The following is a 57671-nucleotide window of genomic DNA, read 5'->3' as shown; positions in this document are numbered from 1 at the left end:
GGGGACCGATCAGCTTCGCGGCGAGCGGATGGCCCTCCAGGAAGAGGGACTGCCAGAACGTGTCGGGCACCCAGGCCGCGATCGCGCCCGCGATCAGCAGGCCGATCACCAGGTCGCGCAGGATCGCCGCCCATTCCATGACGAACACGTGTGCGACCGAGGTGTAGCCGTCGGGCGAGAACAGCCGCCGTGCGAACGAACCCTCTCCCTGGATCGACATGTCCATGGCCGCATGCCCTTCCATGGACCCGGCGAGCCCGCGCTCCGCCTGCTCCCGGGCCTCGCGCAGCAGCCGCTCGCGCAGGAAGATCCGGAAGAGCACGGCCAGCAGTACGATCATGATCGGCCCGCCGACGAATTCGGCGACGGTGAACTGCCAGCCCATCAACAGGGCGAGGATCACGCCGAGTTCGACCACGAGATTGGTCGAGGCGATCTCGAACGCCATCGCCGCGGTGAAGTTCGCGCCCTTGCGGAACAGTGAGCGCGCCAGCGCGACGGCGGCGTAGGAGCAGGACGAGGACGCGGCGCCGAGTCCGGCGGCCAGCGCGAGCGTCCGTGGCCGGTCGTCTCCGAGCAGCCGAATGATCGTCGCGCGGCGCACCACGGCCTGGACGACGGCGGAGAGCCCGAAGCCCAGGATCAGGGCCCAGGTGATCTCCCAGGTCATCGATCCGGTGATGGACAGCGCGTGCAGGATGGCGTGCATCGCTTCACTCTCTCCCTGTCGGCCTTCTCGGGCTCGCGGACCCCCGGCTCACGGCGAGGAGCATACCCCCTGGGGGTATCTGATGATGCCGTATTGCCGGGGTGGCGGCGAGTGTGGGTGTATCAAGCTTCCGTAAAGATCCCAGGTGCCCGAAGGGGCGGTTGCTACGCCGAACGGGTGGTGTGAATAGGCTATACATCATCAAATAGGTGCAGATCAGGGCTCGGTGGACGCTGATCGACTCAAGACGGTTACCTCGTGTTTTCAGCCCCATCGAGCGGACACCCGCTCATTTGGTTACCCTGTACCGGACGGACAGCCTGCAGGGGTTCCACCCACACCCACGGTCCGTCCCGGGACAAGCCGGTTACCACGGCCTGCTCTCACACGAGTTACCGGCGCCACCGCGTCTCTAACTGCCTTCGACTCAGACCCGAGGGGATGTCAGGCGACCGGACGCAGACTGGCCCTGTAGGTCCCGAGGGTGACCCGACACATAAGGAGTGCGCGGTGACACCGGAGAAGACGAATCGCGATCAGCGCCCCAAGGAACGCGTGGAGCGCACGGGCGGCCGGCCCGAGAAGAAGCTCGGCAGTCTCGACGTGTGGGCGAGGTCCGCCCCGATCCGCCTCGCGGGTTACGAGGACGACCTCGCCGAGCCCCACATCCTGCCCAGCGTCGACTGACCGACCCCGGCGGGACCTATCGCGATCACTGACGGCATGGGCGTGCCAGCCTCACGTCCATGCTGATCAGAGAAGCCGCGGCCGACGACTGGCCGCGGATCCGGCGTTTTGTGGGCCCCGGAGATGGTGCTCGACGCCCTCGTGGAGACCGACCGCCTCCAGGCGGTGCGCGCAGGTGGGTCCGCGCACCGGCACCGCACCTGGCGTCCCAGGTCGTGACGGCCGCGCTGCCGTGGCCCGTGCCGGGTGGCGCAAGTCCAGAAGCCGGCCATCGCACTGCCGAGTCAGAGCGGTGCCGTACGCCGCCACGGACGCAGCTCCTCCAACTGCCCGGCCAGTTCGAGTAGTTCGAGCTCGGAACCGGGCCGCCCGACCAGCTGTACGGCGCAGGGGGCGCCGCTCGGCAGCGTCCCGAACGGCACCGCCATCGCGGGCCACCCGGTGAGGTTCCAGGGCGGAGTCAGCGGCGAGTAGTTCGTGTTGGCCAGCACATTGCGCAGCCAGCCCCGCTCGTGCCAGGGGCCGGCGGCCGGACCCCGCCGGGCCAGCGCCGGGGTGAGCAGCACATCGTGCTCCGCGAAGAACGGCTCCAGACGCCTGCGCAGCTGCTCGCGCCGCTCACCCGTGCGCACCCCGGCCACGAAGCGGCGCCCCACGGCGGCGTGCACCCGAGTACGCCGGGCGAGCCGGCGCGGGTCCAGGTCCTCGGCGTCCACCGCGGTGCCCGCCGTCCAGTGCGCGAGCGAGGCGGTGCCCAGCCAGAGCGGGTACGGCGGGTCGGCGGGCCGCACCTGGTGACCCGCTCCGGCCAGCAGCTCGGCAGCCGTCCGGGCCGCCGCGGCGTACGGGCGGCCGACGGTCACGCCGACCAGGGGACTGCGTACGGAGACGGCCACCCTGCGGACGGCGTTGCCCGAGGGGCGTATCGCCTCGGTGTCGGCCAGGACCGCGAACATCAGCCGGGCGTCCTCGACGGTGGTTGCGAGCGGCCCGTTCTCCGACATGCCGAACCAGTCGCCGTGCCCGATGCCCGCCGGGATCGTGCCGTGGCCCGGCTTCAGACCGATGAGGCCGCAGTTGGCGGCCGGGATGCGCAGCGAGCCCATCCCGTCGTTGCCCAGCGCGATGGGCACCATCCCGGCGGCGACCGCGGCCGCGCTGCCGCCCGAGGAGCCGCCCGCCGTGCGCGAGGTGTCCCAGGGGTTGCGGGCGGTGCCGTGCACGCCCTCCGTGGTGCCGAAGACACAGAGCTCGGGCACATTGGTCAGGCCCACGACCACGGCGCCCGCCGCACGCAGCCGTGCCACGGTGACGTGGTCGTGGTCGGCGGGGGTGTCCGGGGTCGCCGAGGAACCGTTGCGGTTCGACGCGCCGCGCACCGGCAGGTTGTCCTTGACCGCCACGGGCACCCCGGCGAGCGGGAGTTCGGCCAGGTCCGCGCGGTCGGCCAGCTCGTCGGCCTCCGCGAGCGCCGCCTGCGCCCGCAGGACGCGAAAGGCCCCGACGCGCGCGTCGAGCCGCTCGATCCGCGCGAGGTGTTCGACCACCACCTCGTGGGGCGTGGCCCGCTTCTCACGTACGGCTGCGGCGATCTCGGCGGCGGTCCGGCCGACCCAGCTGGTCACGGGTGCTCCTCGGGACAGGGGACTACTTCGGATTACTGGTGAGTACGAAGAGCACTCTGCCCGCCGATGGGGTGCCGCGTCGAGAGCGGCTGCCCTTGGACATCCGGGCGGGTCCGTCGCTCAAGCGCCCCGCGCCACCCCCGTACTCTCCCGCTCGATCAGCCGCGGCACCGGCACCTGGACCGTCCGTGCCGGGCCGCCGTCCAGCAGTGCGGTCAGTTCCTGTGCGGCCGTGCGGCCGAACTGCACGGTGTCGCGGGAGAGCGCGGACAGCCACGGTTTGACCATGCGGCACAGGGCCGAGTCCTCCCAGGCGACGACCGAGACGTCGCCCGGTACGGAGAAGCCCAGCTCCGTCGCGGCGGCGACCCCGGCGACGGCCATCACGTCGTTGTCGTAGACCAGTGCGGTCGGCGGGGTGCCGCTCTCCAGGACACGGCGGGTGACGGCGGCGCCCTCGGCGTCCGAGTAGTCCGTCGGCACCGAGCGCACTTCGGTCAGACCCCGCCGCTCGGCCTCCGCGCGCAGGGTGCGGATCCGGCGCTCGGTGTGGGCGAGCCCCGGCAGGCCCGCGATGTGCACGATCCGGCGGTGGCCGAGCGCGTACAACTCGTCCACCACCGAGGCCATCGCGCCCGCGTCGTCCGCCCAGACGGTGGACATTCCTGGGTGCCGTGCACCGGGCACGCCGCCGATCACCACGGCGGGCAGGCCCAGCTCCTCCAGCAGGTCAGGACGCGGGTCGTCGGTCCGCGGGTCGACGACCATGACGCCGTCCACGCGGTGCTCGGCCCACCAGCGCCGGTAGACCGCGCACTCGTCGGCCACGTCCTCCACCACCTGGAAGAGCAGCCCGAGATGACGCTCGGCCAGCACTTCCTGGATGCCGGAGATCAGCTGCAGGAAGAACGAGTCCACACCCAGGGTGCCGGCGGGGCGGGCCACGACGAGACCGACCGTGGCCGCGCCCTCGCCGGACAGCTGGCGTGCCGCCGTACTCGGCCGCCAGCCCAGCTGTTCGGCGACGCGGCGGACCCGGTCGCGGGTGATCTCGGAGACCCCGGGCCGGTCGTTGAGTGCGAAGGAGACCGCGCTCTCGGAGACCCCGGCGCGTTGCGCGATGTCCTTCATCGTCGGCCGACGCGCGGGTGACCGCTTGGCTGTCAACCCCGTTCCCCGTTCTCCTGAGCCGGTGTACTAAAGCGCTTGAGCTGAGGCAATCTAAAGCGCATTAGTGATCGATTGCAAGAGGTCGGCCGAACGGCTGTGACCAGCCATGTTGTGGCACTAATGAATTTAGCTGGGCCAAATCCATTGACTTGCCCGCCGAGTTGGCTGCAAGGTCTGCCCCGGCACCGTTACCCCTGCTGCAAGAGGAGCCCCATCCGTGCGCATCTCCCGCAGAGTTTTCGCCGCCGCTGCCGCCGTAGCCGTCGTCCTGCCGCTGAGCGCCTGCGGCTCCGGGGGCGACGGCAGCGACTCGACGGACGCCTCCGGCAAGGTCGAGGGCGACATCACCTTCCAGACCTGGAACCTGAGGGCCAACTTCAAGTCGTACTTCGAGGGCGTGATCGCCGACTTCGAGAAGAAGTATCCCGGCGCCCATGTGAAGTGGGTCGACCAGCCCGCCGAGGGCTACGCCGACAAGATCAGCGCGGACGCGGCCGGCGGCACCCTGCCCGACGTCGTCAACGTCTCCCCGGACCTCGTCGCCCCGCTCGCCAAGGCGGGCCTCGCCCTCGACCTGGACAAGTCCGCCGCCCAGTACAAGAAGGAGTACCTGGACGGAGCCTGGGCCAGCCACCGGATACCGGGCATGACCGGGACGTACGCCTTCCCCTGGTACCTCAACACCGGCCCCCTCTTCTACAACAAGTCGCTCTTCAAGGAAGCCGGACTCGACGCCTCCAAGCCACCGACGACGTACGACGAACTCTTCGCCGACGCCCTGCAGCTGGCCAAGCAGAGCAACGGCAAGGTCGCCACCCTCGCCAACGTGCCCACCATCGAGGACTTCGGCCGCTACGGCGTCGAGCTGATGAACAAGGAGGGCGCCGCCTTCGCCTTCAACGACGCCAAGGGGATCGAACTCCTCACCAAGTACAAGGAGTTGTACGACGCCAAAGCACTCGACCCGCTGGCACTGACCGCCACCCCGGAGTCGTCCGGAAGGAAGTTCCTCACCGAGGCCGTCGCCATGAATCCCGGCAGCGCGCTGGACCTCGGCAACTTCAAGAAGCAGGCGCCGAACCTCTACAAGAACATCGGCATCACGGACCAGATCACCAGCACCGGCAAGGTGAACATGTACGTGATGGGCGTGATGGTCAACTCCCGCACCAAGCACACCCCGGCCGCGGTCGCCTTCGCGCACTACGTCACCGACGCGCAGAACCAGATGTCCTTCGCCAAGAAGGTCGCCATCTTCCCGAGTACCGCGGGCTCGCTCGACGACCCGTACTTCACCAAGGAGGACGGCACCGACGAGACACGGGTGCGGATCGCCGCCGCCAAGTCCCTGAAGAACGCGGTCAATTACACCCCGGTCCTCTTCAGCGAGCAGATGAAGACCGCGCTGCGCAACGAGGTCGCCAAGGCGCTGCAGGGCAAGGAGAGCTCCAAGACGGCTCTTGACAACGCTGTCAAAGCCTGCGACACGCTGCTTCGGCAGCAGGGCTGAGCGGCGGACATGGCGAGTTCCTCCAGTGCGGCCCGTGTGCGGCGCCAACTGCCCACCAGCCCCTGGCTGTTCGCCGCTCCAGGCCTCCTGGTCGTGAGTGTCTTCATCCTCTATCCGTTCGTCTCGACCGTGGTCAACGCCTTCACCGACCGCCGCACCCTGATCCCGGGCAGGTTCGTGGGCCTCGCCAACTTCCGGGAGCTGCTGCACGACGACATGTTCTGGATCGGACTGCGCAACAGCACGCTGTACGTCCTCGGGGTCGTCCCCGCGCTCGTCCTGCTGCCGCTGCTGCTCGCCCTGCTGGTCCAGAAGAACATCCCCGGCATCACCTTCTTCCGGTCGGCCTTCTACACCCCGGTCGTCGCGTCCATCGTCGTGGTCGGCCTGATCTGGGTGTGGCTCCTGGACGAACGAGGCCTGGTGAACGCGCTGTTGGAGACGGTCGGCGTCGGCAGGGTCGGCTTCCTCGGCGATCAGTGGCTGCTCCTGCTGAGCGCCATGGCCGTCACCGTCTGGAAGGGCCTCGGCTATTACATGATCATTTACTTGGCCGCGCTCGCCAACGTGCCGCGCGAGCTGCACGAGGCCGCGGCGGTGGACGGCGCGGGCGCGGTCCGCCGCTTCCTCACGGTCACCGTGCCCGCCGTCCGCTCCACCATGGTGCTGGTCGCCGCGCTCTCCTCGGTCGCCGCCTTCAAGGTGTTCTCCGAGGTGTACCTGATGGCGGGCCCGGACGGCGGCCCGGCGGGTGAGGACACCACCCTCGTCATGCTCGTCCAGCGCACCGGCACCGGACTGACCGGCCGCGTCGGGTACGCCTCCGCCATCTCGGTCGTCGTCTTCGTCGTCACCGTCGCGCTGATGCTGCTCGTGCTGCGCGCCGACCGGAAGGAGGACGCGTGAGCGTGCTGGAGAAGCCGCGGCCCGTCGAGCCGCGTCCGCCGGTCGAGCGCAAGCCCCGTCGCCGCCGTATCACCGACGAGCACGGCCGCCGTGTCCGCGGCTGGGAACTCGCCCTACGCTACCTGCTGTTGCTCGCCGTCCTCGCCCTCACCGTCGGCCCGTTCCTGTGGCAGCTGTCCACCTCGCTCAAGGGCCCGACCGAGGACATCTTCAGCTCCCCGCCGAAGTTCCTGCCGAGTGACCCGACCCTGCACAACTACAAGCGGGTCGCCGACACCATCCCCGTATGGGACTACGCCTTCAACTCGCTCAAGGTCGCGGGCGCCAACGTCGTCACGAACTGCGTCGGTTCGGCCCTCGCGGGCTACGCACTGGCCCGGCTGCGCTACCGCGGCAGGCAGGTGGCCACCCTCGTGTTCATCCTCGCGATGCTGGTCCCCGTCGAGGGCATCATCATCGCCCAGTTCACCACCATGCGTGAGCTGGGCCTGAACAACACGCTGATCGGGGTCGTCCTGCCCGGCTGCATCGGCGCGATGAACGTCCTGCTGATGCGCAATGCCTTCCTCAACCTGCCGTACGAGATCGAGGAGGCGGCCTTCGTCGACGGGGCGAACGCCTGGCAGCGGTTCCTGAGGATCGCACTGCCCTCCGTGAGGGGCACCCTCGCCGTCGTCGCGATCTTCGCCTTCATGGGCGCCTGGGACGACTTCCTGTGGCCCCTGATCGTGCTCAGCGACCCCTCGAAGTTCACCCTCACCATCGGCCTCAACTATCTGCACGGCACCTTCGCCAACGACGAACGGCTCGTCGCCGCGGGCACGATCATCGCCGTGGCACCGCTCATCGCCCTCTTCGCCTGCCTCCAGAGGTACTTCTTCCGTGGGGTGGGGGAGGGCGCCGTCAAGGGCTGACCGCTGACCCCCGGGTACGCACAACAGAACCAGGATCTTCATGTCTGCTGCCGTGCGCTTCGGCGTCAACTACACCCCGAGCGAAAGGTGGTTCCACCACTGGCTCGACTTCGACCTGGACTCCGTACGCGCCGACCTCGACTCCATCGCCGCGCTGGGCCTCGACCACATCCGGGTCTTCCCGTTGTGGCCGTACTTCCAGCCCAACCGCGCGCTGATCCGCCCGCGCGCCGTCGAGCAGCTGCTCCAGCTCGCCGACGCGGCCGGCGAACGGGGGCTCGACGTCAACGTGGACGGTCTGCAGGGGCACCTGTCGAGCTTCGACTTCCTGCCCGCGTGGACGCGGACCTGGCACCGGCGCAACCTGTTCACCGACCCGGAGGTGCTCGACGGCCAGGCGGCCTATCTGCGCACGCTCGCCGCGGCCCTCGCCGACCGCCCCCACTTCATCGGCATGACGCTCGGCAACGAGGTCAACCAGTTCTCGGCGGGCCCGCCGCATCCGGACCCCGACCGGGCGAGCAGCGCCCAGATCGACGACTGGCTGGAGCGGATGCTCGCCGCCTGCGAGGAGGGCGCCCCGGGCAGGCTGCACCTGCACGCCGAGTACGACGCGACCTGGTACCAGGACGACATGCCGTTCACCCCGGCCCAGGCCGCCCGGCGCGGCGCCGTCACGGCCGTGCACTCCTGGGTCTTCAACGGCACCGCCCAGCGGCACGGCCGTACCTCCGTGCCGACCGAACACCACGCCGCGTATCTGATCGAGCTGAGCAAGGCCTGGGCCGACGACCCGCACCGGCCCGTCTGGCTCCAGGAGGTCGGCGCACCCGCCCCCCTGATCCCGCCCGAGCACGCCGCGGCCTTCACGGAGGCGACCGTCGCGGGCGCGCTGGACTGCCCCGACCTGTGGGGCATCACCTGGTGGTGCTCCCACGACGTCTCCCGCGACCTGGCCGACTTCCCCGAACTCGAATACGGGCTCGGCCTGTTGACCAACGACCGCCGCCCCAAGGACATCGCGCGGGCGCTGGCGCGCGCGGCCCGCGAGCACCACGACACGCCCGCCACCCGCACCATGGCGCTGATCGTCCCCGCCGACCCCGCTTCCCGCTCGCTCTGCGCCCCGGGCGGCCCCGTCTTCGACGCCTTCTTCCGGCTCACCGCCGACGGCGCCCGCCCCACCACCGTCCTCGACGCGCGCGCGGACGACAAGGAACACCTCGCCGCGCGTGGCATCACCGAGGTCGTCAGTCCCGACCAGGTACTCCCCACCCCACAAGGAGGAACCCGCTCGTGAACCCCACCAGACGCACAGTCCTGCTCGCCGGCGCGGCAGCCTCGCTACTGCCCGCGCTGCCCACCCTGCCCGCGGTCGCGGCGACGAAGGCCGCCGCGACCGCGGCACCGCCGTACGCCTCGTACTGGTACCCCGACTCGCTGCCCTCGGGCACCCCGGGCACCGGCATCAGCTGGCGCAGCCTCAAGGCCTGGAGCGCCGCCGCCGACGCCGACCTGGCGTTCAACGCCTCGACCGTGCCGCTCGCCGCCCGCTTCACACCGACCCCGGCCAACACGACGGCCCGCGGCGGCCAGGCCCGTGTCCAGTCCCTCGTCTCCTTCGGCCCCACCTCGAGCAACCCCTCGCAGGGCGCGGCCACCGCCGACTACTACGCCCTCACCCACTGGGCGTACCTCGACGAACTCGTCTTCTGGGGCGGCTCGGCGGGCGAGGGTCTGATCCTCGCGCCGAACGCCCCGATCGTCGACGCGGCCCACCGTCACGGCGTATCCGTCCTCGGCAATGTCTTCCTGCCGCCCGTCGCCTACGGCGGACAGCTCCAGTGGACCCGCGACCTGGTGCAGAAGGACTCCACCGGGCACTACCCGCTCGCCGCGCAACTCGTCGCGGTCGCCGCCGCGTACGGCTTCGACGGCTGGTTCATCAACGCCGAGACGAGCGGCGGGAACACCGCGCTCGCCACCGACATGCTCGGTTTCATGACCGAGTTGAAGGCGCTCGGAACGGCCGCTGGACAGCGCGTCACCTGGTACGACGCGATGACCGTGAGCGGCTCGGTGAGCTGGCAGGGCGCGCTGAACAACCAGAACAAGACCTTCTTCCAGGCCGCCGACTCCATGTTCGTCGACTTCCGCTGGTCCCAGAGCAGCCTGGCCTCCTCGGCGACGACCGCTCAGCAACTGGGCCGCAGTCCGTACGAGTTGTGGGCGGGCGTCGACGTCGAGGCGAACGGCACCAGCGCGTCGGTGAACTGGGACGCCATCGTGCCGAGCGGCAGGGCGCACGTCACCTCCCTCGGCTTCTACCGGCCCGAGTGGACCCGCAACCACCTGTCCGCGAGCCGTACCCCCGGCGACTTCCATGCCGCCGACGACTTGTTCTGGACCGGTTCGTCCCTCGACCCCGCCAAGCCCGACACGAGCGCCAGTTGGCGTGCCCCTGCCGTCTCGGTCGCCGACCGCTCGACGGTCATGTCGGTTCCGTTCGCGACCGTCTTCAACACCGGTCACGGACTGAAGTGGTACGAGGACGGCGAGGTCACCTCGGGCACGGGCTGGAACCACCTCGGCCTCCAGGACCGCCTGCCGTCCCGCCGCTGGGTCGTGCGGACGACCGGACAGCGCCCTGCCGTCACCTTCGACTTCGCGGACGCCTGGCGGGGCGGCAGCAGCCTCCTCGTCGACGGCGCCCTCGACGCGCCGACCACGCTGGACCTGTACGCGACCAGGCTGCCGCTCACCGCGGACACGGTGGTCGAGCTCACCTACCGTACGGACGCGGGCAGCGCCTCCCTGGAGCTGGCCGTCGCCACCGCCGAGCCGGGCGCGGCGGGCGGGGCGCCCCCGTACACGTACTTCCCGGTCACGTCCTCGGGCGACGGCTGGGGGACCGCCACCGTGCGGCTGACCGGACTCTCCGGGACGGTACACGCGCTGGGCGTGCGGCTGACGGCGAGCAGTGGGCCGGTGCGATGGCGGCTTGGCGGGCTCGCCGTCCGCGATGCCGTGGTCACCCCCGCCGCACCCACCGACCTGCGTGTCACCGGCGCCGACGGCGGCAACCTGCGCTTCGCATGGCAGGGCGCCCCCGGTGACGTACGGCACTACGAGCTGTACCGGACACTCCCCGACGGCACGCGCCGCTTCCTTGGCGGCACCTGCCAGAGCGCGTTCTACGTCGGCGGTCTCGCCCCCGAGCAGGGGGAGGCGGCCGGGGGGTTCGAAGTGCGCGCGGTGGGGGAGCTGTTCACCGTCTCGACCGCCGCCACGACCACCCACACCTGGTAGCAGCACCACCACACGCACCACCACACGCACCGCCTTCACGCACCACCTTCACCCCACGGAGCACCCCATGCATGACGACCGCACCCTGGTCGAAGCCCGCCTCAAGCGCGTCCTCGACGAGCGCATCCGACCCGCCGTGTACCCCGAGTCCGTGCCGCTGGACGTGGCGGTGTGGCACGCGCCCGGCGAGCCGGTGCCCGTCGCGGAGGGGCTCGCGGCGACGCCCGAGCCGATCGAGGTGGGCGCGCGCTGGGGCGCTCCGTGGGGCACCAGCTGGTTCCGGGTCACCGGGACCGTCCCGGAGGCGTGGGCCGGGAAGACGGTCGAGGCCCTGTTGGACCTCGGCTTCGACGAGAACATGCCCGGCTTCCAGTGCGAGGGGCTCGTCTACCGACCCGACGGCACTCCGGTCAAGGGCCTCAACCCACGCAACCAGTGGGTGCGGATCGGCGCCCCGGTCGAGGGCGGCGAGGAGGTCCGGCTGCACATCGAGGCCGCCTCCAACCCGGTGATCCTCGACTACCACCCCTTCCTTCCCACGCAGTTGGGCGACAAGGAGACGGCGGGCAGCGAGCCGCAGTACACCCTCACCCGGATGGATCTCGCCGTCCTCGACGAGACCGTGTGGGAGCTGGTGCTCGACCTGGAGGTCCTCGGCGAGCTGATGGCCGAGCTGCCGTTGGAGTCCGCGCGGCGCTGGGACATCCTGCGCGCGGTGGAGAAGGCGCTCGACGCGGTCGACCTCCAGGACGTCGGCGGGACCGCCGCCGCGGCGCGGGCACGGCTGGCGGGGGTGCTCGCCGAGCCCGCCGCGCCGTCCGCGCACCGGATCAGCGCCGTCGGGCACGCGCACATCGACTCGGCGTGGCTGTGGCCGCTGCGTGAGACGGTCCGCAAGGTGGCGCGGACCACCTCCAACATGACCGCGCTCATCGAGGACGAGCCCGAGTTCATCTTCGCCATGTCCCAGGCCCAGCAGTGGGCCTGGGTGAAGGAGCACCGGCCCGAGGTGTGGGCGCGGGTGAAGAAGGCGGTCGCGGAGGGGCGGTTCGTGCCCGCGGGCGGGATGTGGGTCGAGTCGGACACCAACATGCCGGGCTCGGAGGCGATGGCCCGTCAGTTCGTGCACGGCAAACGGTTCTTCCTCGACGAGTTCGGCATCGAGAACGACGAGGCCTGGCTGCCCGACACCTTCGGTTTCGCCGCCGGGCTTCCGCAGATCATCAAGGCCGCGGGCTCCAAGTGGCTGCTGACGCAGAAGATCTCGTGGTCCCAGACCAACAAGTTCCCGCACCACACCTTCCAGTGGGAGGGCATCGACGGCACCCGCATCTTCACCCACTTCCCGCCCGTCGACACCTACAACTGCTCCATGCGGGGCAGCGAGATTGCCCACGCGGCCAGGAACTTCAAGGACAAGGGTGTCGCCCGGCACTCCCTCGCCCCCACCGGGTGGGGGGACGGAGGCGGTGGCACCACGCGCGAGATGGTCGCCAAGGCGGCCCGCCTCCGTGACCTCGAAGGCTCCGCGACCGTGGCGTGGGAGACCCCGGCGGAGTTCTTCAAGAAGGCCGAGGCCGAATACCCGGGCGCCCCCGTCTGGGTCGGCGAGTTGTACCTCGAACTGCACCGCGCCACCCTCACCAGCCAGGCGAAGACCAAGCAGGGCAACCGCCGCAGCGAGCACCTCCTGCGCGAGGCCGAACTGTGGGCGGCGACCGCGGCCGTACGAACCGGATTCCCGTACCCGTACGAGGAGTTGGACCGGATCTGGAAGACGGTTCTGCTCCACCAGTTCCACGACATCCTGCCCGGCTCCTCCATCGCCTGGGTGCACCGCGAGGCCCGCAGGACGTACGAGCGGATCGCCGAGGAGCTGACCGGCGTCATCGAGGCGGCACAGCGTGCGCTGGCCGGCGAGGGTGTCACGGAGCTCGTCTTCAACTCCGCACCACACAGCCGCGACGGAGTCCCGGCGGGCGGGGCCCTCCCGGTGGCCGTCGGGCGCGAGGTCGCGCCCGCGCCGCGCGTGAACGGCGGCTACGTCCTCGACAACGGCCTGCTGCGGGTCGAGATCGACGCCCAGGGCCTCGTCGTCTCCGTGTACGACATCGACGCCGACCGTGAGGCGATCGCCCCGGGGCGCGCCGCGAACCTGCTCCAGATCCACCCCGACTTCCCGAACATGTGGGACGCCTGGGACGTCGACGAGTTCTACCGCAACACGGTCACCGACCTCGTCGACGCCGACGATGTCGTCCCTGGTGAGGACGGCGTGTCGGTGCGGATCGTACGGTCCTTCGGCGCGTCGCGGGTCACTCAGGTGCTGTCGCTCGCGCCGGGGGAGCGGCGCCTCGGCATCGACACCGAGGTCGACTGGCACGAGACGGAGAAGTTCCTGAAGCTCGCCTTTCCGCTCGACGTGCACGCGGAGCGGTACGCCTCCGAGACCCAGTTCGGGCACTTCTATCGGCCGACGCACACCAACACGTCCTGGGAGGCCGCCAAGTTCGAGGCGTGCAACCACCGGTTCGTGCACATCGAGGAACCGGGCTGGGGCGTCGCGCTCGTCAACGACTCCACATACGGCCATGACGTGACCCGTACCGTCCGCGACAGCGACTCCGGTACGACCACCACCGTGCGTGTCTCGCTGCTGCGCGCCCCGCGCTTCCCGGACCCCGAGACCGACCAGGGCGTCCACCGCTTCCGGCACGCGCTGGTGCCGGGGGCCGGGATCGGGGACGCGGTGCGCGAGGGGTGGCGGATCAATCTGCCGGAGCGGCGGGTGCACGGCGCGGAGGAGGTCGCGCCGCTGGTGGGCGTCGCGCAGGACGCCGTCGTGGTGACCGCGGTCAAGCTCGCCGACGACGGGAGCGGGGATGTGGTCGTACGCTTCCACGAGTCCCGGGGCGGGCGGACGAAGGCCGCGCTGACGGCCGGTTTCGAGATCGCGGACGTCACGGTGACCGACCTGCTGGAGCGGCCCCTGACCGATGCCGCGATCCCGGAGTGGGACGGCGACCGGGTCACCCTGTCACTGCGCCCCTTCGAGCTGGTGACGCTGAGGCTGTCGCGCGCCTGAGCACTCCGTGGGCCGCGGATCCGGCTACAGCGTGAGCTGGGTCCGCAGCCACTCCTCCACCTCGCCCACGTGGGCGGCAGCCGCGGCCCGCGCCGCCTCCGGGTCGTGGGCCACCAGCGCGCGGTGGATCGCCGCGTGCTCGCGGCGCGTACGCTCGAAGGCGCCCTCCTCCTCGTAGCCCCGCCAGACCCGGGCACGGAACGTGCGCGAGGACAGGCCCTCCAGGATGGCGGCCATGGTCTCGTTGCCCGCGGCGGCCGCGATCTCGCGGTGGAAGGCCAGATCGTGGGCGAGGATCTCCTCCGGGTCGTCCGTCGCGTTCATCGCCATCAGGTGTTTCTCGACCTCGGCGAGCTGGTCCGCCGTGATCCGCGCGGCGGCCAGCGCGGTCGCCGTCGACTCCAGGATCCGCCGAACCTCCAGCAGCTCGACCAGCCGCGGCCCGCGCGAGAGGTCGGCCACCACACCGAAGGTCTCCAGCAGGTCCCCGGCCTCCAGCTGGGTGACGTAGATGCCCGAGCCGTGCCGGGCCTCCAGTACGCCGAGGACCGTGAGCGCGCGGATCGCCTCGCGCATCGAGCTGCGGGACATGCCCAGCTGAGCGGCCAGATCACGCTCGGTCGGCAGCCGCTGCCCGGGCTCCAGCCGGCCCTCGCCGATCATCGCCTTGATCCGCTCGATGGCGCGCTGCGTCACGGTGCCCTTCTGCGGGGCGCCCTCCGTCCCGTTGGACAGGCTCTCGTCCACGCCAGTTCCTCCTGTTGCCGGGTGCGCCGCAGTCTAACCACCAGAGTGGTCGGACCACTACGGCCGATAACGCGGAAAACTTGGCGCACGGGGGTGTTGTGAAGGCGAAGTGGTCTGATAAATATTCGTCCCGGTTGAGCGGGACGCTCGGCCACGCACCGTCACACCCGATCGACATCGCTCAACGAGGAGCCGTCAGATGGCCGGCAGAAACGTGCGGAACAGGCGAATATCGTCGCGGGCAGTGCGTGCGGCGGCTGCGGCCGCCTGCGCGACCCTCGTGCTCGCGGCGTGCGGCAGTACCAAGGACTCCGTCTCCTCCGGCGGAAGCGGCGGCACCGGCAAGGTCGGGGTGATCCTGCCCCTGCTGACCTCGCCGTTCTGGCAGTCCTACAACGACTACGTGCCGAAGATGGCGAAGTCCGAAGGGGTCGACGCCCTCAAGACCGTCAACTCCAACAGCGACCCGTCCCAGCAGATCACCGACATCAACAACCAGCTCAACCAGGGCGTGAAGGGCCTCGTCGTGGCCCCCCTGGACAGCGCCGCGATCGCCGCGGGGCTCGACCAGGCCGAGCGCAGGGGCGTGCCCGTGGTCGCCGTCGACGTGGCGCCCGAGAAGGGCAAGGTCGCCATGGTCGTACGCGCCGACAATGTCGCCTACGGCGAGAAGGCCTGCGAGTACCTGGGCAAGCAGATCACCTCCGGCAAGGTCGTGCAGATCATGGGCGACCTGGCCTCCGTCAACGGCCGGGACCGCTCCGAGGCCTTCCGCACCTGCGTGCAGAAGAACTACCCGAAGCTGAAGGTCCTGGAGATCCCCGCCAAGTGGGAGTCCGACACCGCGGCCTCCAAGCTGGACACCCTGCTGAACGCCAACCCCGACATCAAGGGCATCTACATGCAGGCGGGCGGCGTCTACCTCGCCCCGACCCTCCAGACCCTCAAGTCCAAGGGCATGCTGAAGAAGGCGGGCCAGGCGGGCCACATCACCATCGTCTCGAACGACGGCATCCCGCAGGAGTTCGACGCCATCCGCAAGGGCGAGATCGACGCCACCGTCTCCCAGCCGGCCGACGCGTACGCCAAGTACGGCATGTACTACATCAAGGCCGCGATGCAGGGGAAGACGTTCAAGACCGGCCCGACCGACCACGACTCCGAGATCGTCAAGCTGCCCAGCGGCATCCTGGAGGACCAGCTGCCCGCGCCGCTGGTGACCAAGGACAACGTCGACGACCCCAAGCTCTGGGGCAACACGGTCAAATGAGCACCCCACTGGTGGAGGCGCGGGGCGTGGCCAAGCGGTACGGCCCCACCGTCGCCCTCCAAGACGGCCGACTCACCGTGCTGCCGGGCGAGTCCCACGCCCTCGTCGGGCGCAACGGCGCGGGCAAGTCCACCCTCGTCACCATCCTGACCGGCCTCCAGGCCCCCGACGAGGGCACGGTCCGCTTCGACGGCGAGCCCGCGCCCGCGCTCACCGACCGCGACGCCTGGCGCCGCAAGGTGGCCTGCGTCTACCAGAAGCCCACCGTCGTACCGGAGTTGACGGTCGCCGAGAACCTCTTCATCAACCGGCAGCCGGTGGGGCGTGGCGGGTTCATCAGCTGGCGCAGGCTACGGGCCGAGGCGGCCGAGGTGCTGGAGACCTGGGACGTACATGTCGACCCGGAAGCGCGGACCGCAGACCTCAAGGTCGAGGACCGCCAAATGGTCGAGATCGCCCGGGCGTTGAGCTTCGGTGCCCGGTTCATCGTCCTCGACGAACCGACCGCACAGCTCGACAACCGGGAGATCGAGCGGCTCTTCACCCGGATGCGCGCGCTCCAGGAGTCCGGTGTCACTTTCCTGTTCATCTCGCACCACCTCCAGGAGGTGTACGAGGTGTGCCAGACGGTCACCGTGCTCCGCGACGCCCGCTGGATCACCACCGCGCCGGTCGCCGAACTCCCGCGCGCGGCGCTGGTGGAGGCCATGGCGGGGGAGGCGATCGACGATCATGTGACCTCGCACCAGTCCGTGGCGGCCGACGCGCCGGTGATGCTCGACGCCCAGGGGCTCACCTCGGACGCCTACGAGGACATCGACCTCACCGTCCGCCGCGGTGAGGTCGTCGGCCTCGCCGGCTCCAGCGGCAGCGGCAAGATCGAACTCGCCGAGTCCTTCGCCGGACTGCACACCCCGACCGGCGGAACCGCCCGACTCGACGGTGAGCGGCTTTTGTTCGGTGACGTGCAGGCCGCGCTCAAGGCGGGCGTCGGCTGTGTCCCGCGCGACCGGCACGAGCAGGGCCTCGTCTCCGGCATGACCATCGGCGACAACGCGACCATGAGCGTTCTGAACCGGCTCGGCCGTTACGGCTTCATCGGCACCTCCCGCAAGCGCGGCTTCGCCACCGAACTGATCGAACGCCTCGACATCCACACCGAGGGCCCCGAGCAGCCCGTCTCCGACCTCTCCGGCGGCAACGCGCAGAAGGTCGTCATGGCACGCGCCCTCGCCTCCGACCCCCGCCTCCTCGTCCTCATCAACCCCACCGCGGGCGTCGACGTGAAGTCCAAGGAGTCGCTGCTGTCCCGGATGGACAGCGCCCGCGAGGACGGCACCGCCGTGCTCGTCGTCTCCGACGAACTCGACGACCTGCGCCGCTGCGACCGCGTTCTCGTCCTCTTCCACGGCCGCGTCGTCGCCGAGCACCCGGCGGGCTGGCACGACCATGAGCTGATCGCCTCCATCGAAGGAGTGGACCATGGCTGACACGAAGGCCCCGTCGGCCTCGTCACCCACCTTCATGCGAGCCCCCGACACACGGGCCGCCAAGACCGTACTGCTCCGCCGGGCCCGCGAACTCGCCCTCGTACCAGCCCTGCTGGTGCTCCTGGTGCTCGGTGCCATCGTCAACGACTCGTTCCTCACCGAACGGAACCTGATCTCCATCCTGGGCGCCTCGGCAGCGCTCGCGATGGTGGTCCTGGCCGAGTCGCTGGTACTGATCACCGGCAAGATCGATCTGTCGCTGGAGTCGGTGGTCGGCATCGCGCCCGCCGTCGGCGCCCTCCTGGTCCTGCCGTCCGCGCAGTCCGGCTGGGGCACGGAATGGCCGACCGTGCTCGCCTTCGTCGCGATCCTCGTCGTGGGCGGAGTCATCGGCGCCTTCAACGGCATCCTCGTGGTGAAGTTCAAGCTCAACGCCTTCATCGTCACCCTCGCGATGCTGATCGTCCTGCGCGGTCTGCTGGTCGGCGCCACCAAGGGCAAGACACTGTTCGGCATGCCCGACGCGTTCTTCCAGCTGGCCACCTCCACCTTCCTGCGCGTCCCACTGTCGGTGTGGCTGGCCGCGGTCGCCTTCGGCGTCGCCGGACTGATCCTCAAGTACCACCGGGTCGGCCGCGCCCTGTACGCCATCGGTGGCAACGCGGAGGCGGCCCGCGCGGCCGGTATACGCGTCGACCGGATACTGCTCGGGGTGTCCGTCGTCGCCGGCGTCCTCGCCTCGGTCGGCGGAATCATGCAGACCGGTTACGTCGGCGCGATCAGCGCCAACCAGGGCAACAACATGATCTTCACGGTGATGGCGGCGGCGGTCATCGGCGGCATCAGCCTCGACGGCGGCAAGGGCACCATGTTCGGCGCCCTGACCGGCGTACTCCTCCTCGGTGTGGTGCAGAACCTGCTCACGCTCGCCCAGGTGCCGTCCTTCTGGATCCAGGCCATCTACGGCGGAATCATCCTGGTCGCTCTGATGATCGCCCGCGTGACCACCGGCCGCGCCCAGGACTGACCCCCCTTCGATTTCGTCCGGATCCAAGAATTTACGGATCTTCGGATCTTCGGAGCTTCGAATATCCGGATCTGTGGATCTACGGACCCATCCGTGCGCCCCTGTCCCGCACCGAAAGGCCTCCCGTGTCCCCAACTGCCGCTCGCATCAACGCGGTCGACACCTACGACATCCGTTTCCCCACCTCGCGCGAGCTCGACGGCTCCGACGCGATGAACCCGGACCCCGACTACTCGGCGGCGTACGTCGTGCTGCGCAGCGACGCGGCGGACTGTCCCGAGGGGCACGGCTTCACCTTCACCATCGGGCGGGGCAATGACGTCCAGGTCGCCGCGATCGAGGCGCTGCGCGGGCATGTGATCGGACGGTCGGTCGAGGAGCTGTGTGCCGACCCGGGCTCCCTCGCCCGGGACCTGATCGGGGACAGCCAGCTGCGCTGGCTCGGGCCCGAGAAGGGCGTGATGCACATGGCGATCGGCGCCGTCGTCAACGCCGTGTGGGACCTGGCCGCCAAGCGCGCCGAAAAGCCCCTGTGGCAGCTGCTCGCCGACGCCGAACCGGAATGGCTGGTCCGCCAGGTCGACTTCCGTTACCTCACGGACGCCCTCACACCCGAGGAGGCGCTGGGACTGCTCCGCCGCGGCCGGGATGGCGCCGCCGAGCGAGCCGTGACCCTCCGGGAGAGAGGCTTCCCCGCCTACACCACCTCCCCCGGCTGGCTCGGCTACAGCGACGAGAAGCTCACCCGCCTCGCCGCCCAGGCCGTCGCCGACGGGTTCCGGCAGATCAAGCTGAAGGTGGGTGCCGATCTGGCGGACGACGTACGCCGCTGCCGGGTCGCCCGCTCCGTGGTCGGCCCCGGCATCCGTATCGCGATCGACGCCAACCAGCGCTGGAACGTGGACGAGGCGATCACCTGGACCAAGGCCCTCGCCGAGTTCGAGCCCTACTGGATCGAGGAACCCACCAGCCCCGACGACGTCCTCGGCCACGCCGCCGTCCGCAAGGCGGTCGCCCCCGTCAAGGTCGCCACCGGCGAACACGTCCAGAACCGCATCGTCTTCAAACAGCTCCTCCAGGCCGGTGCCCTCGACGTCCTGCAGATCGACGCGGCCCGCGTCGCCGGCGTCAACGAGAACCTCGCCATCCTGCTCCTCGCGGCCAAGTTCGGCGTGCCCGTCTGCCCGCACGCCGGCGGCGTCGGTCTGTGCGAACTCGTCCAGCATCTGTCGATGTTCGACTTCGTGGCGCTCTCCGGGACCACCGACGACCGGGTCATCGAATACGTCGACCATCTGCACGGCCACTTCCTCGACCCGGTGGTGATCAGGCAGGGTCACTACACGGCACCCACCGCGCCGGGCTTCTCCGCGACCATGCGGCCGGAGTCCGTCACGGAGTTCACCTACCCAGGTGGCACCTTCTGGGCCGCCGACCTCGCCCAGCAGAAGTCCGACAACCAGACGAGCGAAAAGCAGAAAGGGGAAGCCGCGTGACCACCGACTTCGAAGGCCTCAAGGCGCTGGTGACCGGGGGCGCCTCCGGCATCGGCCGTGCCACCGCCGAGCTGCTCGCCGCCCGTGGAGCCCAGGTCGCCGTTCTCGACCTGGACCCCTCGACGGTCGAGAAGCCCCTGCTCGGCTATCGTGCCGACGTCACCGACGACGCCTCCGTCCGCCAGGCCGTGGCCGCGGCGGTCGCGGACCTCGGCGGACTCGACGTACTGGTCAACAACGCGGGGATCGGCGCGCAGGGCACCATCGAGGACAACGCCGACGACGAGTGGCACCGGGTCCTGGACGTCAACGTCGTCGGCATGGTCCGTACGGCCCGCGCCGCCCTGCCCCACCTGCGGGAATCCGCACACGCGGCGATCGTGAACACCTGCTCCATCGCCGCCACCGCCGGGCTGCCGCAGCGTGCCCTGTACTCCGCCACGAAGGGAGCCGTCCTCTCCCTCACCCTCGCCATGGCCGCCGACCATCTCCGCGAGGGCATCCGCGTCAACTGCGTGAACCCCGGCACCGCCGACACCCCCTGGGTCGGCCGCCTCCTCGACGCCGCTCCCGACCCGGCCGCCGAACGGGCTGCACTGGAGGCCCGCCAGCCCTCCGGACGCCTCGTGTCGGCCGACGAGGTCGCGGGCGCCATCGCCTACTTGGCGAGCCCGCTGTCCGGCGCCACCACCGGCACCGCCCTCGCCGTGGACGGCGGCATGCAGGGACTGCGACTGCGGCCGGTGGGCCAGTGAGCACCCTCGGAAGGAGCACGCTCGGCGGCAGCGAGGTCGAGGTCAGCGCCCTGTCCTTCGGCGCCGCGGGCATCGGCAACCTGTTCACCGAGGTGAGTGACGAACAGACGTACGGGGCCGTGGACGCCGCCTGGTCCGGCGGCATCCGCTACTACGACACCGCCCCGCACTACGGCATCGGTCTCTCCGAACGCCGTCTCGGCGCGGCCCTGCGCGACCGGCCCCGCGCCGAATACACCCTCTCCACCAAGGTGGGCCGCCTCCTGGAGCCCACGAACGCGGACGCGGGTGGCAACGACCTGGCCGACGGCTTCGCGGTGCCCTGCACACACCGGCGCGTCTGGGACTTCAGCGCCCAGGGGGTGCGACGCAGCCTGGAGGCCAGCCTGGAGCGGCTCGGGCTCGACCGCGTGGACGTCGTCTACCTCCACGACCCGGACGACCACGCCGAGCAGGCCTTCCATGAGGGCTACCCGGCGCTGGAGAAGCTGCGCTCCGAAGGCGTGGTGGGCGCGATCGGCGCGGGCATGAACCAGGCCGAGATGCTCACCCGCTTCGTCCGCGAGACGGACGTGGACGTGGTGCTGTGTGCGGGCCGCTACACCCTGCTCGACCACGCCGCGCTGAGCGAACTGCTCCCCGCCGCCGAGGAACGCGGCACGTCGGTCGTCATCGGTGGCGCCTTCAACTCCGGGCTGCTGGCGGACCCGAGGCCGGGGGCGACGTACAACTACGTCACGGCGCCGCGGGAGTTGCTGGATCGCGCCCTGCGGCTCAAAGAGATCGCCGAACGGCACGGCACCACCCTCCGGGCCGCCGCGCTGGCCTTTCCCGCCGCCCACCCGGCCGTGGCGAGCGTCCTGGTCGGCGCCCGCTCGAAGGACGAAGTCCGCGACGCTGTCCAGCAGTTCGCGACGCCGGTCCCCGCCGACTTCTGGCAGGAACTGCGGGACGCGAAGCTGCTGCCCGAGGACGCTCCCGTACCCGTCGCTCGCCAGGACCCGTCATGAGAGTCGCCCTGCACACGAAGGTCCGCGCGGACCGCATCGCCGCCTACGAGACCGCCCACCGGGAGGTCCCCGAAGAACTCACCGCGGCCATCCGCGCCGCCGGAGCCACCTCCTGGACGATCTGGCGCAGCGGCACCGACCTCTTCCACGTCCTGGAGTGCGAGGACTACGGCCGCTTGCTCGCCGAACTGGAGAAACTGCCGGTCAACATCGCCTGGCAGGCACGCATGACCGAGCTCCTCGACGTCGTGCACGACTACTCCAGCGAGGGCGCGGAGGCGGGGCTGCCCGTCGTATGGGAGCTGTCGTGAGGGTGGACGCGCACCACCATGTGTGGGACCTCTCGGTCCGGGACCAGGACTGGATCACCGGCCCCGAACTCCGGCCACTGCGAAGGAACTTCACGGTGGCGGACCTGGAGCCGGAGGCGCGGGCCGCCGGGGTCGACCGCACGGTCCTCGTGCAGACGATCACCGTGCCCCAGGAGACCCCCGAGTTCCTCGCCCTCGCGCAGGAGAGCGAGCTGATCGCGGGCGTGGTCGGCTGGACCGACCTGACCCGGCCGGACGTCGCCGAGGAGCTGGCGAGGCTGCGCGAGCTGCCGGGCGGCCAATATCTGAAGGGCGTCCGCCATCAGGTGCAGGGCGAGCCCGACCCGGAGTGGCTGCTGCGTACGGACGTACGGGGCGGGCTCACCGCCGTTGCCGAAGCGGGCCTGGTGTACGACCTCGTCGTGCTGCCCCACCAGTTGCCCGCCTGTGTCCAAGCCGCCGCGGACCACCCCGAACTCATCTTCGTCCTCGACCACTTGGGCAAGCCGCCGATCGCCACGGGCGCGCTGGAGCCCTGGGCGACGGCCGTCCGCGCGCTGGCCGCGCTCCCCAACACGGTGGGCAAACTCTCCGGCCTGGTCACCGAGGCGGACCTCGCCAAGTGGAGCGTCGACGAGCTACGCCCGTACGCGGACACCGTCCTGGATGCCTTCGGCCCCGGCCGCCTGATGTTCGGCTCCGACTGGCCGGTGTGCACGCTGGCAGCGACGTACGGCCAAGTGGTCGGCACGATGGAGGAGTTGACCGGCGGGCTCGGCGGTGGCGAGCGCGACGACGTCTTCGGGGGCACCGCCGCCCGCGTCTACCGGCTGTGATCTACCGCCGTTGATCTACCGGTTGTGATTTACCTGCTGTGATCTACCTGCTTTGATCCACCCACTCCAGCCGCATCGGCGGCAGGAACTCCCGTACGTACGTCCGGTGCCAGCACGCGCCCGTCGTCCGCAGCTCATGCCAGGTCGTGTACTGGTAGCGGTAGAGGCGGGCGCGGACGTACCGGGGCGGTGCGTCCGGCGGGAACGGGGAGCGGCGCAGTAGCCGCAGCGTGTCGCGGTCGTTCTCCAGGAGCCGTTCGACCAGGCCGGTGAACCACGACCCGGCGTATGCGGGAGAGAGCGCCGCGAACCACATCAGCCAGTCGAGCCGCAGATGGTACGGCGCGAACTGGCGCGGCCAGTGGCGGAGGTCGCCCGGCTTGCCCTTGAACTCGTACTCCCGCCAGTCCGAGTCCTCGTACGGCAGGGCGTCCGCCGTGCCCTCGACTACCACCTCGTGGCGCACCCGGCTGACGCTGCCGAACGCGCCGTAGGTGTTGACCAGGTGCAGCGGGTCGAAGGAGCGGTTCATGACCTGGCGCCGGGAGATCAGATTGCGGGCGGGGCGATAGCTGAGGGCCACCAGGCCGGTGGCGACCGCGAGGACCACGATCTCGTACCAGAGGGGCGGACCGGGCACCCGGGGTGGCGTGGTGGGGAACTCGATGGCGGAGAGGGCCAGCACGATCGTGGTCCAGTTCAGCCAGGAGAAGTTGCCCGACAGGACCAGCCAGAGCTGGGTGAGGACCATCAGCGAGGCGCCGGCCGTCGCGATCGGCTGCGGGGTGAACAGCAGGACGGGGACGACGAGCTGGGTGAAGTGGTTGGCCGCCACCTCCACCCGGTGGAAGGGCTTCGGGAGGTGGTGGAAGAACCAGCTCAGCGGGCCCGGCATTGGCTGGGTCTCGTGGTGGTAGTACAGGCAGGTCAGCTTCCGCCAGCACGGATCGCCCCGCATTTTGATCAGCCCGGCGCCGAACTCCACGCGGAACAGCACCCAGCGCAGGAGGAAGAGGAGGACGATCGGCGGTGCCACCTCGTCGTTGCCGAGGAACACGGCGAGGAAGCCGACCTCCAGCAGCAGGGACTCCCAGCCGAACGAGTACCAGGTCTGGCCCACGTTGACGATCGACAGATACAGCGCCCAGGGGACGAGCCACAGCAGCATGGCTCCCCAGAGCGGGAGCAGCTGGTCCAGGCCCGCGATCAGCGCGGCGGACACCGCACAGCCCGCCCAGGACCAGGCCGCGAAGAAGCGGTCCGAGTAGTGCAGTTGGAACACGCTCGGCGCGTCGCGGAACTGCACCCGCGCGACGAAACGGGGTACCGGCAGCATTCCGCGCTCCCCGATCAGCGCACGGAACTGCAGCGCCGCGCCCAGGAACGCGACGAGATACACCGCGGCCAGGGCCCGCTGGAAGACCAGCCGGCTCAGCCAGTAGCCGGGGGCGATGAACCACTCCACAGTGAGCCGCTCCTTTCCCTTCCATTGTGACGCTGGGTGACCGCCTCCGCTTGCGTAAGTCAACTGGGCGACGCAGACAATAGTGGACGAAATGCCCGGGATGAACGGGAAAGCGCTGTGCAACGGGAGAATGTGGTGCAACAGAAGACCGTGGTGCGGATACCCACCCCAACCTTCCTCACGGCCTGTGCGCTCTCGGCTGCGCTCCTCGTCGCCGGATGCGGCCAGGGCGGCGACAAGAGCACGGCATCCGGCGCGTCCGGTGGTGAACTCTTCCTCCGGCCGGTCACGGCCGGCGGGCCCGACCCGTTCACCGAGTCCACGGCCGCCTCTCCGCCCGTCACCCGAATGCCGCACACGGCGGCGCCCACGGACCGTGGCTCCGCCCCGCGGGGCGTGCGCTCCTTCTCGGGTGCCACACCCGGCCTCTACGGCGGCACCCGGTTCGCCAGTAGTTGCGACGTCGAGAAGCAGATCGGCTTCCTCACCGCGGACCCGCGCAAGGCGCGTTCCTTCGCGCAGGCCGAGGGCGTCTCCGAGGCGTCCGTCCCGGACTTCCTGCGCGGTCTGACCTCGGTCGTGCTGCGCGCCGACGCACAGGTCACCGACCATGGCTTCCGCGACGGCCGGGCGACCACCTTCCAGTCGGTGCTGCAGGTGGGCACCGCCGTCCTCGTCGACGACCGGGGCGTGCCCCGCGTCCGCTGCGCCGGCGGCAACCCGCTGAACCCGCCGGTCGTCTCCCGAGGGACCCCGGCCACCCAGGGGCCGTCCTGGGCCGGGTTCCGGCCCGGCAACGTTGTCGTCGTGACCCCGGCGCCCACGGTGATCACCCACCTCACGATCATCGACGTCGTCGACCACGCCTGGATCGAACGGCGGATCGGTGACGACGGTCACCGCGACGCCGTCGTACGGCAGCCCGGCACGAGTGCGGGTGCGGGTGCGGGTGCGGAGCGGAGCCCGCGGACGGCTCCGTCGTCCGAGGAGACGACGCCTGACTGCGCGCCGGTCACCGCGACCCCGGGCGTGCCGGACGGGGGCGTGCCGGACAGGGGCACGCCGACCGAGACTCCGGCGGTGGCCGCGGTGTCGGACTGCATCACTCCCGCGCCGACGGGCCCGCCGAGCGCGCCGCCCGAGCCCTTCCTGCCCCCCTTGGGGGAAAGCCCCGCTCCCAGCTCCACGGAGATCGACCGGCGCGCGTCCCAGGAGCCCCCGTCCGCGCTGGACCCCTTGGATGAGGAGATCGGCCCCGACACCGTTCCGGAGATCCCCGACCTGCCCGACGGCGGCGGTCTGATCCCCGACGAGTCGCCCGACGAGGACACCGTCTTCGACGCCCCGGCCGACGTCTTCCACGGCTGAGCGCCCGAGTGTCCCGGAGGGCCCGGAGACGGGCCGACGCTGTTGGCGAATCCGCTGTGGCCGGGTGGTCGGCCACGGGAATGTGACACTCTCCGTGCAAGTGTCACATTCTCCGGGCCATACACCGTGGCCCCGAGGGTCGAAGAATCGGCGCTCCCCAGAAGTCGAATAATCGGGTAAATCCTGACAAGGTGACCCCATGGTTGATCGGGGAGCGAGCGCCCTGTCACTCCCGGACGACTGGCCGGCCCACCCGGATCCGATCCTGGCGCTCAACCGCATGGGGAGCTTCGACTGGGACCTGGACACCGGTCTTATGCAGATGGACACCCAGGCCCACGAAGTCCTCGACGTGCGCCCCGAGGAATACGACGGCTCCCCCGAGTCCCTGTCGCCGCGCGTGCCGCGGACCGAGGCCATCCGCCTCGACACCCTGGTCTCCCAGGCCCTCAAGGACGGCAGCGAGAACTACGGCGCCTACTTCCGCATCCGCTGCCGCGACGGCTCGCTGCGCTGGACACACACCCAGGGCTCCATCCGCCGCGACGAGACGGGCCGGCCGCGACGGATCATCGGCATCGTCCGCGACGCCACCCAGGAGCTCGGCGAGAGCGCGGCGCGCCGCGAACAGGCCGCCGAGGACGAGGCCCGGCGCCGGCAGACGAACGTCGTGCAGATCACCACGGCCGCGCTCGCCCACGCCCGCACCGTCCAAGACGTCATCGACGTCCTCAAGGACTCCCACGGTGTCACCCACCTCGGCGCGACGAGCCTGGTCGTGGGCCTGGTGGAGGCCGGGCGCATCCGGCTGGTCGCCGAGGGCCCCGAGGGCAGCTTCGTGCCCGGAACCATGGTCACGCGCATCGACGAGCAGTACCCGATGAGCGAGGTCGTGCGCACCCTCGCCCCGCGCTTCATCGAGTCGTCGGACGACTTCGCCGAGTCGTATCCGCTGCTGTGGCCGCAGATCACCGACCTGAAGATCACCTCGGCCGCCTATCTGCCACTCATCGTGCAGGCCCGCCCGATCGGCGCGATGGGCCTGCTCTACAACGACCGGCGGGGCTTCTCGTCGGAGGATCGCAACGTCCTCGTCGTGCTCGGCAGCAGCATCGCGCAGAGCCTGCAACGCGCCATGTTCTACGAGCAGGAGAAAGACCTCGCGCAGGGCCTCCAGCAGGCGATGCTGCCGCGCTCCATCCCCAGCGTGCCGGGCGCCGACATCGCCGTGCGCTACCGTTCCGCCTCCTTCGGCCGGGACATCGGCGGCGACTGGTACGACCTGATCCCGCTGCCCGGCGGCCGCGTCGGCGCCGTCATCGGCGATGTCCAGGGCCATGACACGCACGCCGCCGCCGTCATGGGCCAGCTGCGCATCGTGCTGCGCGCCTACGCCGCCGAGGGCCACACCCCCGCCACCGTGATGGCCCGCGCCTCGGTCTTCCTGCACGAACTCGACACCGAGCGCTTCGCGACCTGCCTGTACGCGGAGGCCGATCTGTCCACCGGGGTGGTCCAGCTGGTGCGGGCGGGCCACATCGACCCGCTGATCCGGCAAGTCGACGGCAGCTGCTGTCGACTTGCCGTCGACGGGGGCCTGCCGCTCGGTCTGTCCGCGTTGTTCGGGCGCCTCGAATACCCGGTCGACACCTTCGAGCTGGACCCGGGCCAGACCCTGATGCTGTGCACCGACGGCCTGGTCGAGCAGCCCGGCTTCGACCTCGACGAAGGCATGCACACCCTCATGGAACTGATCGGCTCGGGCCCGGACGACGTGCGTGACCTCGCCGACCGTCTCATCGACGTGGCCGAGGAACGCGGCGGCGGCGACGACGTCGCCCTGCTGCTCCTGCGCCGTCGCGGCCTCGGCCCCCAGCAGTCTGGCGGGCGTCTCCAGCAGCATGTCGCGCCCGGCGAACCCGAGGCGCTCACCGAGGCCCGGCACATGATCCGGGCCGCGGTCCGTGCCTGGGGTACCGGTGAGCGCACCGACGACATCGAACTGGTCGCCGGCGAGCTGATCACCAACGCCCTGATACACACCGAGGGCGCCGCGATCGTCACCCTGCGGGTGCTCAGCGGTCCCGACCGCAGGCTGCGGGTCGAGGTCGAGGACTCCTCCAGCGCCCTGCCGCGCCGCCGCGAGGCGGGAGAGTCCGGCGTCTCGGGCCGCGGTCTCCTGCTGGTCGACCGGCTCGTCGACGTCTGGGGCGTGGAGGCGCGCGGCGGCGGCAAGTGTGTGTGGTGCGAGTTTCTCGTCCCGGGACGGGGCTGACGGGCGACTTCCAGAGGGCGAGCGGGTTCGGATGGTGTTGTCGGTGCCGGGTGGCACTCTGGACCCATGCCGGAACTGCCAGAGGTCGAAGCGCTCAAGGACTTCCTGGCCGACCATCTCGTCGGCCGCGAGGTCGTGCGCGTGCTGCCCGTCGCCATCAGCGTCCTGAAGACGTACGACCCGCCCGTCACCGCTTTCGAGGGCCGCGAGGTCACCGCCGTGCACCGGCACGGCAAGTTCCTCGACATCGAGGCCGACGGCCTGCACTTCGTGACACACCTGGCCCGCGCGGGCTGGCTGCACTGGAAGGACACCCTGCCCGACGGCCCGCCCCGCCCCGGCAAGGGTCCGCTCGCGCTGCGCGTCGCCCTGGAGACCGGCGAGGGCTTCGACCTCACCGAGGCCGGCACGCAGAAGAGACTCGCGGTGTACGTGGTCCGGGACCCGGCGGAGATCCCCGGCGTGGCCCGTCTCGGCCCCGACCCCCTCGCCGCCGACTTCGACGCGGCACGGTTCGCGCGGCTGCTCGAGGGCGAGCGGCGTCAACTCAAGGGCGCGCTGCGGGACCAGAGCCTGATCGCCGGTGTGGGGAACGCGTACAGCGACGAGATCCTGCACGCCGCCAAGATGTCCCCCTTCAAGCTCGCCGCCTCGCTGACCCCCGAGGAGACGAGCCGCCTGTACGAGGCGCTGCGCACCACGCTCGCGGAGGCGGTGGAGCGCTCCCACGGGCTGGTCGCCGGTCGTCTCAAGGCGGAGAAGAAGAGCGGGCTGCGGGTGCACGGCAGGACGGGTGAGCCGTGTCCGGTGTGCGGCGACACCATCCGTGAGGTCTCCTTCAGCGATTCCTCGCTGCAGTACTGCCCGACCTGCCAGACGGGAGGGAAGCCACTCGCGGACCGCCGGATGTCCCGGCTGCTCAAGTAACCGTGGATCAGGGTGACTTGATCGTCACCAGGTGCTTGCCGTCCGTCGTGCGTACCTCGAACCGGCTGATCTCCCCGGACTTGAGCGCGGCCCCGCCCTGCAGGGTGGTGGCCTCGCCGTTGTGCGCGGGCACCATCCAGCTCGTCACCGTCTGCTCCGAACCGTCCTTGCCGACGGCGACGAGCTGACAGGGGCGCGGCCCCCCGGCGTCCTTGACCCTGACATTGACCTGGCTGCCCCAGACCCGGTCCTCGGTCGTGACCTGGGCCCACACCCCGGTCTGCGCGTCCGTCGCGGCGAACGGCTTCGGCTGGGAACCGGAACCGTTCGACGTGACCATCGCGATCGCGGGCCCGCCCGCCGCGAGCACCACGGCGGCGGCCACCGCGTACAGCCAGCGCCTGCGCCCGGCCCGGTGCCGCGTCGCCACCTCACCGAGCAGCTTGTCCATCAGTCGCGGCCCGGGGGCGGCGAAGGGATGCACGAAGCGCGGGGTGGACCGCCGGTACAGCATCAACTGCCGTGCGGCGGGTCGGAACTCACTCACGTGCGCCGCGCACTGAGGGCACTCCATGAGGTGATCCTCGAAGCGGAAAGCCTCCGCCTCGTCCAGCACGCCGAGCGCGTAGGCGCCGACGTCGTGATGCCGTTCCAGGGACCTCATACCGAATACCGAATCCTTGTGGCGTTGGTGCGGGGTGGGAGTGGTGTTGCTGTTGCCCACCGGTACGTACCAGACCGTCGAATCACTCAAGACTCGTCCGGAATCGCGACGAAGACATTCGGAGCGAGCGCGCCCGCGGATTGGTGCGAGCTCAAAAAAAGTTGTGCGGAAAACTTGTTTGGAGGAGTGACGGGCGAAACGACCGGCCGAACGGCCTGCGGAATGATCGGCCGAGCGGTCGGCCGAGCGGTCGGCGGAGCGGTCGTTCGTGACGCTCGTTCGTGGCGGTCAGAAAAGATGGATCGCCAGGTGCCCCAGGGGCAGCCCCAGCCGCCACGCCGGTGTCCACACCTTCGGACCGTCGTCCTCGCCCGGAACCGGGCCGCCACCGGGCACGGCGTCCAGATCGGGGGCGAGCAGTTCGGTCTCCTCCAGCCAGCGCCAGGCCGCAGTGGCCAGTTCCAGGTCCGGGGCGGGACCGCCGGACTCGACCGCCTCGGCCGCCCGTCGCGCCATGTGCTCGCGCACCCAGTCCTGCCACGGCTGGTCGTACGCCGTCAGCGAGAGCCAGGTCTCCAACTGCGTAACGACCCGGATCCCCGAGAGCTCACCGTCGGTGTCGGAGAGGAAGATGGTCAGCGCCAGGGCGTCGCGCCCGGCCCGGAACTCGAAGGACGTGGGCGGCATCAGGTCGCCGGTCCGCAGCAGCTCGTCGGCGATGTACTCGGCGTACAACCACGCCATGGGGACGGTGAGTTCCCCACCGCCGGTGCCGTCCGTGCTCTCTTGACCTCTGTGCAGCATCCCTTCCCGCCTTCCTCCGGTTTGCGTGCGCGTCGCCCGCCCCCGGGCCTCGGGGCGTGTCCTGCGGACACCCTCCGATCCGGAACACGGATGAGGACAGCTGATTGCTCAACCATGGTCCTCAGCAAGGCGCTTTACGGAGGTTTGACTCGGCCTTCGGTTTCACCGCAGGTCGGCCGCGTACCCCGGAAGAACCCGGCGCAGGGCGCGCAGCGCGTAGTACGCGCGAGACTTCACCGTACCGGGCGGAATTCCGAGCGCCGCGGCGGCCTCCGCCACACTCGCCCCCTGGAAGTACACCTGCACCAGGACTTCACGGTGCTCCGGAGTGAGTGTCTTCACAGCCTCTCGCACATCGAGCGTCGCCGCCGACCTTTCGGCGTGATCCGCACAGATCCGCGCACTTTCCAGCACCGCGTCCCCGACCTCCGAGGGACGCGCCTGCCGGGCCCGCCGCGCGTCGATCGCGAGCCGCCGTCCCACGGTGAGCAGCCAGGGGCGTACGGAGTCGAAGGCGTCGGCGCGCAGCGCCTCGGGGTGCTGCCAGGCGCGCACGAACGTCTCCTGGAGCAGATCCTCGGCGCGCTGCCGGTCACCGTCGGAGAGTCGCAGAAGCAGGGCGAAGAGGGGTCGGCCGTGCTCGCGCTGCAGCGCGGCCAGCTCGTGCTCGGCGGTCGTCTTGGTGGTGGTTCCGGCCGTCATGGCCTGTATGTCAGCGCGGTGCGTCCCGCCCGGACAGGTCATGAACACGGTTGTGCGGTGGGCGGTCGAAGCCGTCGGTGAGCGGTGCGCCGAACGGTTCGGCGGGCCTCGCCGTCGCCCTGACGGGCTCGTCCGTGAGCGCCGGACGGGCTACCGGTGTGCGTGGGTCCTTGACTCCGACCCGCCTTGTTATGTGGATTCGTCTCACTTCGTATTCAAATACGACCGCATCTGTGACCGCATCTACGACTACATCGAGGCTTGGCATGATCACACGTAGCCAACAGGCCGCCTGGGCCCTCGCGGCCGTACTCGTCGTGGGCGCCGCGAGCTGCCGGGCCGACCCGGAGCCGCCCGCCCGGAGCGCCGGGCACCCTGCCGCGCCCGCCGCCCCGCGCGGCTTCACCCTGGTCGCCTCCGGCGACGTGCTGCCGCACGCCTCGATCATGGACCGGGCGAACTCCGACGCGGGTGGCGCCGGGTACGACTTCCGGCCGATGTTCGAAGGGGTGAAGTCCCTGGTCTCCGGTGCCGACCTGGCGATCTGCCACCTGGAGACCGTGTACGGCGCCGACGACTACAGCGGCTACCCGGCCTTCGAGTCCACGCCGCAGATGGCCGGGGGGCTCGCCGCGACCGGGTACGACGCCTGCTCCACCGCCTCGAACCACGCGCTGGACGACGGCGCCGCCGGTATCCGGCGCACCCTGGACGCGCTCGACCGTGCGGGCGTACGGCACGCGGGATCGGCGCGAACGGAGGAAGAGGCGGCCCTGCCCACCCTCGTGCGCGCGGGCGGCGCCGAGGTCGCCCACCTCGCCTACACGGTCGGGACCAACGGCCTCCCGATGCCCGACGGGCAGCCCTGGGCCGTCAACCTCGCCGACGGCGACCGGATCCTCGCGGATGCCCGCGCCGCCCGGAGGGCGGGCGCCGACGTGGTCGTCGTATCCCTGAACTGGGGCACCGAATGGCAGGACGAGCCCGACGCCCAGCAGCTGACGCTGAGCGCGGAGCTCACCGCCTCCCGCACGGGCGGGCGGCCCGACATCGACCTGATCCTCGGCGCGCACGCGCATGTCCCCCAGGCGTACGAGAAGGTCAACGGCACCTGGGTCGTCTACGGGTTGGGCGACCAGATCGCGGGTGAGATGTTCAACCGCCAAGGCGTCCAGGACTCGCGGGGCAACGAGAGCACCCTCGCCCGCTTCACCTTCGCCCCGCCCGCGCGCAAGGGTGCCCGCTGGGAGGTCACGAGGGCCGAGTTCGTGCCCCAGTTCTTCGACATCGACGCCGGACGGGTCGTCGATCTCGACGCGGCCCTGGCGCAAGGGGCCGACGTCGGCGGCGTACGCGACCGGATCCGGGACGTGGTGCTCAGCCATGGCGCGGCCAGGGACGGACTGGCGATGGCGCAGTAGGGGGTCCGGGGGCCGGTCGGTTCACGCCGACGTCGACCCGACCCTCGTACGGCGGCTGCGGGAGATGGCGACGCGGACGATCTCCAGGCACACTCGCACCGAAAGGCGCATTCGCACCGAAACGGACTGGCGGGTGCCGGTGTCCGACTCCTGGGCGCGGGCGGCCCGGATCGAGGTCCCCCTGCTCGCCGTCATCGGCGGCGTCGACACCGCCGGCCACATCGGCACGGCCGAACGCCTCGCCCGCCCGGTCGCGGGCGGCCGCGCCACGACGGTCGACGGCACCGCCACCGCCCACTACCCCAACAGGGAACGCCCCGACGTCTTCAACGGACTCGTCGAGGAATTTCGTCCGCACGCTCCGGTGAGCCCGGCCGCGGCTCGCTACGGGACGACCGTGACCGGCCAGCGGCCGGCCTTCACCAGCCGGATCGCCACCGACCCGATGAGCCGGTGCCCCGCCTGCTCGGAGGCGCCGACCACCACGGCGTCCGCCTTGAGCTCGTCCGCCGCCGTCACCAGACCGTTGTAGGGATCGCCGCGGAAGGTGTGGAACTCCCAGCGCACCGAGAAGATGTCCTTCATCTTCTCGGTGGCCTCCCGGATCTGCGCGATGAGGTCCTCGGCGATCCGGTCGGTCGTCTCGGCGACCGGCGCCCCGAGGACCGCTCCCGCGGCCATCACCGGCTGGACGTACACGAGGGCGAGCAGCGCGTGCTGCCGCCGGGCCAGCCCGCCGGCGTAGGACGCCGCGCGCAGCGACGAGTCGGAGCCGTCCACTCCGACGACGATGACCTTGGGACCGTCCGTGCCACGCTCGAACCGATGCGAGGGTTGCTGTTCCGCCACACTGCCGAGGGTATCGGAACCCCCAGGTCGGGGAACCGGGCGGGCTCCGCGTGGGTCCGCCCGACGGACCGTACGGTTTCCGCCGGCACCCTCGCTGCCCAGGACGGGCGCTCGACGGGCGGCCCCGCTCGGCACTTCCTACAGTCGGAAACATGAGTGCCACCGTGGAGGCCCGTGGACCGAAGGACGTCACGGGACCCGTACGGCCGCCTGGGGGCGGATTCCTCAGCAAGGTGCCCGAAGGCTTCGCCGCCTTCTTCGGTGCCCTCTCCGTCCTCTGCGTCCTGCTGGCCTTCATCGCCCCGCTGCGCCGCCTGCTGCGCCCCGTCGTGGACTTCCTCGACCTGCTGATCGTCCCGGTCAGCGCCAACCTCGCCTACGCCGTCTTCCTCTTCCTGCTCGCCGCCGCGACCGCCGCCCGCAAGAAGATCGCCTGGTGGCTGGTGGTGGTCTATCTCGGCCTGCTGGTCTTCTTCGACATCGTCGGTCTCGCGATGGGCCTGTACGCCGAGTCGCTGCCGTCCTTCGTCGTCTGCGGACTGCTGCTGGTGCTTCTGCTCGTGGCGCGCCGCGAGTTCTACGCCGACTCCCGGCGCGGCGCGGTATGGCGGGCCCTGGCCGTACTGCTGGTCGGGCTCGTCGTGGCGATCCTGCTGGGCTGGGTCCTGGTCGAACTGTTCCCCGGCACCCTGCCGCGCGGCGAACGGCTGCTGTGGGCGGCCAGCCGGGTGTGCGGCGGACTGGTCTCCAGCGGCTCTTTCAGCGGACGCCCGCCCCGCAAGCTCTACTTCCTCCTCGGCCTCTTCGGCGCCCTCGCCCTGCTCAACGCCGCCGCCGCGCTCTTCCGCTCGCAGCGCCTGGAGGCGGCCCTGCGCGGCGACGACGAAGCCCGTATCCGCGCCCTGCTCCAGGCGTACGGCGCCGACGACTCCCTCGGCTACTTCGCCACCCGCCGCGACAAGGCCGTGGTCTTCTCGCCCAGCGGCAAGGCCGCCGTGACCTACCGTGTCGAGGCCGGTGTCTGTCTCGCCAGCGGAGACCCCGTCGGCGACCGTGAGGCCTGGCCGCACGCCATCGAGGCCTGGCTCGACCTGGCCCGCCGTTACGCCTGGGCGCCCGCCGTCATGGGCGCCTCCGAGGACGGTGCCAAGGCCTTCGTGCGCGCCGGGCTCGGCGCACTCCAGCTCGGCGACGAGGCGATCCTGCACGTCGCCGACTTCGACCTGGACGGCCGCGACAAGCGCGTCACCCGTCAGGCCGTCCACCGGGTACGGCGCACCGGCGCCACCTGCCGGGTACGCCGCCACTCCAGTCTCACCGACGAGGAGATGGAGGAGCTCATCGACAAGGCGGACGCCTGGCGCGACACCGAGACCGAGCGCGGCTTCTCCATGGCCCTCGACCGGCTCGGCGACCCCGCCGACGGCGACTGCCTCCTCGTCGAGGCCCTGAGCCCCGACGGCAAGCTCCTCGCGCTGCTCTCCTTCGTGCCCTGGGGCAAGGACGGCATCTCGCTCGACCTGATGCGCCGGGACCGCAGCGCCCCCAACGGCGTCATGGAGTTCATGGTCGCCGAGGTGTGCGCGGCGGCCGGGAAGTTCGGCGTACGGCGCGTCTCCCTCAACTTCGCGGTGTTCCGGTCGGTCTTCGAGGAGGGCGCCCGCATCGGTGCCGGACCGGTGCTCAGGCTCTGGCGCAGGCTGCTGCTGTTCTTCTCCCGGTGGTGGCAGCTGGAGGCGCTGTACCGGTCCAACGCCAAGTACCACCCCGAGTGGTACCCGCGCTTCATCTGCTACCGCGAGACCGGCTCCCTCGCCCGCATCGGTCTGGCGTCCGGCATCGCCGAGGGCTTCGTCTCCGTGCCCTCGCTGCGCAAGCTCTGGGGCAAGGGCCACACCAAGGCCGGACCTCAACCCGCGACCACCGCGGGCCTGCCCCCGCTGTCGGCCCTCGGCCTCGATGCCGGGGCCGGGGCCGGGGCCGCCGATCCGACCGCGGGCCTGCCCGAACAGGTCCGCGTCCGGCACCGCACGCTCGACCGGCTCCGTGCCACCGGCACCGACCCCTACCCGGTGGGCGTCCCGTCGCGCACCCACACCCTCGCCGAGGTCCGCGCGGGACTGGCAGGAGAGACAAGGCATGCGGAACAGGCAGGGCATGCGGGACAGCATGTGCGGGTCGCCGGGCGTGTGATCCTCGTACGCGATTTCGGCGGTATCGTGTTCGCCGTCCTGCGCGACTGGTCCGGCGACCTCCAACTCGCCCTCACCCGCGAGGAATCCGGGCCCGCCCTCGTCCGGTTCCGCACGGACGTCGACATCGGCGACCACCTCACCGCCGAGGGCCTCGTCGGCGTCAGCGACAAGGGCGAACCGACCGTCTTCGTCACGTCCTGGCAGCTCATCGGCAAGTGCCTGCGCCCGCTGCCCGACAAACGCCGAGGCCTCGCCGACCCCGAGGCGAAGGTGCGCCGCCGCTATCTCGACCTGGTGTCCAGCCCCGGCGCCCGCGAGATCGTCCGGGCTCGCTCCACCGTCGTCCAGGCGCTGCGCCAGGGCTTGCTGGACCGCGGCTACCTCGAGGTCGAGACACCGATGCTCCAGCAGATCCACGGCGGCGCCAACGCCCGCCCCTTCACCACCCACATCAACGCCTACGACCTGAACATGTATCTCCGCATCGCCCCCGAGCTCTACCTCAAACGACTGTGCGTGGGCGGCCTGGAGAAGGTCTTCGAACTGGGCCGCACCTTCCGCAACGAGGGCATTTCCTACAAGCACAACCCCGAGTTCACGATGCTGGAGGCCTACCAGGCCTTCGCCGACTACGACGTGATGCTCGACCTCACCCGCGAACTGATCCAGGGCGCGGCGCGAGCCGCCTTCGGCGCGCCGATCGCCCGCAAGGGCGGCACCGAGTACGACATCTCCGGTCCGTGGCCGGTCAAGACGGTGCACGGCGCGATCTCCGAGGCCCTGGGGGAGGAGGTGAGCCCCGACACGCCGGTGGAGGCCCTGCGGCGGCTGTGCGACCGCGTGGGCGTGCCGTACCGGGCGGACGGCGGACGCGGTGACGTCGTACTGGAGATGTACGAACGACTGGTCGAGGAGAAGACCCGACTGCCCGTGTTCTACAAGGACTTCCCGACCGACATCTCCCCGCTCGCCCGGCAGCACCGCACCGACCCGCGTCTCGCCGAGCGCTGGGACCTCGTTGCCTTCGGCACCGAACTGGGCACCGCCTACTCGGAGTTGACTGATCCGGTGGAGCAACGGCGGCGGCTGACCGCGCAGTCGCTGCGGGCCGCGGGGGGAGATCCCGAGGCGATGGAGCTCGACGAGGACTTCCTCGACGCGCTGGAGTACGCCATGCCGCCGACCGGCGGGCTCGGCATCGGAGTGGACCGGTTGGTCATGTTCCTCACGGGGCTGACGATTCGCGAGACACTGCCGTTCCCCCTGGTGCGCCGCCGCTGAGCTGGTGCCAATGGGTGCTTTCCCGGGTCGTACGGGTGTTGCTCGGCCACGCTACGCCTCTATTGGGCGAATGATAAGTCATGAAATATGATCACCTGCCCACGCGGCGCCGAGTGTTGATCGCCGGTGCCGCCGTCCTGGCGGCGGCGGGGGCGACGGGCACGGCCCGCGTCCTCACCGCCGAACCGGCCGCAGGCCCGCCACGAAGCGCACCGCCGGTCGCCGGCCCGCAGGTGCGCCGGGCTCTCAAGCCCTCCGCCTACCGCCTCCAGCCGATGGCCGGAGACGGCCCGCCGCACCGGACGCCCGCGCGGACCGCCGTCCGGGACGAGCCGATCCTGCGGATGAGCGGGCGCGGCCGCACGATGGTGCTGACCTTCGATGACGGCCCCGATCCGCGCTACACCCCGGACATCCTGCGTACCCTGCGCAAGCACGACGTACGGGCGATGTTCTTCGTATGCGGGGAGATGGCCGTCGACAACAAGGATCTGCTGGCCGAGATGGCCGACGACGGGCACATCGTCGGCAACCACACGTGGACCCACCCGTTGCTGATCCAGCTCTCGCGCTCCCAGATTCGCTCCGAGATCGAGCGCACCTGCGACGTCATCGAGGATGCCTACGGCGAACGGCCCGTCTGGTTCCGCGCGCCGTACGGTGCCTGGAACCGGGCCACCTTCCAGATCGGCGCCGACCTGGGCATGGAGCCGTTCGCCTGGACGGTCGACTCCCTGGACTGGACCACCCCCATCCCCAGCGCCGGCGCCATCGCCGGCCGAGTGGAGAACGGCGCCGCCCCGGGCGTCATCGTCCTCTCGCACGACGCGGGCGGCGACCGCTCCCGGAGCGTCCGGGCCCTGCGCGACTATCTCCCCGTACTGCTCGATTCCGGCTACGACCTCACCGTGCCCCACCGCCAGGACACCTGACCCCGGCCCGCCCGAACTCCGGGGCTCCGCCAGGGCCCCGGGGGCTCTGCCGCCCGGTCCGCCGACGAGTTGGGCACTCTGCCCGGGCCCGTCGGCGGGCCGAGGGAATCCGGGCGGCCGGTCGGGGAACGTTCAGCGGGCGTCGACCAAGCGGGCGAACACGACGACGTTTCCGTCGTAGCCGTGTTGCTTGGAGAAACCGCCGCCGCAGGTGATGACGCGCAATTCGGGGGTGCCCTTGCTGCCGTATACGCGATCGCCGGGGAAGTTGCTCTTTTCGAAGACCTCGATGCCGTAGATCTCGAATGTCGCGGTCTTCCCGTCCTTTCGCATTACCTCGACCCGGTTTCCCTTCTTGAGGGCCCCGAGCCCGTAGAAGACGGCGGGTCCCCGGTTGTTGTCCACGTGGCCCACGATCACCGCCGTGCCCTTCTCGCCGGGCGAGACCGCGCCGGTGAACCAGCCCGCGAGATTCGCGTTGTCGGGCGGCGGCGCGTCGACCCACCCGTCCGCGTCGAGACCCACCGGCACGACCGGGGCGTCGACCTTGATCGCCGGGATCCTGACCCGGTCCACCGCGGAGAACGGCAGCGAGGCGGGCGCGCTCGCCGAGGTACCGTCGGGCGTCTGGCTGTCCGCTGCCGCTGCCGCCGCCGTCGCGGGCTGCGGAGGGCCCACATCGAACTCACCGGAACCGTTCCGAATGAGTGCGAGGCCGGTCAGCAGAACAAGCGCTATTACGCCCCACGGGGCGCGCTTCTTCTGCCGCTCCTCCTCTTCGGCCACCTCGGACGCAAACATTCGCAATCCCCTCTCGACACGGCCGTCGCCGCGTCCGTCGCGCATACGAGAAAGCTAAGTGCAGCATGCCCGCCGAGCGACGGGGCGCAGGCGAACGGGTGGCGGAGTGCCACCGTGGTGAGCCATCCGAGTTGCCGAGGGCCAGGAACTTTCTGACGGTCCATGACCTGCGGCAATATCCGATTGTGTGGAATTCTCTCGGCGTGTCTTCTCACCAGGACGGACCATTCTCGAAATGCGGCCCTGTACATGGCATCTGAGGGTCTGTCTGGGAGGCGCTTTCTCGCCGATCGACCGGGGACGGTTCCCGGGGCGTCTTCCGCGGAGGATCACATGCGTGCAACTCGTGCCCTGGCGGTCTCTGCCGCCGTGGTCGCCGCGGTGGGGCTCGCCGCCCCGGCGGCGACGGCCTCGAACGAACCGGGCAACAACGAACCGGGCAACAACGAACGACTGGGCAACCCCGGTGGACCGGGCAACGGTACTGGACTGGACAACGGTGCTGTACTGAACAACGGTGCTGTACTGAACAACGGGGGTGTGCTGAACAACGGGGGTGTGCTGAGTAACGGCGGTGTGCTGGGCAACGGCGGTGTACTGGTCGACGGCGGTCGGTTGGGTGACGGCGGGCGTCTGGGTGGCAATGGCCGGTTGGGTGGCAATGGCCGGTTGGGTGATAACGGCCGGTTGGGTGATAACGGCCGGTTGGGTGATAACGGGCGGTTGGGTGACAACGGGCGGTTGGGTGACAACGGGCGGTTGGGTGACAACGGGCGGTTGGGTGACAACGGCCGGTTGGGTGACAACGGCCGGTTGGGTGACAACGGGCGCCTGGGTGACAACGGCCGGTTGGGCGACGGCGGGCGTCTGGGTGACAATGGCCGACGGGGTGATGAGGGCCGACGGGGTGATGAGGGCCGACGGGGTCGCGACGAACTGAGAAACATTGTCGCCCGGCCCAGCGTCATCGCGCGGGGCGGTCAGCTGACGGTCACCGTGGACGGCGAAGCGTGCCAAAGGCCCGGCAGCACGGTCTCCTCGCGGGTCTTCCGCACCACCCGGCTGCGCCGGGTGGGTGGCGACACGTTCGCCGCCGTGGTCACCGTCGACCGGGATGCGCGCCCGGGGTGGTACGACATCACGGCCCGCTGCGGCGACCGAAGGCTGACCCGGCCCGACGCCTTCACCGTCATCGGTGGTGTCAGCGGAGGTCTCGGCGGCAGCAGCTCCAGCGGAGCGACGCCCACCGACATGGCGATCGGTGGCGGGCTGGTGGCCGCGGCTGTGGTCGGCGGCGGGGTGTTCTGGATGCGCCGCAGGTCCGAGAAGCGGACCTGACCGGCAGGTCGCAGCAGCCGATCCGGCCGATTTCACCCCTCCGGCGCGCACGTGACAGTCCTTCGCCCCGGATCCTGCCGAGAGGTCCGGGGGGCGAAGGACTGTGCGCGGTGCGGTCAGGAGTCGTCGGCGCGGCGGCGCGCCATGTACCACGCGGTACCGACGCAGCCACCGGTGAGCGCGGCTCCCAGACCGATCTCCCTCAGGTCGAAACCGCCTACGCTGCCGCCGACACCGGCCCTGACACCCCGCTGCACCGGGACGGGGTCGCGGGCAGACTCGCCGTTGTCGCCGTTGTTGGTGGTGCGGCCGTTGTTGCTGGTGCGGGCACCCGCGATCGTGACCTCGGTGTGCCCGCTCTCGTTGCCGCACTGGAACGTCACCTCGTACACGGCGCCCGCTCTGACGCCCCGGTCTATCAGGGCCGTCGCCGACGACTGTCCCCTGGGGATGCTGACCGCGTCGAAGACTTCCGAGGAGACCCTGGCGACGGAGTTGCAGCTCTCCGCGTTCAGCCGGAGCCGCCCGCCCGCCTCGATGGTCTGTGGCTGCACATTGAAGCCGAACGAGGTGATGTTGCTGTTGCCCCGGCCGCTGTCGCGGCCGCCGTCGCCGCTTTCGTCGCCGTTCCCGGCGAGGGCGGCGGATGCGGAGAGGGTCAGGGCGGTCACGCCCAGCAGTGCGGCCGAAGCGACGCCTATCGCGTGCATGGTGATCCTCCGGGTCTCCGAGGAGCCGCGCCGCGGACCTGTTCCGACTGCGCGTGAGATGCACCTCGATGACCGGAACGCTAGGAAAGGGTGCGCACGGGCGCGATCGTAGTCGCGCGAATGGGGTAACGGTGTGGGCCGTACGGGCGACAGCGTATGTGCGGACGGGGGACGGACACGGCGTGGCGTCCGTCCCCCTGCTGCCCGTTCCCCTGCGTGAGAGTCCGTCTGTTGAGAGTCTGTCTGTTGAAACCCCGTTTACTGAGCGCCCGTCACCCCGGAAGGTGCGGGAACAGTGCCGTGAACGGCTCCGCCGAGGCCGTGATCCCCCGGCTGTAGGGCGCGTCGAAGTCCCAGATCAGGAAGAGCAGGAAGGTGATCAGGGCGGAGAAGAGCCCGGCGAGGATCAGCTCGCGCCTGGTGCGCCGGATCTGCAGCGCGAACACCATGCCGATCGTGACCACGGCACCGGTGATCAGCCCGAACCACACCACCCCCGGCATGGTCGCGTCCGTCGAGTCGGCGCGGGCGTTGCGTGCCGCGTCGGCCGCGGTCACCTGGTCGACCAGCGGCTGGTAGGCCTGGGCCTCGAAGTCGGACTTCGGCCGGTAGTCGGTGACGTCCTGGCGGACGACCTCGAAGAGCCGGCCGCCCTTGGCCGTCACATGGCCGTGGTCGGCCATGGTCTTCCACTCGGTTTTGACGACGTGACCGACGTACGCGTCGACGTCGCCGCGGATGCGGTCGCGCACGTCCGGCGGGTAGGCCCGGACCCGCTCCGAGATCTCGTGCAGGGCCTGGGCCTCCGCCTGCACATGGTCCTGGGCGGCGCTGCGGGCCTCCCAGACACCGGCGATGGCCAGTCCCAGGACGATGGCGTAGACCACGCCGATCATCATGGTCATGTATTCGATCACGTCCGGGGTCTCGGACGGATCCTCGTCATCGGGGGCCCTGCGGGTACGTAGGAGGGACACGACCAGGACGACGACACACGCCGCCGCCATCGCGAGGACGAGAACAAGCCATTCCGACAAGGATGCCTCCAGGGGTCAGCGCGGACGCAGCGCCGCGACGGCGAGCAACGCGGGCACGGTGACGAGCAGGGTGAGCGAGACCAGGGACGGTCCGCTGCGGGGCGAGTGCTTGCGCGCGGGGGCGCGATACGCCGGATAACTCACCGGGGTCACCGACGGCTTGGGACGCGCCTTGCGAGAGGGCGAGGGTGTCGGCGTCGGCGTCGGTGTTGGCGAGGGCGCCGGTCTCGGCGGCGGAGCCACGGCGGGGGGCCGCGGGGTCGGCGAGGCGGGCGGAGGCGGTGGTGGTGGGGGAGCGGGAGGCGGCGGTTTCGGCCTGGGCTCGGGCGGGGGTGCGGGCGGTGGCGGTGGCGGTGGTTTCGGGGTGGGCGGGGGCGAGGGTGGCGGCGGGCTGATGGTGCAGAGGCCGCCGCCGGCGACCGCCACCGCGTCCGTGCCGTCCGGGCCGATGGAGGCGTACGCGCAGGAGTCGGCGACCGCCGTCGAGGCCGGCGCGCCGCCGATGATCCAGGTCAGCGTCAGCAGCGCCAACACCCGTATGACGAGGGCGGACCGGGTCCGCTGTGGTCCATGCACGACGGAGATCATGAGGCGTACCGTGCCCGCGCACGCCGGAGCGGCGGGTATTGCCCCCGAACGAAGGACGTGCGGGTCGGAGCGGTTTGGCGGCCCTGCGGGACACGGCCGCCAAGGTGGGCACAGGTGCGCGAAAAACGCCGGCCCCGGCGCCGTCACAGCAGAGCGCCGCGTGGGCGCCGTGAAGGAGTCCGTGCGAAGCCGCCGCCGGTGTCGGACGGTGCTGTCGGCGGTCTCGGGCGGGCGGCGTCACGGGTCTCGTACGGGCCCTGTCGGGGGTCTCCGGCGGACGTCGGCGAAGGGTTCGCGCGGGTCGTGTCACAGTGTTCGGAAAGTTTTTTGCGCGCACGTTGAACACATCCGCCACCCCCGCCCGTACCTAAGGCCATGCGCGGCGCAGCAGGGCGCTGCAACCCTTATGCGAACAGTGGGAGTTACCCAATGAAGACCTCCTGGCGGAGCGCCTCACTCGTAGCGACAGCTGCGGCCGTGCTGGCGCTCACGACGGCGTGTGGTCAGGACTCGGGGACCACCCCGTCGACGGGCACCCAGAACGTGGGCGCCGCCGCGGCTGCCAATGGTTACGGTCAGCCCACCACCAGCAGCACCAGTGCTCCCAACGGCTACGGCGCGGACCAGCAGAGCGCCGCGCCGAAGGCGGCATCCGCGGGTCAGCTCGCCGTCGCGGAGAGCACGACGCTCGGCAAGGTTCTTACCGACAGCGCCGGCTTCACCCTGTACCGCTTCGACAAGGACACGGCCCAGCCGCCCAAGTCGAACTGTGACGGCGACTGCGCGACCGCTTGGCCGCCCGTTCCCGCCGACGGCGCCACGGCCGCCACCGGTGTGGACAAGGCACTGCTCGGCGAGGTCACCCGCTCCGACGGCACCAAGCAGCTGACCATCGGCGGCTGGCCGATGTACCGGTACGCCAAGGACACCAAGGCCGGTGACACCAACGGCCAGGGCGTCGGCGGTATTTGGTACGCGTCCGCCCCCGACGGCAAGAAGGCGACCCTGGCCTCCCTGCCGGGCCTGTCGACCCGCAAGGACCCCAAGCTCGGTGAGATCATCGTCGACAAGAACGGCATGACGGTCTACCGCTTCCTGAAGGACCAGGCCTGGCCCGTCCCGAAGTCCGCATGCATCGGCGCCTGCCTGGAGAAGTGGCCCGTCGTCGCCCCGGTCCCGGCCAGTGACACCAAGGGCGTCCAGAAGAAGGGTCTGATGGGCTTCACCCGTCCGGACGGCGCCAAGCAGATGACCGTCAACTGCTGGCCCATCTACACCTTCTCCGGTGACAAGGCCCCCGGGGACACCAACGGTCAGGGCGTGGGTGGTACCTGGTACGCCGTCGCCCCCAACGGCAAGCCGGTCGGCGTGTCGAAGTAGAGGATCACCTCCCCAGGGTTGATCGATCTCGCCCGGAACAACGGATCGCGGAAGGGAGTGGACCAGGACTGCCAAGTGTGCCGGACGAACGGAACAACGCGCGCGACCCCGGTCCGCCCCCTCCGCACCGCACGGAGGGGGCGGGCCGTTTGGCGTGCGCGCGGTTCACTCGGCGTACGAACGCCCGAAAGTTTTCCACACCCGGGGTCGGCCGACGCTCCGCGTACCGTCGCGACGCTTCGTAACTCCCGGGAACTTTTTGGAATGCTTCGCATCGATTTCGCGGTGACAGCGGACGGCGTGTTCGACTGACCTGCAGGGGGCGGCAATTCGGCACATGCCCGGGGCAGTGACGGTGAACGGACGGTCAATTTCCGTTTTGACTCGCTCCTTTGGCGGGCGATCAGTAGCCTCAGCTCGAACACCGGATCGCCTACGCCGTCGACTACGCCTTGGAGAGATAGATGGAGCGTCCCGCCTGGGCCCCCCGGAGCATTGACATCTCGGTGCCGAGCGTGTCCCGTATCTATGACTACTACCTGGGCGGTTCGCACAACTTCGAGGTCGACCGGGAAGCCGCGCGCAAGGCGATGGAGTTCATGCCGGGACTGCCCAAGATCATGCAGGCGAACAGGGCGTTCATGCGCCGCGCCGTGCGGTTCGCGGCCGACGAGGGCATCGACCAGTTCCTCGACATCGGCTCCGGCATCCCGACCTTCGGCAACGTCCACGAGATCGCCCAGACGGCCAGGCCCGGCGCGCACGTGGTGTACGTCGACCACGACCCGGTCGCCGTCGCTCACAGCCAGGCCGTCCTGCGGGAGAACGAGGACGCGGACGTGGTCGCGGCCGATCTGCTCAAGCCCCAGGAGATCCTGGCGAGCCCCCAGGTGCAGCGGCTGATCGACCTGAACCGTCCGGTCGCCCTCCTCCTCGTTGCCATACTGCACTTCGTGGAGGACGTGGACGACCCGTACGGTGCCTTGGCCGAGCTGCGCGACGCGCTGGCGCCGGGCAGTCTGCTCGTCGTCACGCATGCCTCGTACGAGGGAATTCCGCTCCCCGAGGAGCGGGCCGCGGGCGCGGTCGACGTGTACAAGGACATCCGTAATCCGCTGATCATGCGCTCGCGCGAGGAGATCGCGCGGTTCTTCGAGGGGTACGACATGGTGGAACCCGGACTGGTGCCGATGCCGATCTGGCGGCCCGACACGGCACCCGAGGACGAGGATCCGTATTCCTTCTCCGGGTTCGCCGGCGTGGGGCGCACGGCGTGACCGCGGAGCCGGACGGGCCGGAGGACAGACTGCGCAGGTTCGCGACGATCTGGAGCCGGGCGGTGTTCCCGGTCACCTCCACGTCGCTGACCCGGCCGGAGTTCGAGCAGCGACTGGTGCCGCTCGCCCGGCGGTTGAGCGATGCGCTGCGAGCCAGGACCTTCGACGCGGCCGAAGGGCAGGCGGTCGGCGCCGCACTCGTCGCCGCGCACTGCACGGCCCCGGAGGCGCTGAGCCGCACCCTCGACTGCGTCGACGCCTATCTGGTGCTCTACTGCGGCGAGGACGGGCCCCAGGAGGCCCTGCGGACCCGCTCGGTGCGTCTGCAGCACGCCATGGCCGCGGGTTTCGCGGGTGCGCTGCGGGAGCGGACGCTCGCCGAACAGGAGGCCATCTACCAGGCGACGTTGAACGCGCGCAGCACGGTGGCCGAGGCGCTGCACGCGAGCGAGGCGCGCTTCCGCGCGGTCTTCGAGGGCGCGGCCATAGGAATCGGCATCGCCGACCTCGAAGGCAACATCCTGCAGGTCAACGGAGCCCTGCTGCGTATGTTCGGCGGCTCCGAGCAGGGTGTGCGCGGCCGCAAGGTCCCCGAGTGGACGCACCCCGAGGACGCTCCTCAAGTCTGCCGGCTGTACGAGGAGCTGGTACGCGGCGAGCGCGAGCACTACCACGTCGAAAAAGCCTTCTACCGGCCCGACGGCACCGCCCTGTGGACCAATCTGACGGTGTCCCTGCTGCGCGACGCGGACGGCCGGCCGCAGTACCAGCTCGCGCTGATGGAGGACACCACCGAGCGGCGGCTGCTCAATCTGCGGCTGCGCTACGAGGCCACCCACGACGCGCTCACCGGACTGCCCAACCGCACCCTCTTCTTCGAACGCCTGGAGAAGGCGCTGTCCGCGGGCAAGGACCAGCGTTTCGGCCTGTGCTACCTCGATCTCGACGGTTTCAAGACCATCAACGACAGCCTCGGGCACGCGGCCGGCGACCGGCTGCTCGTCGAGGTCGCCGACCGGCTGCAGTCCTGCGCGACGGCTTCCGGCGAGATGGTCGCCCGGCTCGGCGGCGACGAGTTCGTGGCCCTCACCACGGGGCCCGACACCGAGCGCGAGGTGGATGCGCTCGCCGACCGCATCATGAACGCCCTCGTCACTCCGGTGCGGATCGACGGCCGGGAGCTGACGGTCCGTGGCAGCATCGGCATCGTCGAGGGCCCGGCGGGCGAGCGCGGCCCGGCGGAGGTGCTGCGCAGCGCCGACATCACGATGTACCGCGCCAAGTCCGCGGGCGGCAACCGCTTCGAGCTCGCCGACCCCGAGGCCGACGCCCTCGCCATCACCCGGCACGGCCTCACCACCGCACTCCCGGCCGCCCTGGACCGGGGCGAGTTCTTCATCGAGTACCAGCCGCTCGTGCACCTCGGCGACGGCAGCGTGCACGGCGCGGAGGCGCTGGTGCGCTGGCTGCACCCGCAGCACGGCGTCCTCGGCCCCGACCGGTTCATCCCGCTCGCCGAGCACACCGGACTGATCGTCCCGCTCGGCCGCTGGGTCCTGGAGCAGTCGGTCCGCCAGGCCCGCCAGTGGCAGGAACGACACGGCGACGCGGGTCCGCTGCGGATCAACGTCAACCTCTCGCCCTGCCAGCTGACCCACCCGGGCCTGGTCCAGGACACGGTCGACATCCTGGAGCGTGAAGGGCTGGACGCCGACGTGCTCTGCCTGGAGGTCACCGAGTCCGCGCTGATCGGCGCCGACGACGATCTCCTCAAACCGCTGCGGCGCCTCGCCGAGATGGGCGTCGACATCGCCCTCGACGACTTCGGCACCGGCTACTCCAACCTCGCCAACCTGCGTCGCCTGCCCGTGAGCATCCTCAAGCTGGACCGCTCCTTCACCCAGGGCATGCAGCAGTTCCCGGCGGACCCCGTCGACCTCAAGATCGTCGAGGGTATCGTTTCACTCGCCCACAGCCTCGACCTGGCGGTCACGGTCGAGGGCGTGGAAACGGGCGCCCAGGCCGAGCAGCTGCGGATACTGGGCTGCGACACGGCCCAGGGCTGGTACTACGCCCGCCCGGGACCGCCGGAGCGGCTGCACGAGCTGGCGCTGGTGGACGCCACCGGCTGAGGCTTCGCGCGCGGCGTGGTCTCCTGGAATCGAGACCGCGCCGCCGTGCTGTCCGGGCTTGGGCTCCCGTGAGCGCCGGCGTCATCGGGTCGGACTCGGGGGAGGAGTGGGCGGATGGCGGACGAGCAGCCGATCGTCGGCCGGGAGGCGGAGCTCGCCGAGCTCTCCCGGCTGGCCGCGTCGCCCGACGGCCGGGCCCTGCTGCTGCGCGGCGAGGCGGGCGTCGGCAAGAGCGTCCTGCTGGACGTCGCCGCGACACACGCCACCGCGCTCGGGCACCGCGTCGTCCGTGCGGTCGGCGTCGAGGCGGAGGCACAACTGCCGTACGCGGGCCTGCACCAGCTTCTGTACCCGCTGCTCCCGGAGGCCGCCGACCTCGACCGGGTCACCCGTGCCGCCTTCGACACCGTGTTCGGGCGTACGACGGGCGAGGCGCCCTCCGTGATGGCCCTGGGCATCGCCGTACTCGACCTGCTGGCGCTGGCATCCGGCGACGTACCGCTGCTGGTGGTCGTCGACGACGCCCACTGGTTCGACCCGCAGAGCGCCGAGGTGGGCCGGTTCATCGCCCGTCGGCTGTCCGCGCACGCCGTACGGATGGCCATCGGTGTACGGGCGGACATCCCCTCGGCGTGGGACGCGGCGGGCCTGCCCGAGCTGGCCGTCCCCGCGCTCGGGGCCGGGGCGGCCGCGACCCTCCTCGACGCCCACGCCCCGCACCTGCGCCAGGCCGTCCGCCGCCAGGTCCTCGAACAGGCCCGGGGTAACCCGCTCGCCCTGCTGGAACTGCCGCGCGCCCTGGACGAGGGCACCGTATCGGGCGCCGAGCCGAGCGAACTCCCGCTCTCCCGGCGGCTGGAACACCTCTACGGCGACCGGATCAAGATCCTCGCCCCCGCCGAGCGCACCGAGCTGCTACGGGCCGCGCTCGACGGCGTCGGCACCGGCGCGTCGCCCTCGCCCGCCGACCGGGCCCGCTACCGGCTGAGCGACGTCGACGGCGCCGTGGCCGGGGGACTGCTCACCCCGGACGCGGCCACCGGCGACCTCGTCTTCCGCCATCCACTCGTCCGCTCCGCGCTGCTGCAGTCCGCGACACCGAACGAGCGGCGCGCGGCGCACGCGGAACTCGCCCGGCTGCACCACGCGGACATCGAACGCCACGCCGCCCATCTGGCCGCCGCCACGATCGACCCGGACGAAGCAGTCGCCGCCGTCCTGGAGCGTGCAGCCCGCTCCGCCACGGCCCGCGGCGGCGCGGCGTCCGCCGTCGCGCTGCTGACCCGGGCCGCCGAGCTCAGCCCGGGGGCCGCGTCGCGCTCCCGGCGGCTGGGTGACGCCGCGTTCGTGGCGGCCCAGTCCGCGCTGCTCGACCAGGCGCAGGAACTGCGGGAGGCCTCCGACCGGCTGGCCGGCGCCCACCAGTCGCCCACCGCCGTGATCACCTCCGCGTACGCTGCGCTCTACCAGGACGGCGACGTCCGCTCGGCCCACCGCCGCGTCGCCGCCGCGCTCGAAGCACTGCCGACGGACACCGACCCCCAGACCCGGACCCGGCTGCTCAACCTGCTGCTCGCCATCAGCCTGTTCTCCGCCGAACCGGCCCTCTGGTCGGTCACCGACACGCTGGTGGATGCCGCTGCCGCCGAGCCCTCGACCGTGCTCTACCGTGACGCGTTCGGCGATGTCGCCCGGCGCGGCGCGGGCGCGCGCGAACGGGTCCAGGACGCCTTCGCCCGGCTCGGCGAGGAACAGCCGTGGGACGTCATGCGGCTCGGGGTGGCGGCCTACTACCTCGACGCGCTCGGCGACCACCGCCTGCTGGTGCGCCGCGTAGCCGACCGCGAGGCGGGCAGCGGGGCGGTCACCAACGCCATGACCCTGCTCCAGCTGGTCATGCTCGACCAGATCAACAGCGGCGAGTGGGATGCCGCAGAGCGCACCGGCGAGCGCGGCCTGGAACTCACCACCGCGCACGGCTACGCCCTGTTCGAGCACCAGTACCACGGCTTCCTCGGCCTGATCGCCGCCTGGCGCGGTGACGCCGAGCGGGCCTCGGCGGCGCTGAACCGGCTCGACCGCTGGGCCCGACCGCGCGGCGTCGGCTACCTCACCCAGCTCGCCGAGGCCATCGGCGCCGCCACGCACCTCACGGCGGGGGACTTCGAAGGGGCGTACGCCTACGCGAGCGGCCTCACCGTGCCGGGCGTCTTCACGCCCTACTCCCAGCAGGCCGTACGCACGCTGCTGGACCTGGTGGAGTCCGCCGTGCACACCGGCCGCACCGCCCAGGCCCGCGCGCACGCCGTCGCCGCCCGCGACCAGGGTCTGCCCGCGATCTCCCCGCGCCTCGACTTCCTGACCGCCGCCGCCCTGGCGATGACCGCCTCCGCCGACGACATGGAGGCCCGGGCCGCGTTCGAGCGGGCGGTGGCCCACCCCGCGGGGGCGGAGTTCCCCTTCGAGCTGGCCCGGGTGCGGCTCGCGCAGGGGATGTGGCTGCGACGGGCCCGGGAGCGCGCGGCCGCCCGCACGGTGTTCGAGCAGGCCGCCGAGGCGTTCGACCGACTTGGCGCCGAGCCGTGGGCGCGGCGGGCCCGGGCCGAACTGCGCGCGGCCGGTGCGGCGGCCGGCAAGCCCGCCGAGGGCGGGGGCGACGCCCTCACCGCGCAGGAGCGGCAGATCGCCGAGCTCGCCGCGAGCGGGCTGAGCAACAAGGAGATCGGTGCCCGGCTCTTTCTCTCCCCGCGCACGGTCGGCGCCCACCTCTACCGGGTGTTTCCCAAGCTCGGCATCTCCTCGCGGGCGTCGTTGCGGGACGCGCTGGCGGAAGCCGGGGACTCGACCGAGGGTAGGTGAGGATCCCGGCCGGTGGTACAGCCGTACACAGGTCACCACAGCCATAGGTCGGTCACCGCAGTCATTCGACCGATTCGGCGCCCATGACTGCCGACGGAGTCTGGACCCATCGCGCCGCCCCCGGGGCGGCCCCGAGAAGTCCAGGAGAAGGCCATGTCCGACCCGCGCACCCCTGTCGTCTTCATCCACGGCCTGTGGCTGCACGCCACGTCGTGGGAGCCCTGGATCGGCCTGGCCGACGAGCACGGCTACGCGCCGCTGGCACCCGGCTGGCCCGGCGAGGCCGGCACCGTCGCCGAGGCCCGGCGCCACCCCGAGGCCGTCGCCGGGCTCGGCATCGACGAGGTCACCGAGCACTACGCCGGGATCATCCGCTCCCTCGACCGCCCGCCGGTGCTCATCGGACACTCCTTCGGCGGCCTGATCGCGCAGAAGTTGCTCGGCGCGGGTCTGGGCCGGGCCGCGGTGGCCATCGACCCGGCCCAGATCAAGGGCGTCAAGGCGCTGCCCCCGGCCCAGCTGCGCGCGGGTTTCCCCGTCCTGGGCAACCCCGCCAACCGGGGTCGAGCCGTCTCCCTGACCGCCGCGCAGTTCCGCTACGGGTTCGGCAACGCGCTGGAGCCGGCCGAGTCGGACGACCTGCACGAGCGCCTGACCATTCCCTCGCCGGGGAGGCCGCTGTTCCAGGCCGCGTTCGCCAACTTCGCCCGGCGTTCCCCGGCGGCGGTCGCCACCGGCAACGCCGACCGCGGGCCGCTGCTGCTGATCTCCGGCCAGGCCGACCACACCGTCCCCGACGTGGTGACCCGCTCGGCGTACAGGCTCTACGGCGACTCGTCGGCGGTCACCGAACTCAAGCAGTTCCCCGACCGGGGTCACTCCCTGGTCGTCGACCACGGCTGGCGGACGGTGGCCGAGTACGCCCTGCGGTGGCTGGCCGAGCAGGGCATTCGAGGCCGGGACGCGTCGCACGCCTGACCTCCGCCCCGCACCTCACGTACCCACACATCAGTGATCACTGATCACTGATGGAACTGAAGGAGCTGAGAGAGATGAACACGGAACTTCAGGGCAGGACCGCCGTTGTCACCGGCGCCAGCAAGGGCATCGGACTGGCCATCGCCGAGGTGCTGGCCGGGGCGGGCGCGACGGTGATCGCGGGATCCCGTACGACCACGCCGGGCCTCGACGCGCTGGTCAAGCAGGGCAACGTCACCTGGGTGCCGGTCGACCTCGCCGAACCCGGTGCGGCGCAGCGGCTCGTCGAGGCGGCGGACGGCCGGATCGACGTCCTGGTCAACAACGTCGGCTCGGCCCCGGCCCGGATGGGGGGCTTTGTGTCGGTGACCGACGAGGACTGGCGGCGCACGGTCGATCTGAACCTGCTCACGGCCGTACGGGTCACCCGGGCGGCCCTGCCGCTGATGCTGGAGGCCGGTCAGGGCTCCGTGGTGACGGTCGCCTCGGTCAACGCCACCCTGCCCGACCCGATGGTGATCGACTACAGCGCGGGCAAGGCCGCCCTGGTCGCCTTCTCCAAGGCCCTGTCGAAGGAGGTCGGCCCCAAGGGGATCCGGGTCAACACGGTCAGCCCCGGCCCGGTGGAGACCGAACTGTGGCTCGGCGGCGACGGGGTGGCGGCGACCGTCTCGGCCGCCGCCGGGGTCACCCCCGACGACGTGGTCGCGCAGGTGTCCGGTGCCACGGTCACCGGCCGCTTCTCCCAGCCGGCCGAGGTCGCCGACCTGGTCCTCTTCCTCGCCGGTGACCGCGCCCGCAACATCACCGGCAGCGACTTCGTCATCGACGGCGGCTACATCCCGACCTGGTGACGCGACGGCTACGGCCGCCACCGAAGAGCCCACCTACGGCTTCGCCACCGACCCACCGCACCGAAACGGTGCCCAGCCACCCAGGCCGGGCGCCGCTTCCGTGTCCGTGCCGCTTCCGTGTCCGTGCCGGGCTGTCGCCCGTGCCGGGCTGGTGCGTGGATCGCTCCCCAGCGGGACCTCGGCGGTGGGGGAGGGCGGCGGAGGACTCCGACTCTCGGGGCCCCGGCCGATCACCTAGACCCGCTGCCCCGGTCGGCGTTCCGACCGTCGAGGCCTCCTGCCCAGGTCAGCGCTCCAGCAACATCCGCTGGAGTTCCCGTGCCGCCCGAGGCGGAGCCACGTCGCTGCGGTGGGCCAGGGCGATGGTGCGGTGCAAGCCGGGCTGTGCCAGTGGAGTCACCCGCAGGCCCCGGCCCGACCGCGTCGCCACCATGCGCGGTACGACGGCCACGCCGAGCCCCGCCCGGACGAAGCCCAGCACGGCGTCCATCTCGCCGCCCTCGACGGCGAAGTCCGGCTCGAAGCCCTCGGCCCGGCAGGCGGCGACGGTTAGTTCCCGCAGGTCGTAGCCGTGCCGGAACATGACGAGGCGTTCGCCCTCCAGGTCGGGGATGCGTACCGTACGGCCGCTGCCCGGCGCGGGCACGTCCGGCGACGACACCACCACCAGGTCCTCGCGCAGCAGCTCCACCGTCGTCAGTGCGGGGGACGGGGTGGGGAGCGGGAGCACGACCAGGGCGAGGTCCAACGCGCCGCGCGCGAGTTCCCGTACGAGATCGTGGGAGCCGCCCTCCTCGATCAGCAGCCGGATGCCGGGGTAGCGGTCGTGGAAGGTGCGCAGTACGTCCGGGAGCAGGCCGGTGCACACGCTCGGCGTCGCGCCGAGGCGGACCCGCCCGCTGCGCAGCTGGGCCAGTTCCTGCACCTCATGCCGGGCGGTGTCCGCGTCGGCGAGGATGCGCCGGGCCAGCGGCAGCAACGCCTCACCCGCGTCCGTCAGCGTGATGTTGCCCCGTGCTCGGCGAAAGAGGTCCGCTCCCAACTCCCGCTCCAGCGCCTTGATCTGCTGGGACAGCGACGGCTGGGCGACATGGACCAGATCGGCGGCCCGGGTGAAGTGCCGGGTCTCGGCGACCGCCACGAAGTACTGGAGTTGCTGGAACTGCATCCCATCATCATAGGCATCGACTATCGAAACGAGCCGCACCATGTCTTGGACCGATGGGCACCTTCGGCCCTAGCGTTCCGGAACATGGCTCTGGCAACGCGGACGGACCGACGACCGTCCATGACCCGCACCGTGTGGGACAGCTCCGTCGGGAAGAAGACCGTGATGGCCGTCAGCGGCCTGATCATGCTGCTGTACCTGGTCGTGCACATGCTCGGCAACCTGAAGATCTTCTTCGGGGCGGGCGAGTTCAACCACTACGCGCACTGGCTGCGCACCCTCGGCGAACCGTTCCTGCACTACGAGTGGGCCCTGTGGATCATCCGCGTGGTCCTGGTCGTCGCCGTCGTCGCACACGCCACTGCCGCGTACCAGCTGAGCCGCCGCGACATCAGGGCGCGCCCCAGCAAGTACGTCCACAAGAAGCCCGGGTCCAGCTACGCGACCCGCACGATGCGCTGGGGCGGGATCATCCTCGGCCTGTTCATCGTCTGGCACATCCTCGACCTGACGACCGGCACCGTGCACTCCGGCGGCTTCCAGTCCGGACACCCGTACCAGAACGTGATCGACACCTTCTCGACCTGGTACGGCGACGTGATCTACATCGTCGCGATGCTCGCGCTGGGACTGCACATCCGGCACGGCTTCTGGAGCATGGCCCAGACCCTGGGCGTCGGCAGCCGCACCCGCGACCGCGCACTCAAGACCATCGCCAATGTCCTCGCGCTGGTGCTGACGGTGGGCTTCATCTCCATACCCGTCGGTGTCATGACCGGATTGGTGAGCTGACATGACCGCAGCCTCTGAATACGCCGCGTACACGACCGGTGAGCCGGTCGTCGACACCAAGGCCCCAAAGGGCCCGGTCAACGAGCGCTGGGACACCCGCCGCTTCGAGGCCAAGCTCGTCAACCCCGCCAACCGCCGCAAGCACACGGTGATCGTCGTCGGCACCGGCCTCGCGGGCGGCGCCGCCGGCGCGACGCTCGCCGAACAGGGCTATCACGTCGTCCAGTTCTGCTACCAGGACTCGCCCCGTCGCGCGCACTCCATCGCCGCCCAGGGCGGCATCAACGCGGCGAAGAACTACCGCAACGACGGCGACTCCGTCCACCGGCTGTTCTACGACACCGTCAAGGGCGGCGACTTCCGGGCCCGCGAGTCCAATGTCCACCGCCTGGCGCAGATCTCGGTCGAGATCATCGACCAGTGCGTCGCCCAGGGCGTGCCCTTCGCCCGCGAGTACGGCGGTCTGCTCGACACCCGTTCCTTCGGCGGCGTCCAGGTGTCCCGCACCTTCTACGCCCGCGGCCAGACGGGTCAGCAGCTCCTGCTCGGCGCCTACCAGGCGCTGTCGCGGCAGATCGCGGCGGGCAACATCGAGATGCGTCCGCGCACCGAGATGCTCGACCTGATCGTGGTCGACGGGCGGGCGCGCGGCATCGTGGCGCGGGATCTGATCACCGGCCGGATCGACACGTACTACGCGGACGCCGTCGTCCTGGCCAGCGGCGGCTACGGCAACGTCTTCTACCTCTCGACGAACGCCATGAACTCCAACGCGACCGCGATCTGGCGGGCGCACCGGCGCGGCGCCTACTTCGCCAACCCCTGCTTCACCCAGATCCACCCCACCTGCATCCCGCGCACCGGCGATCACCAGTCCAAGCTGACGCTGATGAGCGAGTCGCTGCGCAACGACGGCCGTATCTGGGTCCCGAAGGCGCACGGCGACACCCGTCCGCCGAACGAGATCCCCGAGGACGAGCGCGACTACTACCTGGAGCGCATCTACCCCTCCTTCGGCAACCTCGTGCCCCGCGACATCGCCTCCCGCGCCGCCAAGAACGTCTGTGACGAGGGCAGGGGAGTGGGCCCCGGCGGGCAGGGCGTCTACCTGGACTTCGCCGACGCCATCCGGCGCATGGGCAGGGCGAAGGTCGAGGAGAAGTACGGCAACCTCTTCGACATGTACGCCCGGATCACCGCCGAGGACCCGTACACCGTGCCGATGCGGATCTACCCGGCCGTGCACTACACGATGGGCGGACTGTGGGTCGACTACGACCTCCAGACCAGCATCCCCGGCCTGTTCGCGATCGGCGAGGCCAACTTCTCCGACCACGGCGCGAACCGGCTGGGCGCCTCGGCCCTGATGCAGGGCCTCGCCGACGGCTACTTCGTGCTGCCGTCCACCATCAACGACTACCTCGCCCGCAACCCGCACCACGAGCAGGTCACCGACGAACACCCCGCTGTCCAGGAGGTGCTGGCCGAGACCGAGGACCGGCTGCGGCTGCTGCTGGCCGTCGACGGCGACCGCACCCCCGACTCCTTCCACCGTGAAGTCGGCGAACTCATGTGGGAGTTCTGCGGCATGGCCCGTACGGAGACGGGGCTGCGCAAGGCACTTGAGCGCATCCCGCAGATCCGCGAGGAGTTCTGGCGGCGCATCAAGGTCCCCGGCACCGGCGAGGAGTTCAACCAGTCCCTGGAGAAGGCCAACCGCATCGTCGACTACCTGGAGCTCGCCGAGCTCATGTGCCTCGACGCGCTGCACCGGTCCGAGTCCTGCGGCGGGCATTTCCGCGAGGAGTCCCAGACCCCGGACGGCGAGGCCGCCCGCAAGGACGAGGAGTTCTCGTACGCGGCGGCCTGGGAGTTCACGAGTACGGGCTCTGCCCCCGTCCTGCACAAGGAAGACCTGGTCTTCGAGTACGTCCACCCCACCCAGCGGAGCTACGCATGAAGCTCACCCTGCGCGTCTGGCGCCAGAAGAACGCCGACGCCGACGGAGCGATGTCCACGTACGAGGTGGACGGCATCTCGGCCGACATGTCCTTCCTGGAGATGCTCGACACCCTCAACGAGGAACTCATCCTCAAGGGCGAGGACCCCGTCGCCTTCGATCACGACTGCCGCGAGGGCATCTGCGGCGCGTGCAGCCTGGTCATCAACGGTGACGCGCACGGGCCTGAGCGCACCACCACCTGCCAGCTGCACATGCGGTCCTTCCAGGACGGCGACACGATCGACGTCGAGCCCTGGCGTGCCTCGGCTTTCCCGGTCGTGAAGGATCTCGTCGTGGACCGGTCGGCCTTCGACCGGATCATCCAGGCCGGCGGGTACATCACCGCTCCGACCGGCGCCGCGCCCGAGGCCCACTCGACGCCCGTGCCGAAGCCGGACGCGGACTTCGCGTTCGAGCACGCCGAGTGCATCGGGTGCGGTGCGTGTGTGGCCGCCTGTCCCAACGGGGCCGCGATGCTCTTCACCTCGGCGAAGATCAACCATCTGAACGTGCTGCCGCAGGGGGCGCCCGAGCGGGAGACGCGGGTGCTGGACATGGTGGCGCAGATGGATGAGGAGGGGTTCGGTGGGTGCACGCTCACCGGGGAGTGCGCCACCGCTTGCCCGAAGGGGATTCCGTTGGTCTCGATCACCGGGATGAACAGGGAGTGGCTGCGGGCCGCGCGTAGAACCGGGCGGCGCTAGGGGGACTCCGGCCGCCGGTCGTATGTGGCTGGTCGTGCCTACGCGGCGGAGCCGCATGATGTCACGGCCCCGCGCCCCTTCGGGGCGCGCTCCAGCCGAGGTCACTTGTTCAGAGAACGTTCGCCGGATCGGTGCGGACGGGCGGGACCGGGAGTGGTGCTCATCCCCGGTCCCGTCTCGCATTCGGGGGAATCTCCTGGCATTCAACATCCCCACATCCCGGCTCCTGGCACAGGTCACGTGCACGCCAACCGGCATCGGAAGAACAGGAGCGCACGGACCGCACCGACACGGTCCGCAGCCGCACCGCCGAACCGGCCCGTGACCAGGAGAGTGCCATGACCGGCGTTTCCACCCTCGACCGTCCCCCGCAGCCCGCGGCACCCACCCGCTACACCGTCACCTTCGCCCGCGACGAGGAGGACGTGCGTGCCGCGCAGCGGTTGCGGCACGACGTCTTTGCCGGAGAGATGGGCGCCCTGCTGTCCACCCCGCAGCCGGGGCTCGACATCGACGCCTTCGACGCGTACTGCGACCACCTGCTCGTCCGCGACACGGTGACCGGTCAGGTCGTCGGCACCTACCGTCTGCTGCCCCCGGAGCGCGCCGCGATCGCCGGCCGCCTCTACTCGGAGGGCGAGTTCGACCTGACCCCGCTCGACGCGATCCGTCCGGGACTCGTCGAGGTCGGGCGCTCCTGCGTGCACCCCGACCACCGCGACGGCGCGGTCATCGGCCTCATCTGGGCCGGGATAGCCCGCTACATGGTCGAGGGCGGCCACGAGTGGCTCGCGGGCTGCTGCTCGATCCCGCTCGCCGACGGGGGCGCGCTCGCGGCCGGAACCTGGGACCGGGTGCAGGCCAAGTACCTGGCGCCCGAGGAGTACCGGGTACGACCGTTGCTGCCCTGGACCGCGGAGGGCGTCACCCGGCAGCCCCACACCGAACTGCCCCCGCTGCTGCGCGGCTATCTCCGGCTCGGCGCCTGGGTCTGCGCCGCACCCGCGCACGACCCGGACTTCGGGGTCGCGGACCTGTTCGTGCTGCTGTCGATGCGCCGGGTCAACCCGCGCTATCTGCGCCACTTCCTCTCGCTCGTCCCGGCCTGATGAGCGTCTGGCTGCCCAGCGCGCCCTGCACCCCCAGGGCGTGCGTCGAGCCGACGGGGTCCGCCACGGCCGTACCGCGTGCGGTGCTGCGGCTCACGGCGGTCCTGGTGGTGGTCGTCACCGGGGTCGTGCTGTTGCCGCTCGGCGGGCGGATCCCCGCCGAACTGGTACGGCGCTGGTGCCGGGCGATCGTGCGGGCCGC

48 protein-coding genes (2 of these 48 only partly in view) are annotated in these 57671 nt (G+C 70.7%); 33 read left to right on the top strand and 15 right to left on the bottom strand.

Annotation, left to right across the window (positions count from 1 at the left end):
- A protein-coding gene (locus tag OG747_RS04220) for a permease (protein WP_405877918.1) crosses the window boundary here: on the bottom strand, positions 1 to 709 show its 5' portion. It extends 542 nt beyond the left edge of the window; 709 of the gene's 1251 nt are visible here — the first part of the coding sequence; the start codon lies at positions 707 to 709; the stop codon falls past the left edge of the window.
- A gap of 510 nt (positions 710 to 1219) precedes the next feature.
- Here OG747_RS04220 and OG747_RS04215 point away from each other — a divergent pair.
- Positions 1220 to 1396 (top strand): hypothetical protein, encoded by a 177-nt coding sequence (locus OG747_RS04215; RefSeq protein ID WP_405877917.1) that lies wholly within the window; start codon positions 1220 to 1222, stop codon positions 1394 to 1396.
- Between the two features lie 284 nt (positions 1397 to 1680).
- Here OG747_RS04215 and OG747_RS04210 read toward each other — a convergent pair whose 3' ends face one another.
- Positions 1681 to 3021: an amidase gene (locus OG747_RS04210; RefSeq protein ID WP_405877916.1), complete on the bottom strand. Its 1341-nt coding sequence runs from the start codon at positions 3019 to 3021 to the stop codon at positions 1681 to 1683.
- 120 nt (positions 3022 to 3141) lie between these two features.
- On the bottom strand, positions 3142 to 4188 hold the full coding sequence (locus OG747_RS04205; protein ID WP_405877914.1) for a LacI family DNA-binding transcriptional regulator: 1047 nt from the start codon (positions 4186 to 4188) through the stop codon (positions 3142 to 3144).
- A gap of 220 nt (positions 4189 to 4408) precedes the next feature.
- Here OG747_RS04205 and OG747_RS04200 point away from each other — a divergent pair, with 220 nt between their 5' ends.
- The 6 genes from OG747_RS04200 to OG747_RS04175 all read left to right on the top strand — a co-directional run bounded on the left by OG747_RS04200 (position 4409) and on the right by OG747_RS04175 (position 13915).
- Positions 4409 to 5701 carry an ABC transporter substrate-binding protein gene (locus tag OG747_RS04200; protein WP_405877912.1) on the top strand — a complete coding sequence of 431 codons (1293 nt, stop codon included), beginning with the start codon at positions 4409 to 4411 and terminating at the stop codon, positions 5699 to 5701.
- Positions 5702 to 5710: 9 nt separating this feature from the next.
- Positions 5711 to 6607, top strand: a complete 897-nt coding sequence (locus OG747_RS04195; protein ID WP_405877910.1) for a carbohydrate ABC transporter permease — start codon at positions 5711 to 5713, stop codon at positions 6605 to 6607.
- Complete coding sequence (locus tag OG747_RS04190) at positions 6604 to 7521, top strand: carbohydrate ABC transporter permease (protein ID WP_405877908.1); 918 nt, start codon at positions 6604 to 6606, stop codon at positions 7519 to 7521. The genes OG747_RS04195 and OG747_RS04190 overlap by 4 nt, the downstream gene beginning before the upstream one ends.
- A gap of 40 nt (positions 7522 to 7561) precedes the next feature.
- Positions 7562 to 8821 (top strand): glycosyl hydrolase, encoded by a 1260-nt coding sequence (locus OG747_RS04185; RefSeq protein WP_405877906.1) that lies wholly within the window; start codon positions 7562 to 7564, stop codon positions 8819 to 8821.
- Complete coding sequence (locus OG747_RS04180) at positions 8818 to 10830, top strand: endo-beta-N-acetylglucosaminidase (protein ID WP_405877904.1); 2013 nt, start codon at positions 8818 to 8820, stop codon at positions 10828 to 10830. Before OG747_RS04185 ends, OG747_RS04180 begins: the two co-directional genes overlap by 4 nt.
- Positions 10831 to 10897: 67 nt before the next feature.
- Entirely contained in the window at positions 10898 to 13915 is a 3018-nt protein-coding gene (locus tag OG747_RS04175) for an alpha-mannosidase (RefSeq protein ID WP_405877902.1), read from the top strand.
- A gap of 24 nt (positions 13916 to 13939) precedes the next feature.
- On the opposite strand, the gene OG747_RS04170 is transcribed toward OG747_RS04175, so the two are convergent.
- A complete protein-coding gene (locus OG747_RS04170; RefSeq protein WP_405877900.1) occupies positions 13940 to 14662 on the bottom strand; it encodes a FadR/GntR family transcriptional regulator in 723 nt (240 codons plus the stop codon).
- Positions 14663 to 14861: 199 nt separating this feature from the next.
- Here OG747_RS04170 and OG747_RS04165 point away from each other — a divergent pair, with 199 nt between their 5' ends.
- The 8 genes from OG747_RS04165 to OG747_RS04130 all read left to right on the top strand — a co-directional run bounded on the left by OG747_RS04165 (position 14862) and on the right by OG747_RS04130 (position 22857).
- Positions 14862 to 15932 carry a sugar ABC transporter substrate-binding protein gene (locus tag OG747_RS04165; protein ID WP_405877898.1) on the top strand — a complete coding sequence of 357 codons (1071 nt, stop codon included), beginning with the start codon at positions 14862 to 14864 and terminating at the stop codon, positions 15930 to 15932.
- Complete coding sequence (locus OG747_RS04160) at positions 15929 to 17422, top strand: sugar ABC transporter ATP-binding protein (RefSeq protein WP_405877896.1); 1494 nt, start codon at positions 15929 to 15931, stop codon at positions 17420 to 17422. The genes OG747_RS04165 and OG747_RS04160 overlap by 4 nt, the downstream gene beginning before the upstream one ends.
- Entirely contained in the window at positions 17415 to 18449 is a 1035-nt protein-coding gene (locus OG747_RS04155; protein WP_405877894.1) for an ABC transporter permease, read from the top strand. Before OG747_RS04160 ends, OG747_RS04155 begins: the two co-directional genes overlap by 8 nt.
- Positions 18450 to 18574: 125 nt before the next feature.
- Complete coding sequence (locus OG747_RS04150) at positions 18575 to 19945, top strand: L-fuconate dehydratase (RefSeq protein ID WP_405877892.1); 1371 nt, start codon at positions 18575 to 18577, stop codon at positions 19943 to 19945.
- Entirely contained in the window at positions 19942 to 20700 is a 759-nt protein-coding gene (locus tag OG747_RS04145) for an SDR family NAD(P)-dependent oxidoreductase (RefSeq protein WP_405877890.1), read from the top strand. Before OG747_RS04150 ends, OG747_RS04145 begins: the two co-directional genes overlap by 4 nt.
- Positions 20697 to 21710, top strand: a complete 1014-nt coding sequence (locus tag OG747_RS04140; protein WP_405877888.1) for an aldo/keto reductase — start codon at positions 20697 to 20699, stop codon at positions 21708 to 21710. The genes OG747_RS04145 and OG747_RS04140 overlap by 4 nt, the downstream gene beginning before the upstream one ends.
- Positions 21707 to 22021: an L-rhamnose mutarotase gene (locus OG747_RS04135; protein ID WP_405877886.1), complete on the top strand. Its 315-nt coding sequence runs from the start codon at positions 21707 to 21709 to the stop codon at positions 22019 to 22021. The genes OG747_RS04140 and OG747_RS04135 overlap by 4 nt, the downstream gene beginning before the upstream one ends.
- Complete coding sequence (locus OG747_RS04130) at positions 22018 to 22857, top strand: amidohydrolase family protein (protein WP_405877884.1); 840 nt, start codon at positions 22018 to 22020, stop codon at positions 22855 to 22857. Before OG747_RS04135 ends, OG747_RS04130 begins: the two co-directional genes overlap by 4 nt.
- A 43-nt stretch (positions 22858 to 22900) precedes the next feature.
- Here OG747_RS04130 and OG747_RS04125 read toward each other — a convergent pair whose 3' ends face one another.
- Positions 22901 to 24322 (bottom strand): lipase maturation factor family protein, encoded by a 1422-nt coding sequence (locus tag OG747_RS04125; protein WP_405877882.1) that lies wholly within the window; start codon positions 24320 to 24322, stop codon positions 22901 to 22903.
- A 135-nt stretch (positions 24323 to 24457) separates the two neighbouring features.
- Here OG747_RS04125 and OG747_RS04120 point away from each other — a divergent pair, with 135 nt between their 5' ends.
- The 3 genes from OG747_RS04120 to OG747_RS04110 all read left to right on the top strand — a co-directional run bounded on the left by OG747_RS04120 (position 24458) and on the right by OG747_RS04110 (position 28892).
- The gene (locus OG747_RS04120; protein ID WP_405877880.1) at positions 24458 to 25690 is read left to right on the top strand and encodes a DUF6777 domain-containing protein; all 1233 of its coding nucleotides are present in this window, start codon (positions 24458 to 24460) and stop codon (positions 25688 to 25690) included.
- Between the two features lie 199 nt (positions 25691 to 25889).
- Positions 25890 to 27965 (top strand): SpoIIE family protein phosphatase, encoded by a 2076-nt coding sequence (locus OG747_RS04115; protein ID WP_405877878.1) that lies wholly within the window; start codon positions 25890 to 25892, stop codon positions 27963 to 27965.
- A 66-nt stretch (positions 27966 to 28031) separates the two neighbouring features.
- Positions 28032 to 28892: an Fpg/Nei family DNA glycosylase gene (locus tag OG747_RS04110; protein WP_405877876.1), complete on the top strand. Its 861-nt coding sequence runs from the start codon at positions 28032 to 28034 to the stop codon at positions 28890 to 28892.
- 7 nt (positions 28893 to 28899) lie between these two features.
- On the opposite strand, the gene OG747_RS04105 is transcribed toward OG747_RS04110, so the two are convergent.
- From OG747_RS04105 to OG747_RS04095, 3 genes are all read right to left on the bottom strand, one after another.
- Positions 28900 to 29556 carry an anti-sigma factor family protein gene (locus OG747_RS04105; protein WP_405885443.1) on the bottom strand — a complete coding sequence of 219 codons (657 nt, stop codon included), beginning with the start codon at positions 29554 to 29556 and terminating at the stop codon, positions 28900 to 28902.
- A gap of 288 nt (positions 29557 to 29844) precedes the next feature.
- A complete protein-coding gene (locus OG747_RS04100) occupies positions 29845 to 30360 on the bottom strand; it encodes a hypothetical protein (protein WP_405877874.1) in 516 nt (171 codons plus the stop codon).
- A gap of 162 nt (positions 30361 to 30522) precedes the next feature.
- On the bottom strand, positions 30523 to 31062 hold the full coding sequence (locus OG747_RS04095) for a sigma-70 family RNA polymerase sigma factor (protein WP_405877872.1): 540 nt from the start codon (positions 31060 to 31062) through the stop codon (positions 30523 to 30525).
- Positions 31063 to 31328: 266 nt separating this feature from the next.
- Here OG747_RS04095 and OG747_RS04090 point away from each other — a divergent pair, with 266 nt between their 5' ends.
- Positions 31329 to 32483, top strand: a complete 1155-nt coding sequence (locus OG747_RS04090; RefSeq protein WP_405877870.1) for a CapA family protein — start codon at positions 31329 to 31331, stop codon at positions 32481 to 32483.
- A gap of 21 nt (positions 32484 to 32504) precedes the next feature.
- On the opposite strand, the gene OG747_RS04085 is transcribed toward OG747_RS04090, so the two are convergent.
- Together OG747_RS04085 and OG747_RS04080 are read right to left on the bottom strand one after the other, a co-directional pair.
- On the bottom strand, positions 32505 to 32711 hold the full coding sequence (locus tag OG747_RS04085; protein WP_405877868.1) for a hypothetical protein: 207 nt from the start codon (positions 32709 to 32711) through the stop codon (positions 32505 to 32507).
- Between the two features lie 156 nt (positions 32712 to 32867).
- Entirely contained in the window at positions 32868 to 33332 is a 465-nt protein-coding gene (locus OG747_RS04080) for a universal stress protein (protein WP_405877866.1), read from the bottom strand.
- A 152-nt stretch (positions 33333 to 33484) separates the two neighbouring features.
- Between OG747_RS04080 and lysX the strand changes: the two genes are divergently transcribed.
- The gene (gene lysX, locus OG747_RS04075; RefSeq protein ID WP_405877864.1) at positions 33485 to 36808 is read left to right on the top strand and encodes a bifunctional lysylphosphatidylglycerol synthetase/lysine--tRNA ligase LysX; all 3324 of its coding nucleotides are present in this window, start codon (positions 33485 to 33487) and stop codon (positions 36806 to 36808) included.
- An 80-nt stretch (positions 36809 to 36888) separates the two neighbouring features.
- Positions 36889 to 37740, top strand: coding sequence for a polysaccharide deacetylase family protein (locus OG747_RS04070; RefSeq protein WP_405877862.1), 852 nt, complete (start codon positions 36889 to 36891; stop codon positions 37738 to 37740).
- A gap of 132 nt (positions 37741 to 37872) precedes the next feature.
- Here the strand turns inward: OG747_RS04070 and OG747_RS04065 are convergent, their stop codons facing one another.
- Entirely contained in the window at positions 37873 to 38541 is a 669-nt protein-coding gene (locus OG747_RS04065) for a class F sortase (RefSeq protein ID WP_405877860.1), read from the bottom strand.
- A gap of 936 nt (positions 38542 to 39477) precedes the next feature.
- Here OG747_RS04065 and OG747_RS04060 point away from each other — a divergent pair.
- On the top strand, positions 39478 to 39879 hold the full coding sequence (locus OG747_RS04060; RefSeq protein WP_405885442.1) for a hypothetical protein: 402 nt from the start codon (positions 39478 to 39480) through the stop codon (positions 39877 to 39879).
- Positions 39880 to 39995: 116 nt separating this feature from the next.
- Here OG747_RS04060 and OG747_RS04055 read toward each other — a convergent pair whose 3' ends face one another.
- The 3 genes from OG747_RS04055 to OG747_RS04045 form a co-directional block, all read right to left on the bottom strand.
- Entirely contained in the window at positions 39996 to 40589 is a 594-nt protein-coding gene (locus tag OG747_RS04055; RefSeq protein WP_405877858.1) for a hypothetical protein, read from the bottom strand.
- Positions 40590 to 40861: 272 nt separating this feature from the next.
- A complete protein-coding gene (locus tag OG747_RS04050; RefSeq protein WP_405877856.1) occupies positions 40862 to 41626 on the bottom strand; it encodes a hypothetical protein in 765 nt (254 codons plus the stop codon).
- Between the two features lie 15 nt (positions 41627 to 41641).
- A complete protein-coding gene (locus OG747_RS04045; RefSeq protein ID WP_405877854.1) occupies positions 41642 to 42214 on the bottom strand; it encodes a hypothetical protein in 573 nt (190 codons plus the stop codon).
- A 429-nt stretch (positions 42215 to 42643) separates the two neighbouring features.
- On the opposite strand from OG747_RS04045, the gene OG747_RS04040 reads away from it, so the two are divergent.
- The 6 genes from OG747_RS04040 to OG747_RS04015 all read left to right on the top strand — a co-directional run bounded on the left by OG747_RS04040 (position 42644) and on the right by OG747_RS04015 (position 51694).
- On the top strand, positions 42644 to 43594 hold the full coding sequence (locus OG747_RS04040) for an SCO0930 family lipoprotein (RefSeq protein ID WP_405877852.1): 951 nt from the start codon (positions 42644 to 42646) through the stop codon (positions 43592 to 43594).
- A gap of 464 nt (positions 43595 to 44058) precedes the next feature.
- Positions 44059 to 44871: an SAM-dependent methyltransferase gene (locus tag OG747_RS04035; protein ID WP_405877850.1), complete on the top strand. Its 813-nt coding sequence runs from the start codon at positions 44059 to 44061 to the stop codon at positions 44869 to 44871.
- Positions 44868 to 47003, top strand: coding sequence for a putative bifunctional diguanylate cyclase/phosphodiesterase (locus tag OG747_RS04030; protein ID WP_405877848.1), 2136 nt, complete (start codon positions 44868 to 44870; stop codon positions 47001 to 47003). The genes OG747_RS04035 and OG747_RS04030 overlap by 4 nt, the downstream gene beginning before the upstream one ends.
- Before the next feature lie 114 nt (positions 47004 to 47117).
- Complete coding sequence (locus tag OG747_RS04025; RefSeq protein WP_405877846.1) at positions 47118 to 49862, top strand: AAA family ATPase; 2745 nt, start codon at positions 47118 to 47120, stop codon at positions 49860 to 49862.
- Positions 49863 to 50015: 153 nt separating this feature from the next.
- The gene (locus OG747_RS04020; RefSeq protein ID WP_405877844.1) at positions 50016 to 50840 is read left to right on the top strand and encodes an alpha/beta hydrolase; all 825 of its coding nucleotides are present in this window, start codon (positions 50016 to 50018) and stop codon (positions 50838 to 50840) included.
- A 74-nt stretch (positions 50841 to 50914) separates the two neighbouring features.
- Entirely contained in the window at positions 50915 to 51694 is a 780-nt protein-coding gene (locus OG747_RS04015; RefSeq protein ID WP_405877842.1) for an oxidoreductase, read from the top strand.
- 286 nt (positions 51695 to 51980) lie between these two features.
- Here OG747_RS04015 and OG747_RS04010 read toward each other — a convergent pair whose 3' ends face one another.
- Positions 51981 to 52862: a LysR family transcriptional regulator gene (locus OG747_RS04010; protein ID WP_405877840.1), complete on the bottom strand. Its 882-nt coding sequence runs from the start codon at positions 52860 to 52862 to the stop codon at positions 51981 to 51983.
- Positions 52863 to 52982: 120 nt separating this feature from the next.
- On the opposite strand from OG747_RS04010, the gene OG747_RS04005 reads away from it, so the two are divergent.
- The 5 genes from OG747_RS04005 to OG747_RS03985 all read left to right on the top strand — a co-directional run.
- Positions 52983 to 53654 carry a succinate dehydrogenase gene (locus tag OG747_RS04005; RefSeq protein ID WP_405877838.1) on the top strand — a complete coding sequence of 224 codons (672 nt, stop codon included), beginning with the start codon at positions 52983 to 52985 and terminating at the stop codon, positions 53652 to 53654.
- A 1-nt stretch (position 53655) separates the two neighbouring features.
- Positions 53656 to 55614 carry a fumarate reductase/succinate dehydrogenase flavoprotein subunit gene (locus OG747_RS04000; RefSeq protein ID WP_405877837.1) on the top strand — a complete coding sequence of 653 codons (1959 nt, stop codon included), beginning with the start codon at positions 53656 to 53658 and terminating at the stop codon, positions 55612 to 55614.
- The gene (locus tag OG747_RS03995) at positions 55611 to 56360 is read left to right on the top strand and encodes a succinate dehydrogenase/fumarate reductase iron-sulfur subunit (protein WP_405877835.1); all 750 of its coding nucleotides are present in this window, start codon (positions 55611 to 55613) and stop codon (positions 56358 to 56360) included. The genes OG747_RS04000 and OG747_RS03995 overlap by 4 nt, the downstream gene beginning before the upstream one ends.
- 338 nt (positions 56361 to 56698) lie before the next feature.
- Positions 56699 to 57469: a GNAT family N-acetyltransferase gene (locus OG747_RS03990; protein ID WP_405877833.1), complete on the top strand. Its 771-nt coding sequence runs from the start codon at positions 56699 to 56701 to the stop codon at positions 57467 to 57469.
- A protein-coding gene (locus OG747_RS03985; protein ID WP_405877831.1) for a lysophospholipid acyltransferase family protein crosses the window boundary here: on the top strand, positions 57469 to 57671 show its 5' end (the start). The gene runs 625 nt beyond the window's last position; 203 of the gene's 828 nt are visible here — the first part of the coding sequence; it begins with the start codon at positions 57469 to 57471; its stop codon lies off the right edge, out of view. Before OG747_RS03990 ends, OG747_RS03985 begins: the two co-directional genes overlap by 1 nt.

The sequence above is a fragment of the Streptomyces sp. NBC_01384 genome (assembly GCF_045040035.1).
Lineage (GTDB): Bacteria > Actinomycetota > Actinomycetes > Streptomycetales > Streptomycetaceae > Streptomyces.
The sequence above is the reverse complement of the archived record's forward strand: the minus strand, read 5'-3'. Positions and strand labels throughout refer to the sequence as shown.

Coding starts and splice junctions, on each gene's coding strand:
- OG747_RS04195 (WP_405877910.1), top strand. CDS start 5,711: ATGGCGAGTTCCTCCAGTGCGGCCCGTGTGCGGCGCCAACTGCCCACC.
- OG747_RS04185 (WP_405877906.1), top strand. CDS start 7,562: ATGTCTGCTGCCGTGCGCTTCGGCGTCAACTACACCCCGAGCGAAAGG.
- OG747_RS04175 (WP_405877902.1), top strand. CDS start 10,898: ATGCATGACGACCGCACCCTGGTCGAAGCCCGCCTCAAGCGCGTCCTC.
- OG747_RS04165 (WP_405877898.1), top strand. CDS start 14,862: ATGGCCGGCAGAAACGTGCGGAACAGGCGAATATCGTCGCGGGCAGTG.
- OG747_RS04160 (WP_405877896.1), top strand. CDS start 15,929: ATGAGCACCCCACTGGTGGAGGCGCGGGGCGTGGCCAAGCGGTACGGC.
- OG747_RS04155 (WP_405877894.1), top strand. CDS start 17,415: ATGGCTGACACGAAGGCCCCGTCGGCCTCGTCACCCACCTTCATGCGA.
- OG747_RS04135 (WP_405877886.1), top strand. CDS start 21,707: ATGAGAGTCGCCCTGCACACGAAGGTCCGCGCGGACCGCATCGCCGCC.
- OG747_RS04115 (WP_405877878.1), top strand. CDS start 25,890: ATGGTTGATCGGGGAGCGAGCGCCCTGTCACTCCCGGACGACTGGCCG.
- OG747_RS04110 (WP_405877876.1), top strand. CDS start 28,032: ATGCCGGAACTGCCAGAGGTCGAAGCGCTCAAGGACTTCCTGGCCGAC.
- OG747_RS04105 (WP_405885443.1), bottom strand. CDS start 29,556: ATGAGGTCCCTGGAACGGCATCACGACGTCGGCGCCTACGCGCTCGGC.
- OG747_RS04100 (WP_405877874.1), bottom strand. CDS start 30,360: ATGCTGCACAGAGGTCAAGAGAGCACGGACGGCACCGGCGGTGGGGAA.
- OG747_RS04095 (WP_405877872.1), bottom strand. CDS start 31,062: ATGACGGCCGGAACCACCACCAAGACGACCGCCGAGCACGAGCTGGCC.
- OG747_RS04090 (WP_405877870.1), top strand. CDS start 31,329: ATGATCACACGTAGCCAACAGGCCGCCTGGGCCCTCGCGGCCGTACTC.
- lysX (WP_405877864.1), top strand. CDS start 33,485: ATGAGTGCCACCGTGGAGGCCCGTGGACCGAAGGACGTCACGGGACCC.
- OG747_RS04070 (WP_405877862.1), top strand. CDS start 36,889: ATGAAATATGATCACCTGCCCACGCGGCGCCGAGTGTTGATCGCCGGT.
- OG747_RS04065 (WP_405877860.1), bottom strand. CDS start 38,541: ATGTTTGCGTCCGAGGTGGCCGAAGAGGAGGAGCGGCAGAAGAAGCGC.
- OG747_RS04055 (WP_405877858.1), bottom strand. CDS start 40,589: ATGCACGCGATAGGCGTCGCTTCGGCCGCACTGCTGGGCGTGACCGCC.
- OG747_RS04045 (WP_405877854.1), bottom strand. CDS start 42,214: ATGATCTCCGTCGTGCATGGACCACAGCGGACCCGGTCCGCCCTCGTC.
- OG747_RS04040 (WP_405877852.1), top strand. CDS start 42,644: ATGAAGACCTCCTGGCGGAGCGCCTCACTCGTAGCGACAGCTGCGGCC.
- OG747_RS04035 (WP_405877850.1), top strand. CDS start 44,059: ATGGAGCGTCCCGCCTGGGCCCCCCGGAGCATTGACATCTCGGTGCCG.
- OG747_RS04025 (WP_405877846.1), top strand. CDS start 47,118: ATGGCGGACGAGCAGCCGATCGTCGGCCGGGAGGCGGAGCTCGCCGAG.
- OG747_RS04020 (WP_405877844.1), top strand. CDS start 50,016: ATGTCCGACCCGCGCACCCCTGTCGTCTTCATCCACGGCCTGTGGCTG.
- OG747_RS04015 (WP_405877842.1), top strand. CDS start 50,915: ATGAACACGGAACTTCAGGGCAGGACCGCCGTTGTCACCGGCGCCAGC.
- OG747_RS04010 (WP_405877840.1), bottom strand. CDS start 52,862: ATGCAGTTCCAGCAACTCCAGTACTTCGTGGCGGTCGCCGAGACCCGG.
- OG747_RS04005 (WP_405877838.1), top strand. CDS start 52,983: ATGACCCGCACCGTGTGGGACAGCTCCGTCGGGAAGAAGACCGTGATG.
- OG747_RS04000 (WP_405877837.1), top strand. CDS start 53,656: ATGACCGCAGCCTCTGAATACGCCGCGTACACGACCGGTGAGCCGGTC.
- OG747_RS03995 (WP_405877835.1), top strand. CDS start 55,611: ATGAAGCTCACCCTGCGCGTCTGGCGCCAGAAGAACGCCGACGCCGAC.
- OG747_RS03990 (WP_405877833.1), top strand. CDS start 56,699: ATGACCGGCGTTTCCACCCTCGACCGTCCCCCGCAGCCCGCGGCACCC.